The following is a 57,671-nucleotide window of genomic DNA, read 5'->3' on the forward strand; positions in this document are numbered from 1 at the left end:
CAGCCAACTATTTATCATATCAGAGTAAGAAGGAAGCACTCACTGACACTATTTATCAGAGCACACAAGACCGTATTCGCATTGAAGGGAATAAGGTTGAGACTTACCTAGAAGCTAAAACACAAGCAGTAGCAAAAATAGCCACTGATTACCGTCAAAATAATTATCAAGATAGACACGCCGAGCGAATGCGCGTGGGCTCATTGGGTGCTGATGTTGCGAACCTAATGATAGGTTTTGACAATGGTGATGCTTATGCGTCATTCGATTACCCGGGCTGGGATAATCACAAAAGTCCACCAAGCTACGACCCTCGTAGTAAAGCTTGGTACAAAGAAGGTAAGCGTTCAGGAAGCCTTGTATATACAGACCCATATACAGACTCCACAACAGGTACCTTAATGGTGAGCATTGGTAAAGATGTTGGTAACGGTGTGGTATTGGCAGACATTCCACTCGATGTTCTAAGTGACACTGTCTCTGAAATCGACCTCAACGGTGCTATTTCGATGATGATGACCAATGACATGACGGTGCTGGCTAGCACATCCAATGTGGTTAAGGTGGGCACTAAATTAACGGATTACGCATCTTTGAAAGACGTTGCAAAAAAAGCACAAAATTCAGAAAGCACAATCGTTAATTATAGTATCAACGGCGTTGAGAAAGTGATGTTCAGCCATGCGGTTAGCTATGGTGATAAAGAGTGGTACCTACTTGTTGGATTAGACAAAAGCGTCGTATTCGCAGCGCTAGAAGTCGCTCAACAGCAAGCAATTATGATCACGATTGTCTACCTATTGATCAGCGTAGTTGCCACGTTATTCATTCTCAATATTCTTTACAAACCCATCCTAGCGTTGAAAGAAACCATTACAGGGCTATCAAATGGTGATGGTGATTTAACTCAGAGACTCGAAGTAAAGAAACACGATGATTTAGGGCAAATCGCATCTGGTGTAAACCAATTCATCGAGCATATACAAGACTTGATGCTAAAAATTGACGCAGCATCGTCTGAACTGAAAGAAAATGTGCAGCAACTTGAACATAAATCAGATGAAAATAACCACATTTTGAATCAGCACGTGCAAGAAACTGAACAAATTGTCACTGCCATTGAAGAAATGAGTTCAACAGCTGACGCCGTTGCCCAAAATGCAGGTGAAACGGCGCAATCAACTAAAGTCGCGTCCGATATCGGGGAGCAATCACTCAATGCTGTCGGTGATGCACAAATGAAGGTTAATGCACTAGTTTCTGAGATAGAGAACACATCATCGAACCTAGAAAGCATGAGCCAAGAAACTAAAGGAATCAGTGATATTTTGACAGTGATTGGTGAAATCGCTGAACAGACCAATCTTCTTGCGTTAAATGCAGCGATTGAAGCAGCACGAGCGGGCGAGCAAGGTCGTGGGTTTGCAGTAGTAGCGGATGAAGTGAGAGCCTTAGCGAGTCGAACACAAGCGAGTACACAACAGATTGAACAAGCGCTGACTCGATTGCTTTCAGTGAACAAGAATGTTGAAGAGTCTATGAATAAGACGAAAGGGACTTGTGACGAAACTTTTAATAACACCGAGAAAGTGGGCAGCAGCTTAAATGAGCTAACGTCACAAGTAACGGGGATCAATGACCTAAGTATTCAAATTGCAACGGCCGCAGAAGAGCAAAGCAGCGTCACTCAGGAAATTAGTCGTAACATGGTGGCTCTGAGTGACATTGTAAATGAACTCAACAAAAATGGAGATCAAGCTTTGGTGCAAACCAACAATATCTCCCAAGTAAACGAACGACTGGCATCAATGGTTGGTATGTTTAAACTACGTTAATTTCTACTAAAACAGTTAGTTAGAATGAAACCCGTAGTGTATGGAGGTTATAGTTTCAAATAGCATCTATAGTTTTTCAATAGCAGTCATCGTTTAAAATAGCCGCCTTCTCCGAAGGCGGTTTTTTATTCCTCTCTTTCAAAAGCCCCACCAGAGCTCTTCTAGGCAAGTTTATTACTCATTTGCGATCTCTTAGAAACATCGGTAACAAAAGTTCTATTCTTTGCGTCGGAATCAGTGGCACCAATAGGTAAATCAAACCGGCAAAGGCGATAGACGCAGCTAAGTCTTCAGGGCGGTGCATACCAAGCCAAACACGACTATAAGCAACGCCACCAGCCCAAACTAACAAGCCGCCGACTAAGTAAAAACGTTTCGCTTCTAGGAACAAGCCGCCAAAGAACGCCAGACACACGCCAACGAAAATCATGTGCCCAGATGGGAAAGAATAGTCAGTCTCACCTAGCCAATGACGTGTTCGCCACTCACTCACCTTGTCTTGCACAGATGCAATCGCTGCGTTCTTTTCTACCAATGGCAGTTCGTAAAACAGCTCTGGCATTTCAACGACTTCTTGCGTCACCAAATACTCAGAATAAGGACGCGGGCTTTCTGTAGAATGCTTTAAGAAAGTTTTTGCTGCAAAGCTGAGAACCAACAACAAGCCGAGCTGCAGACAAAGGCTGACGAGCTTAGCTTTGGAAAATTTCATCATGAGCAATACCAAAGACAAAAAAGCTAGCGTTACCAAGAATCCTTGATTACCCGCCGAGTAAGTCACAAACGTTATGAAGGCGCCTTGGAAAGGCGAAACCGCAGCCCCAAGGTCAAAATTAGATCCAAAGATCAAAAACGGTACGAGAGAAGACAAACTTAAAACGAGCAGTAATAAGCCTTTGGATTTGTTAGAGAACGGAGATGTCATGACTAAGATCTTTTGGATAAAGTGGATGGATGCTAGCGCAGCTTAGCACTGCCAATATCAATTTTATGTCAAAACGGTCATTAAGCCGTCATGGTCTAACAATGTTCGACTGATGAACCTCTTGAGTATTGATTCGGTGAACAGCCACGCCAGCACCAATAATGTTCGACATCCACTTATGTTCATAGAGCAACAAAGACCACTCAAACCAGCTGAGACAAAGGCAATATCCCACTAAAGAGACTGCCGGACACGTTCTGCTGATAAAGTGAACACTTACCCAATTATAAGGCTGGAATCTGAAAAACTTTGCTGTCAGTCCTTTAAATCCACTATTGAAAGGATTACCATCTGGTCTGCTTTCAAAAGCAAAATAGATTATTAATTTTTATTCTCAGGGCGGGGCGAAATTCCCCACCGGCGGTATGTTTTTAGCAAAATCTAAAGATAAGCCCGCGAGCGCTCGATTCGTCGAGGTCAGCAGATCTGGTGAGGTGCCAGAGCCGACGGTCATAGTCCGGATGAGAGAGAATGAAAACACACTCGTTTAAGTTGGAAAGGTGTACCCGCGTGAGTTGGGTTCGTCCCTCCAACTTAGACGGGTGCATTTCGTTTTGGATAAAACCATAATGAGCTAGTGCCAATCACAGTAGGATTGGTATAGGTCTACTTGTAATAAGTAGGCTTTGTTGTGCTCGGTTGAGATCCCTCATACAGCCCTGATTCTGGTGATATTTTAGGAGTTTAACCATGAATCAGTCTTCACTACTTGCCGAATTTGGCGAACCAATCACTCGCGTTGAAAACGCACTGCAAGCTCTACGCGAAGGTCGTGGCGTACTTTTACTCGATGATGAAGATCGCGAGAACGAAGGCGACATCATCTACTCAGTAGAACACCTAACAAATGCTCAAATGGCGCTTATGATCCGCGAATGCAGCGGCATTGTGTGCTTATGCTTAACAGACGAGCAAGCAAACCAGCTTGAACTTCCACCTATGGTTGTTGATAACAACAGCGCAAACCAAACTGCGTTTACCGTAACTATCGAAGCAAAAGTTGGCGTAACGACAGGTGTTTCTGCCGCTGACCGTGTAACAACGATCAAGACAGCTGCAAACCCGACAGCTAAACCTACAGACCTTGCTCGCCCTGGCCACGTATTCCCACTGCGCGCACGCAAAGGTGGTGTACTTGCTCGCCGTGGTCACACAGAAGGTACTGTTGATCTTATGCAAATGGCAGGTCTTCAATCAGCAGGCGTACTGTGTGAAGTAACCAACCCAGACGGTACAATGGCAAAAGCACCAGAGATCGTAGCTTTCGGTAAACTACACAACATGCCAGTACTGACCATTGAAGATATGGTGATGTACCGCAATGAGTTCGACCTAAAACTGGCTTAATGCTTAGTGCTTGGTGCTTGGTGCTTGGTATCCCGATATTTACTCAAGCGCATTGACCTAAACAGATTTAGGCTCACCAATTGAGCAAAGCTTATTTTAAGCAGGGCATAGTGACTGTCACTCAAACAGCTTTTACAGCTGATTGATGCCGTCAAGTAAACCCTGTTAGCGTCTGAATAACATCCCAAATTAGAGCCTCACTGATTTCAGTGGGGCTTTTTTCATACTTACGTCCGATAAAGAACCGAGCCAATTAGCAATTATTATCATTAACAACACAATTTTGTTATGTTATAACATTACAAATCATTACTCATCACTAGGATAAAAGCATGAAAAAGCTTGCCGCACTGGCGCTACTTTCCATCAGTGCACTACTCATATGGATATTTGTACCATCGAAAGAAACACAACCAACAACACTCAACATCTCAGGTCCCTTCGAGTTTACTGACCAAGATTTGTCGAAAAACGGCTATTTATTTACACGGTTACAAGTTGTTGAAGCGCTTACTGCTATCGACAAGTCAGGCAACGTCACACCTTTATTAGCGAAAGAATGGACAACTAACGCAAACAATCTACGCTGGGAATTCACATTGCGCCCAGACGTTGTTTTCCACGATGGTTCACCGCTTACCGCGCAAGCTGTTCAAACTTCTCTTTCTCACGCTTTAAATAAACCTGGCGTATTAAAGCGAGTACCTATCAAAGAAATATCAGCTTCAGACAACCTGCTAGTCATCGAGCTATCTCAACCTTATCGACCATTGCTGGCCGTGTTAGCGCATTACACAGCAGCGATTGCAGCACCAAGTTCGTTTGATCAACAAGGGACCGTGGCGCAATTGAGTGGTACAGGCCCTTATAAAATCCAAGAATTACAAGCTCCTCATAAAGCGCATGTTGTCAAAAATGCTGACTACTGGGGCACAAAAGCCTCGATTGAACATGTTCACTACCTTGCAGGTCATCGCTCTGAAAGCCGTGCTTTGTTAGCACAAACCGGTCAAGCCGATCTGGTTTACACACTCGATCCAGCCAGTATCGACCTACTTGAGTCAGCAAAAAATGTTGAATTAGTGATGGAGTCAATCCCAAGAACGATCCTAATTAAGTTGAATAATGAACACCCATTTTTGAATCATTCAGATGTGCGTCAGGCGATAAGCCTGGCTTTAGACCGAACGGGTATTTCAAAACAAATCGTCCGCGTTCCGGGCTCTGAAGCGTATCAACTGTTTGCCCCTTCTCTTGGTGCATGGCACATCAATAACCTTGAGCAAACTCAGCGCAATATCGACCAAGCGAAAACATTACTCGCAGGGCAAGGTTGGCAGGAAAATGAGGAGGGCGTCCTTTCGCGCGAAGGTAAACCATTCGATATTACATTAACCACCTACTCAGACAGACCAGAGCTGCCTATCGTAGCTACCGCGATTCAAGCTCAGCTTAAAGAAGTCGGCATTCAAGTGAATGTTTCTATCGATAACTCAAGTGCAATTCCATCGAAACACAAAGACGGCACCTTAGAAATGGCGCTCGTGGCGCGTAATTTTGGTACTACGGCGGATCCCCTAGCCTTACTAATGCGCGATTTTGCGAGCCATAAAGGCAGTGATTGGGGGCCGATGAACTGGTCTTCTGATGAGTTCAGCAGCTTACTTCAACGTCTATCGGTTGAACCGAACCAAGACCACTATAATCAAATGACTCAAGAGGCTTCATCCATATTAGCGGATGAAATGCCACTGATTCCTGTGACTTTCTACACTCAGTTAGTTGCGGTCAATGAACGTGTTAACCACTTCTCTTTTGACCCATTTGAAATCAACTACCGCATCTCAGAGATGACGATTAATGATTAATATCTTAATCCGAAGATTACTCCAAGCCGGCTTTGTGGCCTGGAGTATCGGAACACTCACTTTCATTTTAATGCGCTTGTTACCCGGTGACTTTGCTTTTCGAATTGCAGCGGGTCGCTATGGGTATGATTATGTGGATGCGGATGCGGCACAAGCGGTTTATCAAGAGCTAGGGCTTGATCGTTCGGGCTTGCAGCTATACCTCGAATGGCTATGGGATCTTCTCCATTTTGATTTGGGAACATCATTGATTAGTGGCACCCCCGTCATTGATGAAATCAGCCACCAGCTCGGGCACTCCATTTTATTGGCAGTCGTCGCGACCGTCATTTCTCTTCTAATTGCCATCCCAATCGGTATTTATTGTGGAAAACGGACCGACTCTTTTGCTGACCACTTCTCGCTATTAGGTTCCATCGTCTTAAGAGCCCAGCCTGTATTTCTGATTGGTTTGGCTTTGGTGATTATCTTTGCGTTACAACTGAATTGGCTGCCAGTGGCTGGCTTTGGACGAGTCGAGTTTATTATTTTACCCGCCCTCGCCTTAGCGCTATCTCTGGCTGCAATGTCTAGTCGCCTTATAAGAAATGCCACTCATGATGCCATCACAGCACCGCATTTTTTATTCGCTCGTTTAAAAGGACTAACTGAGGCGCAAGCTTTTCAACATCACGCTCATAAACACATCGCTTTACCTGTTATTACTTTTGTTGGCGTTCAAGCAACTGGGTTAATTGAAGGGATCATTATGATCGAGTCATTATTCTCTTGGCCGGGCATTGGTCACGCGTTAGCGCATGCGATTTTCCGTAGAGATATCCCAATGATCCAAGGTTCTGCTCTGCTAATGGGGCTTTTGTTTGTGGTCATCAATACCTTAGTCGATCTGGTCAATTATCAATTAGATCCAAGGCAGCGAGCCAATAAACCCTCTGCTTTATTTTCAAAATTTAGACCTAATAAACGACAAGCAGAATCCGAAAATAAGAAGGTTAAGATCGTATGAATTTAACAAAACCGCAATGGTTAGGCTTGATTATCCTAGCCGCCTTGTTATGCGTGGTCATTCTAGAACGGATTGTCTATCAAGGTGATATTGCCAAGCAAAACTTAGACCTTGCCTTCACAACGCCTTCTGTCGAAGAACCTTTAGGCCGAGACCATTTTGGACGCAGTAATTTAGCGAGACTAAGCCATGCCATCAGCACTTCACTTTCCATGGCGTTAGTCAGTATTACCACCGCGGCGTTATTGGGAACGTCAATGGGAGTAATAGCCGGTTGGAAACAAGGATGGTGGGATAAAATATTTTCATTCAACGTGAACATGATACTCGCCATGCCCGGCCTAATTCTTGTTTTACTTTTTGCAGCTATGGTACCGGGATCATTTCTTATTCTTTACATCGCCATATCGCTCATGCTGTGGGTGGATTTTTTCCGTGTGTCGCGTAACCGAACTTTGTCACTCATTCAATCGCCTGCTGTAGAGGCATCACGACTTTATGGGTTCAACCACTGGTATATTTTTAAACGTCACTTGTGGCCAGATTGCCGAAATGATCTATTCACCCTGTTCTGTTTTGGTACCGGTAATTCAATACTGGCACTTGCATCTTTAGGCTTTCTGCATGTTGGGCTTAAGCCGCCAGAAGCTGAGCTAGGCTTGATGATGGTTGAACTATTTCGTTACTACCACCAAGCTCCTTGGGTTTTGATTCAACCAGTACTGACCGTTTTTCTTCTCGTACTAAGTTTTCATTTATTAGCTCAAGGAAAACGTCTAACTCAACAAAATAAACATTCGCATAATGAACCAAGGTGTAAACAAGAAAAATCACGACTAGGGAAACAAGCGGGTAAAGGAGTAACAGCATGAACGCAATGTTAAAAATTGAAAACCTGTCGATTCATACTGACACTCAAACCTTAGTCCAGAACTTAAGTTTAGATTTATATCCGCAGCGTCCGCTCACCATTTTGGGAGAAACAGGCGCGGGGAAAAGTCTAATCGCTGCAGCCGTAGCGGGCACATTGCCTGATGCCTTAAAACCAGAAGGCGACATTACTTTGTTTGATGAGCTTAACCCTTTAAATCGAGAACGGTTTTGGGGCAAAGAAATAGCTTTGCTACCTCAAGAACCTTGGTTAGCACTCAATCCGCTTCGGACTATAGGATCGCAGATAAGCGAAGTTCATAAGCTGGTTTTAAACGAAGGTCGTTCCCAGAGTGACACACTCACCCACCATGCACTTCAACAAATGGAACTGGACAAAGATGGAGATAAACACCCATTTGAACTCTCGGGCGGAATGGCGCAACGTGCTGCGTATTTATGTGCGATTCAAGCCGGAGGCAAACTGTTAATTGCCGATGAACCCACAAAAGGCTTAGACGAAAGCCGACGTGATCACGTTGGGCAACTTCTCCTTTCTCACTGCCAACAACTTGAAAATGACAAACCCGGTGGCCTGCTCACCATCACTCACGACATTAAACTGGCTAAAATGTTAGGTGGTGACATCATTGTCATGAAAGAAGGGGTAATTGTTGAAAGAGGTGATGCTAAAGCCATTTTAGAGCAGCCACAAGCTGCCTATACAAAAGCGCTTATCCGAGCACAACCTGAGTATTGGTCACTTGATCAGCCAACTTCCTCGCCATCTTTAAATGAATCAGGTAGTCACGCTGAATCCTCAAAGGTAAGTATACAAAGCGGACAGAAGCCGCTGCTTGAAGTTGAAGATTTATCTATCTACCGCGATCAAAGAACGCTCTTTTCAGATCTCACATTCTCACTATCACAAGGTGAAATATTGGGAGTTTATGGTGACAGCGGATGTGGAAAATCGTCTCTTGCCGACACTTTACTAGGGTTGCACAACGACTTTTCCGGCAATATCGACTGGCTTCAAAAAATCGAGAAAGGACAACGCCTTAAGCTTTACCAAGATCCACCAAGTGCACATTCCCCTCACACAACACTAAAAATATTACTTGATGACTTATGTGCGCTTCACAAACTAAATCGGTCCAAGATACCCGCACTTCTAGATAGATTGAGCCTTGATTCTGCTTTGCTTGAACGTCCAGCAAGCCAAGTATCAGGAGGAGAACTACAGAGGTTCGCGATTTTACGAGCGCTACTGATGAGCCCAAAATTGTTAATTGCAGATGAGCCCTCATCACGATTAGACCCCATCACTGCAGCACAAACGCTAAAACTGATTGTTGAAGTATCGAAAGAAGCGAATTGCGGCCTAATTTTGATTAGCCATGATCAACTGGCTTTGAGTAAGTTGTGTAATAAAGTGATCGACTTATCGCGCTGTTGATTCATGGATCTATTAATTAATGGATCTATTGATTAATGAATCTCTTAACTTATCGAGCGATTGAGTTATTTAGCTATTTAGCTATCGACTTAGCGAACTATCGGCCTAAAAGCGCTTCGCGGTTATCTGTCTTCTCAGTGGCACATTCGTCGTAAATCTTTAGTCATATCTTCACCATCCACTCACTGAATATACATCTCTGTGTAACCCAATCTGACTAACCTTGTGTAAGAGGTTAGCCAGATTGTAGCTATTTAAGCTTCAGCCAAAGCAAAGTCTAGGAACTGTAACAACCTATAACCTCTTCTATTGTTCTCACTCGAATGGTGAGGTGATGCACCAGTGTTGGTCATCCACAAGCGACCGTAAAATATAAGTCATTGAAATATAATGCTTATCAATTTTGGCACAAATTGTGAACTACCACTAAATAGGTATTCAGATATTAGGAGTTGAATATGTTGGTCGTTATTTCAGTGGGTTTATCCCTATTAGTACTTGCTGCGCAGTTTCATTTCTCAAAGAAGAGACAAACCGCGCTATCACACCGGTTTGAAACCTTAGTTCTACTCAGACAGTTGTTGTTGCTATCACGCAAACATCGCGCGGCAACGCATTATGCTCTGGCTTATAAATTGTCTAGCGACTCAATTCGCAAAGTGAATGCGATTTACGACAACATACTTGAGGTGTCTGAACTGCTTCAATCTCATGTTTCGTTCGATAGCCGTCCTATGTATCGCATCTATCACCTTAGGCTCATTGCCATGCACAGTGACTGGCAAAATCGTAGCTTAGTACGTAACCAATCGATTCATGGCAAAACGATTCGTCACAGCATGTTTTTGATGGATGAAGTAATGATCATCTGGTTGATCCAATCGGAACGAGAAGAAATGAGCCGTGAGTACCACATGAACTGGCAACAGATCTTGGATTGCATGGAGACCCTAACCAAGTTACGAATGTCTATCCCTGGAATAGAAAAGGCGGATATGGAAAAACCTGAGGAGTATGCGAGATTCAAATTCTATGCATCTCAGACACACCGTAAACTCAACCAATTATCAATGATCTGCCCTATCAGTAGTGGCTCACCGATTTGTACACGTGCGATGCATGCACTCACAGAAATCGCATCGAGCAACGAATTAACCCAACCGGCAGATAGCTTATACGAACTAACCAGTGATATTTCTAGCATCGTATCGCAAGTTTACGACCAAGTATTATCTGACATGACCAAAAGCTTGTATCAACCTTTACCTGACATCAACGATAAGGCGATAAACACCCGATTATGGTACACAGATACGTCTAAAGACTTCGTGAGAGGAGAGCGTGTGGAACTCTGAATTATTGAGTTCAAATCCGATATCACCTTTGATATCGGATTTTTGTATTTATGCGTTTATTCTGCATGTCTTTCTATAAAAATATTGGGGTCGCAATTATACCAAAGGCAGGTGACCCGTTTTCACTAGGATAACCGTCTCTTCTTCCACATAAGGGAAATGCTCGCTCATGTGCGGGCTACGCATCCATGTGTGTTTTGGATACTCGCCATGTTCATCTTTGAAAGTGCCTGACAACACAAAGATTTCTTCACCACCAAAGTGACGATGTGGCTGAAAACGTTCGCCAACTGGCCACTTCACTAACGCGACATGCTCGTGTTCGAACTCATGCAGAGGCATTACTTGCAAGCCACCAATGCCTGGAAGCCACTCCGTTTCTTGGGTATTGATACGAACTTGAGTTAAGTCTCTCGCATCAAACTGATTAAGCTTAACCAAGATCGTGCAGCCATTTTTGCTTGATGGAGAGTGCGCACTTCCCGGGGGATTACGGATATAAGTGCCTACAGGGAAATCTCCAGTTTCATCAGAGAAAACACCCTCTAATACGAATATCTCTTCGCCTTGCGGATGCGGGTGCTCAGAAAACGAAGATTCAGGATCGTACTTCACCACGCTAGTCGTGTGACCCGATTCTTTCTCTTCTCTTTCAAGCGGCTTACGCCATACCCCTTTGGCAGGGCTCGCGATCCAATCTAATGATTCGGTTTCAATAACCAGTTTTTTTGAAAAGTCCATGTTGAACATAATGGCGCCCTTACTCTTGTTATCGTTATGCCTTTATTCTGCGTAATTGTCGTGGCACTTGATGATACCTTTCTAACATTAACTCTCGCCCTATTGGCTTCGACATATTAACTATTAACTATTAACTATTAACTGCAAAGTATCAGCTAACCGGCATTTGCTCAAAACGTCCTTTCACAAAATCAATGAAGGTTCGGATTCGGCTTGGTTGATAGCGGTCTCGATGGTAGATCGCTGAAAAGTCCACTTTCGGCACCACCCACTCATCAAACACTTGCACTAGTTGTCCGTCATTGAGTTCTTGTAAGCAATAGATAGTTGGTACACGAATAATTCCGTTGCCCGACTTCGCGCCCTGCACCAACACTCGACCGTTTTTACATTGCAGCCTACCCGTCACATGCACATCGACCGTTTTCTTGGTGTCGTCCACAGCGTGAAAGCTCCACTTACGCACCGAACCGGTTAAGCAGTCATGGTGGATTAGATCTTTAGGATGATTTGGCTTCCCTTTGCGAGCGAAATACTCAGGGCTCGCAAGTGTTCCCATCTCAATGTCTAAAAGCTTTCTTGCGATAAAGCCCGCGTCTTCTAAGCTTCCCATTCGAAAAGCAATATCAAACGCATCTTCAATCAAATCGACTCGGTTGCTACTGAAATCAAGACTAATACTGATATCTGGGTAGAGCTGCATGAACTCATTCACTAGATCCGCGATGATCACTTCACCAAGATAACCACCGACACAGTTTACTTTTATGTCGCCACGTACTTCTTCGACATCGTCCACAGCAGCAATCAGAGCTTGGTCTATATTATCTAAGGCTTGTTCACATCTCGCGTACAGATCTTGCCCTGCATGAGTCAGCCTTAAAGTTCGAGTAGTGCGGATAAACAACGTCACTCCCATCTGTTTTTCTAAGCTACTGACTTGGCGTGACACGTGGGAGCGCGACACATCAAGCTCCTCCGCCGCTTTGGTGAAATTACCTAAACGAGCGATAAGAACGAAAGAACGAATGTCAGACAGGTTAATTTGATTGAGCATGGTCGCCAGCTTACTTGTGAAATTTAAAAGTGATGAAGCTAAAGAGTTATGACGCTATAAAGTGAACACCTTTATTGTTGCACCACAGCAACAGTGTTTCAAGTAAAGCGCTATATATCAACAATGATATTTTCCTTAATATACCTCCATCGCAACGAAGCAAGGCAACAAACACTTGATTCGAATGCACTAAAACAACACGTCGTAGCCAACCGACGCAATAAAAGTACAGAGGAAATAAAATGAAAAAACTAATCGTAATTACAGGTGCAAGCTCTGGTATTGGTGAAGCAATCGCTCGTCGTCTAAGCGATGAAGGCCACCCTCTGCTACTTTTAGCTCGTCGTGTTGACCGCCTTGAAGCGCTTAACCTACCAAACTCTCTATCTGTGAAAGTAGACGTAACAGACAAAGCGTCTTTTGATGCAGCAATCGCACAAGGTGAAGCGAAATTTGGCCCTGTAGATGCGCTTATCAACAACGCTGGTGCAATGCTTCTTGGTCAAATCGATACTCAAGATGCGCAAGAGTGGAAGACAATGTTCGACGTGAACGTAATTGGTCTTTTAAACGGCATGCAGTCTGTACTTGCTCCGATGATGGAACGCAACACAGGTACTATCATCAACATCAGCTCTATCGCGGGTAAGAAAACATTCCCAAGCCATGCAGCTTACTGTGGTACTAAGTTCGCGGTTCACGCTATTTCTGAAAACGTTCGTGAAGAAGTTGCCGCTTCAAACGTTCGTGTTACTACAATTGCACCGGGTGCTGTAGAGACTGAACTTCTGTCTCACACAACATCTCAAGAAATCAAAGATGGTTACGACTCTTGGAAAGAAGATATGGGCGGCGTATTGGCAGCTGACGATATTGCTCGCGCGGTATCATTCGCTTACCAACAACCACAGAACGTATGTATCCGTGAAATCGCTCTAGCACCAACTAAGCAACAGCCATAAGCTTCAGTGATTAACTTGCATAGCGTCTGCGTTTAATTGACGTATAAAGAAAGGGACCCTTACTAGAAATAGTAACGATCCCTTTTTTCTTTTGTCCGAACTCAATAAACACTAGGTTTGTTTTACGACCTCGCGACCACGCCATTGAGTCACAATCAGTGCGACAATAATGACAATACCCAAAGGTCCTATCCCGAATGGATTAAGTAGCAGCAGTGGAATGGCTATTAGTGCGGCTAAACGCTCAACCATGCTCAGTGAACGAATCAAATACCCTTCAATTGCGATCGCTATCGCGACAATAATAGTCAGCGTCTGGATGATTGACAAAAGCAGCGCAGGCATTCCGTCGTCCGGGTTCACAAGGCTTGTGTATGCCATCATAATTGGGATGATGAACAGACCACCCGCCAACTTGAACGCTTCTACCGAAGATTTCATTGGGTTCGCATTCGCCACTCCTGCCCCAGCAAAAGCAGCCAAGGCAATAGGTGGCGTTACGTTCGAGGTTTGAGACAGCCAAAATACGATAAGGTGAGCAGTTAACAATGGTAAGCCAAAGTCGCTTAGCATTGGCACAGCCATAACCGCCAACACAATATACGCCGCTGTTACGGGTAAGCCCATCCCCAAAATTAAAGCCACTAAACTGATTAAGCCCAATGCAATAAGCATGTAGCCACCAGAGAAGTCCATCACAAACTGAGTAAACTGCAAACCGATACCTGTTTGCCCTACCACACCAACAATAATACCTGCCGCACCACAGGCTGCAGAGATCGGCAACGCCATCAGTGCACCATTTTTCATCCCTTCAATGAACTTCTTCAATCCGACTCGGCTGTGTTTACGCAGCGCCGCGGTTAGTAGAATTGCACTGCAACCCGCGACACCAACTAGTAAGGGTGAGTAAGCCATCATTAAGAGTACGGTGATCAGAATCAACGGAATCAGGTGGTGAGCGCCATCTTTCATCACCGCAATCACTGCTTCTGTTTTGCTTACTGCTTTGAGGTTCAGCTTGCACGCCATTAGATGAACGTAAAGCAGAGTACAGAAGAAATACAAAATAGCTGGAGCAATCGATGCGATCATGATTTCGCTGTAAGGCACACCAGTAAATTGCGCCATAACGAACGCACCAGCCCCCATAATTGGTGGCATAATTTGCCCACCCGTTGAGGCAGCAGCTTCAATACCTGCGGCTTGCTCTGGTTTATAACCGAGCTTCTTCATCATAGGAATAGTAATCGAACCTGTGGTCACCGTATTCGCTATCGCAGAACCGGAAATAGATCCCAAACCTGCCGATGCCAATACCGCGGCTTTCGCAGGACCGCCACGGTATTTACCCGCGATGGAGAAAGCGAGATCGATAAAGAACTTACCGGCGCCAGTCACCTCTAGAAATGCACCAAACAACACAAAGATGAATACCGTTGTCGCAGCAATCCCTAACGCAGAACCAAATACACCATTAGCTGAATAAATCTGGAATTGAATCAACTCCTGTAGCGTATAAGCCTTAATCGAAAAACCACTTGGCAGCATGTCACCGAACGCACTATACGCAAGGAACAACGCTGCGATGAACACCATCACCCAGCCAACGGTGCGTCGACACCCTTCTAAAAGCAGTACCAACAAAGCACTACCTGCAAACATGTCGGCAAATTGAAGCCCATAAAATAGATGATTGATGTCGTTATAATCGAATATCCATAATCGGTAGCCAGCAAATACCACCACGGCACACAAGATCACATCGATCAACTTGCCAAAAATAAAAAGCTTATTCTTTCGGTTAGAGACCAATGGATAATGAAGGAAGATCAAGACCAGTACCCAACATAAATGGATAGGTCTAAAGTAGGTTGCTGAGATCGTTGAACTCACGCCTTGCCATATCTGAAAAGCCGATAGTGCTACGGCAACAATTAGAGTCAAGTAGCCCATTGTTTTCACGAGTTTCTCATAGGGTAAAAGCTGAGGTGACACGTTTTGATTATCAGGGGTAATATCCATATTAATGCCTACTGGATAAGAACGAATTGCTAAAAAGGGTAAGTGAGATTTCACTTACCCTGAGGTAGAAGCGTTACTTGCTTACCGAATCTAGGTACTTCTGAGCACCTGCATGAATAGGAACGCCTTGCAGTCGAGAAGCATTCTCTGGAGTGGTCATTTCAGCCATTTTCACGACTTTACGAATATCACCAATGTTCTCAAAAGCGGCTTTAGTAAGATTGTATGCCATGTCATCACTCATGTTGGCATTAACCACCAATACGTTCCAAACACTAAGTGTCGATACTGGATCAACCTTATTGTAAACACCGGCTGGGATGTCGTAAGCACTGTAGGCTGGGTATTGCTTCATGAAGTTGGCACTCTCTTGTTCAGAGATAGAAATCACCTTAACGTCGTGAGTTAACGCAATCTGTGTTACCGCGCCAACACCTTGGCCACCAACAATGAAACCCACATCGATTTGACCGTTTGCCAAAGCATTAGTGGTTTCGGAATAGTTAAGGTAAACCGCATCAATATCTTCTTTCACATCGATACCCATCGACTCAAGTAGTGCTGCAGATGTTACTGCCGTACCACTAGCAGGAGCGCCAAGGGAAACACGTTTACCTTTGAGTTGCGATAATGAGTCAATTCCAGAGTTTTTGAGAGTAATGGTGTGAACTAGATTTGGATACAGAGCAAACAGCGTTTTTACTGGCATTTTCTTAGGAAATTTTCCTTCGCCATTGTAGGCATCCAGAACCACGTTACCCATAGCAATACCGGCGATCATATCGCCACGCACGACCTTAATGGTGTTCTCGACAGACGCTGCTGTCACTTCGGCTTTTGCATTCACATCCGATACGTTTTCAGACCAGACTTTAGCCAATGCGCCACCGAATGGGTAGTAGATACCACTTTGACCACCTGTACCGATTGAATAGTTTTCTGCACTTGCCATCGTAGGCAGAATCGCGAGTAAAGCGACTAATAAGTTACGTTTAAGCACAATCATCTCCTTGATTATTAACCGTAATTAGATAGACACCTAACTACAAGCTTTATTTTCTGTTCATTTTTTGAGCCGTTCAAACATTACATGCGATCGAATATTGTGCAATTAAATACTATGCAATTGTGAAGCAAGTGTTAAATTGATCACTTATCAATAAAAAAGCACCCAAGCTAGTTGGTGCTTGAGCGTTTTTAATAAACGGAAGATGTTGATTAGAAGTTATAACCACCACTGCTCATGAATACCCATGGGTCAATATCAACGTCTGTTGAGTGCTGTTTCCCCACCAGCCCTGTACTTGGCTGTAGTATCAATGTCTGCGTACCTGGCGGATGCGTTTAAAAACCAATCATCGTTGATCATGTGACCCCTTCACCTTGCCCGGATCTATTTGGATCAAAATAGAGCAAGCCAACACCTCGTACGCATCAACTTGGTGCAATCTCGCAGATTTCATTCTCATCTCGTTTAATATTCAATGAGTTACATTTGGCTCAGCGCTTGCAAGTCTATGTTCATAATCATAAATACATTGAGGTTCTGACCATGCAAGACACTCTAACAATCGTTCTGGCCGGCGGTGTTGGCTCTCGGCTTTCTCCCCTCACCGATAACCGAGCAAAGCCTGCGGTACCTTTTGGCGGTAAATATCGAATCATCGATTTCACGCTCGCGAACTGTTTACACTCTGGGCTACGCCAAATTTTGGTGCTGACTCAGTACAAGTCTCACTCTTTGCAAAAACATTTAAGAGATGGTTGGTCGGTGCTTAACCCCGAGCTCGGCGAATACATCACCAATGTTCCCCCACAAATGCGAACCGGTGATAGCTGGTATAGCGGTACAGCCGATGCCATCTATCAAAACTTGTATCTGCTTTCTCGTAGTGAAGCTAAGCATGTGGTGGTGTTATCCGGCGACCATATCTATCGCATGGATTACGCGCCAATGCTCAAACAGCACAAAAAGAACGAGGCCGATCTAACCGTTGCGTGCATGGAGGTTTCGATTGATGAGGCCAAAGAGTTTGGTGTGATGGAGATAGACGGATCTCTAGAGATCAATAACTTTACTGAAAAGCCACGTTACCCTGCATGTGTCCCCGGTAGACCGACTCGAAGCATGGCTTCAATGGGCATTTACGTCTTTGATAAAGAGGTGTTAACACAAGCGCTACTGGCGGATGCCGAAGATCCGAACTCAAGCCATGATTTCGGTAAAGACATCATTCCTAAATTGGTCGGTAACAACAGTGTTTACGCATACAAGTTTGGTGATGAAGAAGGCCGAGTGACCCAAGATGCGTACTGGAGAGATGTGGGCACGATCGACTCTTATTACCAATCCAATATGGACTTATTAAAGCCCGCCTCACCTATCGATTTATACCAACCAGATTGGGCGATTCGAACCTACGAACCGCAACTTCCGCCAGCGCGAACCATTGCTTCTGTAGAGGGAAACCAAGGAATATTCATCAACTCAATGATAGCGAATGGGGTGGTGATTGAAGGAGGTTCGGCGCAAAACTCTATCTTCTTCCCTAAAGTGAAAGTCAGCAATGCCGCAATTGTGATTGATAGCATTCTGTTTGAAGATGTTGAGATTGGAAAAAATTGTCACATTCAAAACTGCATCATAGATAAGAACGTCAAAGTGCCAGATGGCACCCAAATCGGCATTGATAGGCTTGCCGACACTAAACGCTTTCACATATCGAAAAAAGGCGTGATTGTGGTGCCCTCTTCTTACCAATTTGAAGAGTCATAGCTATCACTAACACCTGATGGCGCTATAAAGGCAGCCCAGAGCTGCCTTATTCAATAGTCGCGTTAACGGAGCTTTGCTTTTTATAAAAACCACACTTTTTATATCAACCACAGTGATTTAAAAAGAAAGCATTATCGGCATCAAACTAGCAATAATTTTAAAACTTAAACTAGAATAAGTATTTGAGCTGACGTTTGGTTAAGGCGATAAAACCTAGGCTGGCAAGGTAGATTAGAGGAATGCTTCGCGAGTGAGGTATTTTTGAACATGTATTGAAAACACGAAACATAATATGCGATCAGTTCTTCGGACTTTCAAGGGAGTAAAGGGAGATTATTTGATAACACTGAAGTGAATCACACATGTGCTATTTCGCAGTTGGTTAAACTAACCGATGTTTGCTACGTTTAAATGACACAGTCATTGGAAAGGTATGATTTATGAAAATAAATGTTCAAACACATCACGTATCAATTAACGACGAGTCACGCAAAGACATCGAAAGTAAATTCGAGAAGATATCGAACCATTTCCCATCACTGATCAGCTGCGACATCATCATCACAAAAGAACATGGTCAACACCAGGTTGAAGTGTTCACCAACTACGAAGGTGTACGTGTAAACGCAAAAGCTACAGATGACGTTATGTATCCAGCTATCGCTTCAGCACTCAAGAAACTTGAAGCAGGCCTAAGTAACCGTAAGGGACAATTGAAATCAGACTTACACGAGAAACCAACGAGCACGAAGCCAGAAATTGCTTCAGACATCATCCAAGAGATGAAATTGGTATAACTCGACTCATAGTTGAAGCGCACTAACGAATAAAAGTGCACAAGAATTACAAAGCCAGCACACGTTGCTGGCTTTTTCGATCTACACATCAATCAATGGAATAGTGAGTTTTTAGATGGAACACCAACTAGGCAATAACTGGCAACACATCAACTGGGTATTAACCGACGTCGATGACACGCTTACTTGGCAAGGTTCACTCCCTCCTGAAACCTTGATTGCGTTACAAAAGCTAAGAGACAATGGAATCAAAGTGGTCGCGGTGACTGGAGCTTGTGCGGGTTGGTGTGATCATATTGCACAACTATGGCCTGTCGATGCCGTGCTTGGAGAGAACGGCGCCTTCTTATTAGAGAAACAAGATGGTGCATTACAGCTTTCATCGGAAACACCACTAGAGCAAGTGCGCCAGAGCCAAACCAAGCTAAAACAACAAGTTGAAGCGATCTTGGCGAGTTACCCAGATCTATCCCTAACTCTGGACCAATCTTACCGTTTGTGTGAGGTCGCGATTGATATCGGCCAAAACCGTGAACCTGTTGACCCTGAAACTGTTCAAGCGGTACTCGAAAGAATACACGCTTTAGGCGCACACGCGACGGCAAGTTCGATTCATATCAATGCTTGGTATGGCGAGCACTCAAAGAAAAACGCAGTACATCGTTTTCTGGCTAATAAAGGCCTATCGCTTGAACAAATCCACAAGCAAGCATGTTATGTCGGCGATTCAATGAATGATCAACAGATGTTCGAATCACTACCACTCACCGTTGGCGTGGCAAACATTCAGCATTATTGGGATAAGTTAGATCATCATCCAAGTCAGGTGATGTTGCAGCCGGGTGGCTATGGGTTTGCAGAATTTGTGGATGCGCTGCTGGCAGTTAAAAGCTAGACACTTAAAAAGAGTCACGCCCTTCTACTTCTAACAAGGTCTCAGGCCACTCAATAGACATAAAAAAACGACCGCTAGGTAGACCGAAGTACCTAGGGTCGTTTGAGCTTCAAAATGCTAGATAAGCTCTGAACTTTCACACAACATATTGTCTATATGAGTTTATTACGGATGTGGATCACCACCGCTTCTGCAACGATTACCACTGCGAAGATACTCACCAACACCATTGATACTTTCTGCCACTCAAAAAGGTTTTGCGCATCGTTTAGCACCACGCCAATACCACCAGCGCCCACTAACCCCAATACCGCAGATTCACGTACATTGATGTCCCAACGGAACAGCACGATGGAATAGAACGCAGGCATTACTTGTGGCCAATAACCTTTAAGTAAAACGCTCATCCAAGAAGCGCCTGTCGCGCGTAAAGCTTCAATAGGCCCCATGTTCACTTCAGCGATTGCTTCCGCTAACAGCTTCCCTACAAAGCCGATACTACGAATAGCAATTGCCATAATGCCTGCGAGAACACCGGGGCCAAAAAGTGCGATGAACAGCAATGCCCAAACCAATGAGTTCACAGAACGTGAAGACACGAGAAAGAATTGAGCAATCCAATTCAAAGCTTTATTCGGAGTGATATTTGGCGCGTTCATCAGCGCCAAAGGGATAGCAAATACCAAGGTAAACAAGGTACCTAACGTCGCGATGTGCAGTGTCTCAATCATCGCTGCGTGAATCGACTCAGGATAGAACGCGTAATCCATTGGCACCATACGCTCGAACATGTCGGCAAACTGCGCTGGCGCGTCGTATAGAAACTCAGGAATCACTTCAACGGTTTGCCAAGACCAAACAATCGCACACACAAGGCTAAGGTAAACAGCAAATCGAGCCACACGTTCGTTGGGTGTAAAACGCTGCCACTCTCTATCGATAGATGCAGTTGTCATTAGAAGATTCTCCTAACAATGTTGGAAAGAAATTCACCCACAAGAATCAATGCGATAATGGTGATCAAAATAGCGGCGACAAAGTCGTAATCAAAACGTTGGAATGCTGAGAAAAGCGTACCGCCAAGACCACCCGCACCCACGATGCCAACCATGGTTGAGTTACGCAAGTTTGAGTCCAATTGGTAGCTAGCAAAGCCAATGAAACGAGTAAATACCTGTGGCATAACCGCGTACAGAATGACGCTGACAAAGCTCGCCCCCGTTGCTTTAATCGCTTCAACCGGTTTAAAAGAGATCTCTTCAATCGCTTCTGCAAACAACTTGGCGATGAAACCAATCGATGCAAATACTAAAGTCAGGATCCCCGCAAGGGCACCAAAGCCGACCGCTTTCACGAATAGAATTGCGATGATCACTGGGTGGAAAGAACGACACAGTGCGATGAAGCCACGAATAGGTGTCGATACAATCGAAGGCATCATGTTTCTTGCAGCAAGTAAGCCAAGAAACAATGAGATGACGATGCCGAAGAAACTCGAAATGATCGCTATCTGTAAGCTCTCCGCTAAGCCACTTAGCAGTAGGTTAGTACGCGAGAAATCAGGCGGGAACATTCTTGATAGTAACCGCTCACTTTCACCAAAACCGATGACCAAACGATCAAAGGTCAGTCCTAACGTCGCAAAGCTGTAAAACAGGTAGCCAATAATTGCAGCGATAATTGCACGGTTAGTCCATGAGGTTTTGAACGGATTTTCATGCTTCGCTGGCGATGTGCTTGATGGAACGCTTGGCGACGAGCTTGGATTTAATCCAGCCATGACTCACCCCCATAAATAATTTTCAGATCTTCTTCTGAAATACCTTCAGGGCTACCGTCATAATGCACTTTACCGTTACACATGCCGATGATGCGCTTGGCATACCGCTTGGCTAAGTTCACATCGTGGATATTCACCAACACGGGAATGTTTTTCTGTTCTGCGAATGTCTCCATCAACTCCATGATCTCAACCGCTGTTTTCGGGTCGAGTGATGACGTCGGTTCATCCGCCAATAAGATATATGGGTCTTGCATAACGGCGCGAGCGATACCGACACGCTGTCTTTGGCCGCCTGACAAACTGTCGGCACGTTGGTTAGCAAAGTCTTGCAGGCCAACAAATTCAAGTAACTCGAACGCTTTTGCTAGGTCTTGCGCAGAGTAGTTGCGACGCCATGCATTCCAAGCGGTCATGTAACCCAAACGGCCACTCAACACGTTCTCGATAACCGTTAAACGTTCGACAAGGTTATATTCTTGAAACACCATACCGATATGTCGACGCTGTTTACGTAGCTCTTGGCCTTTTAGTTGAGTCAGGTCTGCGCCATCAAATATGATCTCACCTTGGCTTGGATCGTTGAGTCGGTTGATGCAGCGCAGAAGCGTACTTTTACCTGTACCAGATGGACCAATGATCGCGATGATGCCTGGCTCATCAATATCAATATTAATGCCTTTAAGGATTGGCTTGCCTGCCACATATTCGTGGAAAAGGTTGTTTATCTTTATTCCTTCATAGCTTGCTACGGCCATACTGCATTTCCTTGTGCGAATTTTAGAATGATCTATGCCCTACCCGCGAGGGCATAGATTTTTAGTTGAAGTAGGTGTTTTTAAAGAACTAAGCCTTTCGAAAACTTAGTCTTCTAATAAAAAAGAATTAGCCGTTGTTTGCTTGCTTTGCTAACTCAGCGGCTTTTTTCTTTGCGCGTTTAGCCGCATCTTTTTCAGCCAATTTCTTCAAGCCAGTTTTGGTGTAAGCCGTACCTGTCGCATGAGCGATATCACGAATCACATCCCACTCTTCTTTGTAGCTGATTGGCGAGAAACGGTCGGCACCTTTAAACGATGCGCTCATTTCTGGTGTAAAGCGGTAGCTAAAGAAAGCTTCGTTGATCTTCTCAACCAGTTCTGGTTTTAGGTTGTAAGCATAGCCAAACGCAGACGTTGGGAAGCGTGGGCTACGGTAGATGATCTTCAGTTCAGAATCGTCAACACGACCTGCTGCTACCATACGATCGTACACGTCCGATGCCACAGGTGCTGCGTCATAATCTCCATTGAAGACGCCTAGAATCGATTGGTCATGCTTACCTGAGTAAAGCACTTTGTAATCTTCATCTGGCACTAGGCCTTTCGCAGGGAATAACGCACGTGGAGCTAGGTTGCCAGAGTTGGAAGATGCAGAAGTGTGTGCAACCTTTTTGCCTTTCAGATCAGTCATTTTGTTAATGCCGCTGTCTTTACGAACAATCGTGATTAGGTTATAGCCTTGGAAGCCAGACTCATCGCCCTTCACCGCAATTGGAACGTAACCTGCTAAGTTAACTGCGTAGCCTGTTGGGCCCGTAGAAAAACCAGCAACATGCAGTCGACCAGAACGCATCGCTTCTACTTGCGCAGAGTTCGAGTGAACTGTGTAGTAAATCACTCGCTTACCCGTGATTTTACTTAGGTGAGCTTGGAAATCCGCAAACGCATCTTTGTACAACGCAGGGTCTTCTACTGGCGTGTAAGTAAACACAAGCGTACTTGGGTCATTCCACTCATCTGGGTTCTTGGGTGAATCGGCGACCAAATCTTGGTTTTCATCACAGTATCGATCGTCTAACACACCACGACTAGAGCAGTCGCTTGCCATAGCCATTGAAGGAAGTAGTAATGAGCTAGCGATTAACAGTCCTTTAACACTGATTTTCATATTCAAACCTTACTTTTACTTATTGTTGAAAGTCACCTTCACTATTGCAGCCTTTGTGCCACCTTTTAATTTATTTAATTTCAACAACTTAAAGAAATACTTAAATCGGTAAATTACTTTTGTGTCATTACTGTCCAAGCAAGAAGTCTCTATTTGGGTCATTTCTGTCCCGTCAATTTTAGTGGTAAAAAAAGAGCCCGAAGGCTCTTTGGTTCACTGCTTTTTCTCTTATTATTCTTTGGCTAAGTGCTCTTTATACAAACGCTATAATTAGCGACGTAACAGCGCTATCTGAATAGCCTAAGCGTCGCTGTCCATACAGTTAGCGTAGTAAGTTACTGTTGCAGGCCAGTCGCTGAATACGCCCATAACACCGACATCTTGCGCCAGTACATCAAGCATTTTCATCATGTCGCCATCATTGTTGATGCCATCTTTCACGCTTTGGTAATACCAACCGCCGCCTTGCGCTAGCGGGCCCGAACGCTCAAGTGTCCATGCAATAATCTCAAGGTCAGCATCCTTTGCCAGTTTCGCGTAGTTAGACGCCACTAATTCGTTGTTCTTATCAAGTTCAACCAAAGCAAACAGAGGTGGCGCGATGATATTCACACCCGCATCGTGAAGCTCTTTCATGTTTTCAACAGACGCGACAAAGTCCGCTTGCTCATAGACACGGTCGTCAAGATAAACGGCTTGCTTACCGAACTTAGGCGTCTCATTAACCCAGTACTTCACATCATCCAAGTTGAATGACTGCAAGTAAGTCTCCGAAGGCTCAAAGCCCGCCTCTTTCAATTCATCCACCAATTTCTGCGCATACATCTCTTGGCTAAAGCCATTGAAAGGCATTTCTACCGCCGCCGATTTTAGCTCAGGAGTCACCTTCACGCCGTGCTCTTTAAACAACGCCGCACTTTCGGCGTGTGTCATCAGTGTGCCACTTTGGCTGTAAAGATCGGTTCTCCAACCAGGTGTGCCATTCATGTACTCTTCAACCGTGGTTGCTTTTGGATTCGCACCATCCATCTTCCCTTTCAGCGTCTTAAACTCCGCTAGCGTGAAATCAGAGGTACGACACTCAACCTGAGCATCTTCGCCTGTCGCTGGGTTAGCCGGCGTGAACGGTGTTGAACACTTCTTCGCGAGATCGGGATGCGCCAAAACATCGGTTGTGGTGTGCAGATCACTTTGCGAGTGACGACATACCAACGCCTTATCTTTAGTGAAAGTCACATCGCACTCCACGACGCCCGCGCCCATTTGAATCGCCGCTAAATAAGATTCCTTAGTGTGCTCAGGAAACTGCATCGCAGCTCCGCGATGTCCAATAGAAAAATCACTACGATGAAAAGGTCCTTCACTGCAACTCAACAGTTTGGTTTTCAAAGGGCTCTCATCCATATTGTTCACTAAAAAGAGGGGACGAGGACCTAAGTCGGCTGATTCTGCTGCGGCCCATGCCGTCATCGAGCTCACGACTAGTATCAGAGCAATCGAACCTTTCAGTATTTGCTTCATGTTTGTATCTCCTTGCAACAAGCAATTATTTTTCTAACTTCCTTTATTCGATCATTCGGTGTTGGATAGCTGTCATATATAGATAGCTGTCATATATATTTTGACTCAGCACCGAATAACCTCATGTGAACGTATGCCACAACGTAGTGATTGCACGCATTGTGCCAAATGTTAAAGCCCTTTTATTACAATCACTTGAAACGGTTAACCATTCGACTAAAAGTTAATTGGGTCATTGTTGTCTTGTGCTTTTATTAAGCGAATGGATGAACCAGCTAGGCCTTGAAGCTCTCTTTATCCAATTGGTGTTTCTTCATTTTTCGATAAAGGGTTTTACGCGGTAAATTCAGCTTGCTTGATACCTCGTTAATGTTGCCAGCGCTTTCAATAAGCGCCTCAGTCAGAACATTTCGTTCGTACTGCTCCATCTGTTTTTCAAAGGCAAAATCTTCTCCGGACGTTTCACAAATTGGTGATTGAAGATCGAAGCCATCACCAACAATACCAAGTACAAATCGGTCGGCGACATTGCGTAATTCACGCACGTTACCCGGCCATTCATGCCGACATAGTTGCTGAATCTGTTCAGGGTAAATCGTTGATGGGCGTGTCTTGTATTTGTGGCTCGCTTGAATCACAAAATGGCGGAACAGCACCTGAATATCTTCTTTGCGTTGACGCAATGCGGGAAGGTTTAAGCTAGCAATATTAAGACGATAGAAGAGATCGGCTCTGAACTGCCCCGTTTCACTCAGGCTCGCGAGATCAGCTTTGCTGGCGGCTACCACCACAATATCGACCGGGATTAACTCGTTACCACCAACGCGCTCAATCATTCTTTCTTGAATGACGCGCAACAGTTTAATTTGCACCGCAATTGGCATGCTTTCGATTTCATCAAGGAACAGAGTTCCGCCATTGGCTTGTTCTATTTTGCCAATGCGCTTCTTGTTGGCACTGGTAAACGAACCCGCTTCATGACCAAACAACTCACTTTCGATAATGCTTTCAGTCATGCCGCCACAGTTGATCGCGACAAAGGGCTTCGCCTTACGACGGCTAAATTGATGCAAGGCGCGAGCAATCACCTCTTTGCCCGTTCCTGTTTCGCCGTTGATGATGGTATCAACACCAGTATGAGACAGTGCGAGCACTTGCTTGCGTATCGTATCCATCGCTTTTGATTGGCCAATAACCACCGTTTCAATCGGTAACTCAGCTTCCTCATCACCGTCTGTAGCTGCTGGGCAATTGTGCTGAGACTGTGCCAACGCTAAATCGAGCTTCTCTACCAACTCACTCGCATTCAGTGGCTTTTCTAAAAAGTCGAACGCCCCTAGCTTCATTGCCTCTATCGCCATGGGAATATCGCCATGGCCACTCATCAACAATACAGGAACGTTAGCGGCTCTATGTTGAATTGAACTCAGTAACGTAAGCCCATCCACCTGTGGCATTCGTACATCACACAATACAACCGACTGGCTGTTTGCTTTGAGCGATTTAAGGCCAAGGTTAGGGTCGGTAAAGGTCGTGACGCTAAAACCTTCTAGCTCCAACATTTCACTCACGGCTTCAACGACATCGATTTCATCATCGATAAGAACTATGTGTTTTTCTGCAGTCATGAGGCTATGCCTTTTGGTAGAGTGACGATAAAAGTAGTGCCTTGGTGTTCAACTGATTCCACGTGAATCGAGCCGCCAAAGTCTTTTATGATGTTGTATGCGATAGACAAACCGAGCCCAAGCCCCTTACCTATTGTCTTGCGGGTATAAAATGGGTCAAACAGATGCGGAATGTCCTCTTCAGGTATCCCTAACCCGTTGTCCATCACCAAAATCTGAATGGTCTTCGAATGCTCTTGAGTAGAGATGCTGAGCTCTGGTTGTTCTCTGTGTTCGATGGCATCCAGAGCATTGCTGATCAAATTCACCAGTACCTGTTCTAAGCGAATGTTGTTAGCTCGAACCACCTGGTCGCTTTGTGGTGAATACTGAATCGAGACCGTGCTCTGTCTGGTTTCAAACAGGTCAATCGCATCACCGATCACCTTATCCAATTCAACGTTATCAATCTTGCCATCACTCTTACGTGAGAAGGCCTTTAGGTGACGAGTAATCGCAGCCACTTTATCTAACAAGACCTCGATTTTTTTCAGGTTCTCTTGTGCTCTGTCTGGTCTATTTTTACCGAGCCAAAGCTGAGCACTTCTAACGTGACTGTTTACTGCCGTCAGAGGTTGATTGATTTCATGCGTGATCCCGACACTCAATTGCCCTAGCGCGGCCAATTTTCCGGCTTGGATTAACTCGTCTTGAGTCACTCGTAGTTTGGCTTCGGCTAAGGTGCGTTCTTCAACCTCTGCCTCTAATTTACGATTGGTTTGCTTAACAACTTTGGCCGTGGTCTGGAATACCTTTAAGTACTTAGCCATTTGTGTTACTTCGTCTTTGCCCCGAATAGAAACCTCGGTATCTAAATGGCCAGTAGAAATCGCGAACATGTTGTCTTTGAGCTGTAAAAGCCTTTCTAAAATACTCTTACGCACGTAGAACCATGAAATGGCAGCGGCAGCCAACACGCTAAACAGAGAAAGAAAAAGAGAGAGTTGTTGGTTCGATTGTAAAGACAGCTGCGCCTGCTGAATCGATTGGTCAATATTGCTATTCACCTTGCTGGTGTTGCTTTCGATCTGCACGGTTAACTGATTCAAATGTTCACGGCTGTTTTGCAGGAAATATTGCTCTTGATAGAGATGATCGAGCGCTTTGTTTTTCATCCCATACAAGCTGCTATCACTTGAGGCGAGGTTATAGATCACTGTGAGTTGATGATCTAATTCAGGAAAATCATGTCTTAAATCACCACTGACCCAGAGCTTCCACCACTCTTCCCCGACTTGCTCCAGACGGTAGCTAGTGTAATCCAACTCATTAAAGCTTGAGTCGTTATACAGCTTCTCTACCAAGCCTAATTGGTAATAAAGCAGAGATTTCAACTGAGTATATTGGATTTGATCTTTGGCTGACTCAGGCAAACTATCGAGTGAATCACTGGCCTCTTGCAACAGAGGATAAAAGCCTTCAAGCAAATTACGAAGTTCTTGATTGAGTTGTTCTGACTCAATCTCACTTTGATACAACAGGCTCAGACTATTATTAACTTGGGCGATAAGATCTTTAAAATAGGCGTGATAATCAGGAAACTGAACCATAACGCTATTCATCACTGAAATGGCCTCTTCAATTTTAAGCATCGCCTGCTTACGCTCTAAATTAGATTCAGCGTCACTGAGCTGAGATGAGGTCGTGATAATCACACGCACCATGTCATTGAGGCGTGCAGCGTTATCTAAGGCGGGGATTTCACTCTCTTTTAATTCAACAAGGCGTTGGTTTAAATCGTCAAAGGTGAAGCTAGAAACAACCGAAAGGAAGATGGTTGTCATCGATAACATAGCCAATGCCAACACCAAACGCAGCTCGATGCCCTTCCAACCAAACCACTTACGACGCGGGATTTTGATCGAAAACGGGCGTTCAAAACTGTCTTTATTTTCTATCACCTCGGAGACATGACTACTCACTCGCTCCACCTTCTCTCATCATAAAATCAACAGGATCCGTCAATGATTCAATCAGTTAGGTGGTTTACCTATTTAATCTTACATCTAATAGCTTTAGTAAAACTATTAAATGGAGAGTAATCATTAACATTTTACATAAGACATCATAACAATTATTTTATAAAGCTTGAGCTGTCTGTTTTGCGATAATAGAAAGTGACCGCACCGACAGAAACGTGATTACTTTATCAATCCCTGTCGAAGGACATTTTAGTTTGAGCACTTCCAATAACGTCTGATCATTTATCATAGAGATTGATCGTATTGGGCTTATCATTCGCAAAACGGTTTAGAATCTAAACTTTCAGACAAATTAGCAATAATGGAAAATCATTGAATCTCGCAGTGTAGGACACTACCTATGTCGAAATAGGATGGATGTATAAATAATGCAGAACAATCATGTCAGGTTGGAGAAGGTAGTGAGGTATTTAGAATCTCACCTTGATCAGCCTATGGTAATAGAAGAGCTATTATCAAAATTTTACTTCTCTAAATACCATTTTCATCACCTGTTCCGCGCCTATTATGGCGAGGGGGTATATGCGATGCGTAAGCGCCTGCTTTTAGAGAGGGCTGCTCGAAGTATTATTTATGGGGTTGAGAGCATGACTGAGATTGCTTTTTCTTGTGGCTATGAAAACCAAGCTTCTTTTAATAAGGCGATACGAAAGCAGTTCTCTTGTACACCATCGTATATTCGTCATCAAAAAACAGTTCCTGCCTTAAAAAGGCAACAACTCACTAGTTTTGAGGACATAAAGATGAATATAAACGTTGTCGATCGCAAGTCTACGGAAGTCCTGTATTCCAGAGGTAGTGGCAAATACAGTGATGCAGCTGCAACCGCATGGGGGCAACTGATGCCATTTGTTTATTCTAATCGCTTAATTCAACCCGAGACAATAATGATAGGAATAAGCCATGACGACCCAAATATTACCCATGTAGATAATATACGCTACGACGCATGTGCAACGATCGTTACTGAAATGGAATTACCTGAAGGTATCGATCGCAAGACAATTTTGGGTGGCAAATATGCCAAGGCCTTGCACAAAGGTACTTACGAGAAACTCTCTGAAGCATACAGTTATTTACTCTTAAAATGGCTACCAGACAGTGGGTTTGAACTGCGAGACCAACCATGCTTTGAGGTGTACCTGAATCGAGACCCAAGACGAACTAAACCTGAGAATTTGAAAACCGAAATCTATATTCCGATCAAGTAACTAAGAGAGCTCCCTTGAGTCAGTCCCGGCTGGCTCATTTTTGCCCCTTTTCGAGTTAAAGTAAAAGCTCATTTACGTTCCGCACCTCTGGATTTGCCATAGATCAGCTTATGCTTATAAACAAGCTAGGCAAAAGGCAAATCCTGTCCCCGTTCGTGTGGAGAACAAAAAGGTATGATTTTCGAAATAGAGCTCGAAAAATCATACCTCATACTCAGATCTATTTAACTCAAAACGTCTTTGTTCTGAATCATCGACAATGGTCTATCTTGTCCAGCACTAAAAATGTTTACTGGTCCAGTGTAGCCAATAATATTTAGAACCAGCCGATGGAATAAATTTAGGCAGTCAAGTACATTATCTAGCTTTTCCTGCTCTTCGGCACTATTCAGTTCTTTGATTTTCGGGTGAGCAGAATCGTTCCTTAATTTATTCCAAACCTTTTTATCATTAGTGTCAATAACACCTTCGCTTACTAACAAGTCAAGAGCCTTTGCCGCTGTAATATTTTTCCAATATGACACACTTCCCTTTAGTCGGTCTCTATGAGCTTTGGAAATATCCAACTCATCAAACATTTTTTTTATAGCATTAATCTCGGCCTCAAGTTCAGCATCAGTCCTCGTTTGTTTGAAAACCGGTATATAAACGTCATTCAGAAGCCCTTCAACAGCTACAGACAACACCAACTCTGAAATTTCATCGACCGATGTAAATCCGTACCAGACGCGTTCCCATTGCCCCCATATACTTGCAAATCTATTAGGTTCATTTTGTTGAAGGCTAAAAATCTGCTTAAAAAGATCATAGCTATGAGCCCCACTTGCTTTCCCATCGATACCTACGTCGCTTGGTATAGGATTAGATGATCTTTTACGGGAGTTTTGATTGTTGAAGCTTTTGATTCTAGTAACTGATTTACTACCCATACTTTCCACGACTACATATGCTTGAGGCATCACCCCACACGAAAAACCTATGTAAAAATTAGCACACGCGACCATTTTTTCAGTATCAAAATCACCACTGACCTTGACAATTGTGTGATCTGTTTCATCTTGTACTACCAACTCGAAACTATCATGTTCAATCTTAGTTTCATCCCAGCTGCTACTCTCAGATCCCTTAGTTGATTTTGTTTCATTCAAAACATTAGCTGGAACATCAACCTTCTCACAAAACTCATAGTACAAATAATTACTATGATGATTACTACCTTCTCGCTCTTTCACTGATTGGACATACGGTAGGTGAATATAGATCACTTTATTACGGTTTCTTTCGAATAAGTTGATCGTTAAAGTGAAGCCTTCTGATGTGAACCTTTCGCCATTTAAAGCTTCAAATTCTGCGTAAATCTTCTCTGAAGGGTTTAGTGAATTGGCGGGGATACGTGCATTAAGACTTCTACGAGCTCCACTAGGTGGGTTGTATACAGTATTAGTGCAAACGAATTCAATATAAAGAGTACCGAACTTATTTTGCTTAATTGTCCCATGCCCTGTTAATTCAATCCCATTGGGCATATCTTGCCAGATCCGTACAGACAAACAGTGGATTTTTAACTCTGTATTTCTAATTACCTTAAAGGCGTTTTTATCAAAAAACATTGATTCACCGATTTCTGTTTTAAACAATTTATAGAAACATCATACTGTTGCAGGGGATGGATTTGTAAGATATCCATCAAGAATGGATGGTTTTCTCTAAACGGGGTCATTAAGTGGCAGAAATGCACTTGCTCACAAAGAACTTTCCCTACTTTTTCTAATCTTGAAAATGAGAACAGTGTGAAATCTTTAACAAACTAATGTCCAAAAGTTCGCGTTGCCTACCTATAATCTGCATCATCAATACTGAACGCTAAGCCACCTTAAAAAATGATCATTCCATCTCGATAAGTCAGTGCTGGCGAAACATCTTGCCCAAGTAATACAGGGCCATCAAGGTCGACTATTTCAGATTGAACTGCAATAGGCAGCGCCGCTCGCATCGCCAATGAGGTGCCTAACATACAACCCGACATCAAAGTAAACCCTAGCCTTTGAGCTTCTTCAGCAAGTACCAATGCTTCGGTCAAACCGCCCGTTTTATCGAGCTTGATGTTGACCATTTCATACTTGCCTAACAAAGATGAAAGTTGCGAAGTGGTATGACAGCTTTCATCCGCACACAGTGGGATCGGGTGATTGATATGTGCCAGTGAGGCATCATGTTGTTGCGGCAAAGGTTGCTCGATCATTGCGATATCAAACTCAGTAAGTTGATTGAACAACTCTTCGAGATTCAACCCTGTCCACGCTTCATTGGCATCCAGTACAATCTGAACATCAGGCGCCGCTTCTCGCACTGCACGAACACGCTCTACTACCTGCTCGCCATCAAGCTTCACTTTTAGAAGTTTCGCCCCATTCGCCACATAATCCCGAGCTTGGGTCGCCATCGCTTCTGGTGTGCCGATGGAGACTGTCATTGCAGTCACAATTTGAGCAGGTAACTCAAACAAGCTATTTGGAAACACCTGTTCTTTCTGCTTAGCTTCGAAATCCCAAAGCGCACAATCGACCGCATTTCGCGCTGCCCCTCCGGTCAATAAAGACTGAAGATGATCTCTTAGCTCTGCCGGATCGGTAACGCCTCGTGCAAACATAGCTTCAAGTGCGCTAGACGCTTGTTGGATTTGCGCTAACACAGACTCCGATGACTCGCCGTATCGTGGGTAAGGCGTACATTCGCCCTGAGCTTGTTTGCCACCATGTTCAATGTAAACACGAACAACGTGACACTCAGTTCGGCTGCCACGAGAGATGCGAAAAGGCGTTTGCATCGCGATAGTAATGGGTTCTGCTGTAATCTTCATAATTTCACTCGGTTGATGTTCGCTTTAACAAATGGAAACGTAGAAATGATGAAGTCGTTAAAGTGAATGTCGCAAATGATCAGTAATGTGTTGTACACCAAAACGAACCGGGTCCGTCACGGGCACTTGATAGAGTGTGGTCCATTCTTGGCATAATGTCTCAGCGTCTTCAATGCTAATTGCCGACGTGTTCAAGCAGATGCCAACCAATTTCACGTCTGGATTCGTCAATCGCGCGGCTTGCAAGTTAGCTTCGATCGTCTGTTCAATCGTTGGTAATTGCGCATGAGGAAGGTTACGAATATGTGGTCGCCCTACTTCGTGACATAGCACCAAAGCATCAGCTTGTGCGCCATGCAATAATCCCAAACTCACGCCTGCAAACGAAGGGTTAAATAACGAACCTTGGCCTTCAATGATGTCCCATTCGTGGTCAGTAAAATCGGGGCTAATCGCTTCAACCGCGCCGGAAATGAAATCCGCGACCACAGCATCAATCGAAATACCGCAACCTTCAATCAAGATGCCCGTCTGTCCTGTCGCTTTGAATTGAGCAGATGTTCCCGCTTGTTTAAGCGACTTTTCAATCGCCAATGCCGAGAACATTTTGCCTACTGAGCAATCGGTTCCGACTGTGAGAAGGCGTTTACCTTGTCGTGGTTTGCCGTTACCAACCTTTAGATCACCATCAAAGTGTCGTACATCATGAAGCTTAGTCAATCCGTGTTGCTGCATGTCAGCAAGCGGTGAAAATTCACTCAGTCGTTGGTGCATGCCTGATGCAATCTCAAATCCCATTTCTGCAGCCGCCATTATGGTTGACTGCCAAGAATCAGGGATAACGCCACCTGGGTTTGCTGTGCCAATCACTAGGGTTTTCGCCCCTAGCGCTTGCGCCTCTTGCAAGGTCATGTCCGTTAAGCCAAGAGAAACCGTATCGCCTGTTAAGCGCAGTTGGCCTAGGCAGATTTCTGGTCGCCATTGGTGAATACCACGAGCTGTTTTTGCGGCAAGCGGGTCGGTAACATCCCCGAGAAAAAGAAGGTAAGGTTGAGCGATAGACATGAGCATTCCTAATTAGTAAGTCCTTGTATGGATTTACTTTAATTAAGAACTTAGAAGCTGCCGAATACCTATTTATGGCGAGCCTATAACCTTAAGTTATAGGGTGAGTATGGCTCTTCAATGAAGCGATAAATTGCTTAACAGAAATAGACTGAGGGGTGTGCTCTGCACAAAGCGTCGATACCGAAAATTGGATATCCGGCTGCAGTGAAAGCACACAAACCGAGTCGTCATGTTGATACTGATCTGCTGTCCACGGGTCAACAATCGCAAAGCCTGCTTGGTGCTTCACCAGTTCCGCCGCCGCGCTATATCCACGCACAGATATCGGATGGTGATAATGCTCATCTAACGCCACAAGGCTTTGATTTAGCAGTAAACCTAATGGATCGCGGGGATCGAGCCCGATGATTGGCAACGGATAGTTGATCAAATCATCAAGGGTTATTTCCGCGGGTAAATGATCAACCGTATTGGCTGGCACCAAAACCTTGAGCGATTCGGTTAATAGCGTTTCACTTAATATGGCAGGCGGTGTTTCGTCCCCAAACGCGATGGCAATATCGAGCTCATGCTTCAATAAGCCAGCACACAGTTCATCACGGTTGGCGGTCAGTAACTCAAAAGAGAGCTCTTGTTTACTGGAATATTGTTCACGAGACATTTGGGCTATTACCGGGGTCAGCAATTTGGTCGCCAGTATCGGAGGCGCACCAATACGTAAATGTTGATGTCCTTGCTTCACTTTGTTGGTCAGAGATCGAAATTGACCCAGCTGTTGATAGACTTTTTCCGCTTCTGGTAGCAAGGTTCTCGCTTCGACCGTTGGCACCAACCGACCTTTGACACGCTCGAACAATCCAAACCCAAGTTGTTGCTCTGTGTGTGCCAGAATACGGGTCACATTAGGTTGTGACACATGCAGATTACGCGCAGCCCCAGATACGGTTCCGGTTTGCATAATGGCGTAAAAGACTTCCAACTGTCTTAAGTTCACATTGATGTCCTTATGGTTCGCGAAACAAATCTAGGGATTGGCTTTTCTTGTATTAGCTAAGCTGTTTATCGGTCTAGCTGTTTAATTAGCTGTCTATTTATTTATCTACTTGGCTATTTGCGTGAGTTTATTTTAGTAACTCAGCTATCGTAGGTTGAAGCACCTCAGCCCAAGCTTGGTAAGCCTTCGCATTCAAGTGTAAGTCATCACACGAGTACTCATTCGACAAAAGCTTATTCGGTGACAATACAGAATTCACATCTAAGAACGCAATGCCTTGCTGAGAACAGTACTCGCTTATCTTGCTATTGAGCAGTTCAACCGACGAATTCAAACCTTGCAGTTTAGAGCCAACATAAAGCGTTGATTGCACCAAGATTCGAATATCGTTTTCTTGCCACACTTCAAGCATATCAATGTAGTTCCGGTAGATATGTTCGACATCATAACCCTGAGCCAAATCGTTTATCCCAGCCATAAAGCACACCAGCTTTGGCTTCACATTCAACGTGGTATCAATACGGCGCAACATGCCAGTTGTGGTGTCACCCGCTAAGCCACGGTTGACCATCGAAACATCGCGAAAGATATCCGCCCAAGGTGCCCATTCGGTGATCGAATCACCAAACATCACTAGGTCTGCATTTGGGGAAAAATGGCGGTGATTGTCCGATGTCATGATGTAACGACTCATACTGTGGCCTCGTTGCTGAATTTCAGACTGAAGAGCAACCGCTTTGAGAATATCACTGTCCGGTGTAGTGCTATCAAATTGAGCCAGCAACCCTTCGATGTGAGGCTTAAAAGGGCTAAGACGAGTGCTCAGTTGGTGGTGTTCTTTAAGGGAAGATAACCTCTCTAGTAATGCATACAGAGAGCGGTTTTGACCAACTTCTTGAAATAACTGATATAGATCGAGGACAGGGTGTTGCTGCAACGCGGCAAGTAATTGCTTGTCTTCCATGGTGTTATCTAACCCTTCAATTATCTAATGATGAACCAAAGATAATATCCGATTGCTTACGGGATAGATAACATTAGAAACAGAGAATGACTTATTCTCAACAAGGCTGGTACATACCGCATAAAAATATCTTCCTGTACAAATCTCGTTCCGACTCAAAAATCAGCACTTCATCATAATATGTATAAGAAATTAGCCACATATTGTGACCTCAGTCTCTCAGCCTACCGTCTACTCCTATTACCACTATTTAACGGAGGATTTATAGAATATCAGGATGGTGAATAATAGGTTAAATCATAATAATAAGGACCTTTACGTGAAACTTTCTCTATCCAATACCGCGTTGGCCGTTACCGCCATCCTACTTGCAGGTTGCCAATCTGCACCTGAATCAGTTCAAGAACCAACAGCATACCAATGCCAAACGAATACGAATGCCGACGTGAATGACTTGAGGATTTATCAAGTGATGGTCGAAAGCTTTGTCAGTGGCGATGACTCAATTGGTCATGGTACAGGCTATGGAACCAGTCACCATAACGGAGACATCCAAGGTATTATCGACTCACTTGATTACATTGAATCTCTTGGCATGAACGGCATTTGGCTAACCCCAATCTTTAATTCAGAGCCTATCGAAAACCAAGACCATTGGGCTGATAGACTGGATGCTACCGGTTATTTTGCCACCGATTATTTCAATATCGATCCGAGATTCGGCACGATGGAAGAAGCTAAAACCTTAGTTGAAGAAGCGCATGCTCGAGGGCTTTATGTCTTCTTTGATGGCGTATTTGGCCACCACAAAAAAAACGTAGTGCCGTCACCAACAGGTAAGCTGCCCCAAGGAGAGGATAATCCAGTCTCATACCCTGAGAGCCTAGCCTTCTATCAAGAAGTAGCCGAGTATTGGATCAAAGAGCTCAAAATTGATGGTTGGCGCTTAGATCAAGCTTATCAAGTGCCAAAAGAAGCTTGGAGTCAAATCAGAGAAACGGTAGACACCGCTTCTTCTCAAGTCGAATACGTAAACAGCGAAGGTAAAACCGTGAACCCTCTGGGTTATATGGTTGCGGAAATTTGGGCAGGTGAGAACCGCATTATTGAAACAGGCTACGGTTCAAATGAAGCACCGGCCTTATGTTCTGCGTTTGATTTCCCGATGCGCTACCGCCTGACGGAAACCTTTGCTGTAAACGAAGCTGGCGTGGGGAACAAAGGTGGAGAGTGGCTTGCAGAAGGCATGTCTTTACATTCGTTATACCCAGACCACGCAAAGCCAAATTTAATGATCGGTAACCATGACCTTGTGCGCTTTGGTGACTTATTACAGCGCGGTGCTATCGCTTCTCCACAAGACAAAGAGTATTGGCAGCGCTATAAAGCGGCATTTTCATTCCAAGCAGCTTATACCGGCCCAATTACGACCTACTATGGGGACGAAATAGGCGACCAGCTAGAAGGTTTTGCAGACAAAGTTTGGACTGATGACTGTGCTATTAATGGTCTGTGTGATGATCACGTAGCCCGTACTAGCGGTAAAGTAGAAGGTGTCACAGCCCAACTCAATACGCACGAAAAAGACTTAAAGCAATACGTGACAAACTTGATGAAACTGAGAGAAACGCACCCCGCTCTATCACAAGGTAAACGTACAAACCTGATGGCCAATGATGTCGCGTATGTCGATCACAAAGCCTATGAAGGCGATGCTGTTGTCTACGCAGTGAACGTTACCAACAAAGAACAAACCATAAAACTAACCAAAGAAAAAGTCGGCTCCATAGCTGATCTGACGGATATTGAATCCAAGCAATCGATCTCAGCTATTGATGGCCACTACTCTATCGTTCTAAGCCCATTTGAAGCTCGTTTCTTGTCGATAACACAGCCAAGTGAAAAAGGGCCAATTGCGGCGATACTAGCGACAGGAAATGAAGTTGGACAAGGCTTCATGGCTCAATGTGACAATCCAACAATAAAAGCTGAAGGCCCTATTTCGAGCCCGCTTTATGTGGTTGGCAATTTTGCTGATTCAGGTTGGAAACACGTGGGTCAACGAGAGTTTGAATATAAAGGTGACAACACTTACCAAGTCGTCACCACTGAAAAACCGGGCAGTTATCGCATGCAATATGCATCCAAGGCTTGGTCACCTCAGTTCACAGCGGATGGGCTTAACCTAAAGTTAGGACAGCTTAACTCGTTAATTAAAGGTGGTTACGGTCAAGATACCGCTATCACTATTCGTAATGCTGGGCAGTATGTATGGAGCTTACAATTCGATGATGCGGGGCAACCACTGCAAATTATGGCTTCCAAATGTGCTGAATAGCCAAACCTAAGATCCGAGATCAACCAAGTAAAACCCCTTATTCCTACGAATAAGGGGTTTTCTTTAATCTGCATTGGATATTAAGAGACCAGACACGATTAGAACGATATCTACCCCTGCTTCACTTGCAGGTGATTACGGTTATCGCGGCTTTTCTTGATCAGCTCGTTGCTCTCGTCCATTTCATCTGACTTAGCAAGGCGATCATAAAGCAGCACATTCACTGTTGCTGCTAGATTCATGCAACCAACGGTTGGTACATAAACAACATGGTCAGCTCGGTCAGCGACATCTTGAGAAATAGAACCATCTTCGGGGCCAAAGATATAGATAGCGTTCTCTGGGTGTTTAAAACGTGGCAATGGTGTTGCACCTTCAGCCAACTCCACGCATACGATCTTGGTTTCTGAATTAAGGTTATCTAAAAACGACTCGACACCATTAAGCGGGATAGTACGCGTTGCACTCTTGGTATCGGTGTGAAATTTTGCAGCCTTGTCATAGCGTTGCCCTGTGTATTTAACTTCGTCGACTTGGTAGCAACCCGCCGCACGCATAACCGCGCCAACGTTTGTCGGGCTCTTTGGGTTAGTTAAACCAATAGTCACATGGCTCTTGTTCATGAATCTTTCTCACTTAACGAATAGACATAGCAGGGTGCTACAAAGCGTCGCATTCTACCAAAGCAGCGTCAAATTCAAAAGCATCGAAACAAACAGCTCTCTTTAGCATTAAGTCCCTACCCACAAGGTTTATCACTTCAAAAACTTAACCGTCATCATATTTATCAAACAAAAAGGTTTCAGGATAACAATTCAACAACAAGTCCGTTTACATTTCGAAACCACATTAATAATGTGTTGAAAATTGCCTGAGACAATCACATAGGAAGTGCTAATGACCCTCACCATCAAAAACCGCCTTTATATCCTCTCTTTTATCCCTTTGCTACTAATGGCAATTGGGATGATGAGCGTGACGTATATGAAGAGCACTGAGCTAACCGCACAACAAGTAGAATCGACGCGTAGCAATATGATGGCGATGAAACAAAAGGAACTCAAAGCGTACCTGCAAATGGCTAAGTCTTCGATAACTCCTTTCTTAGAAAAAGGTGCCACGCTTGAAGAAGCATTACCCACATTAAAAACTCTAGAATATGGTGAGTCTGGTTATATTTTTGGCTACAGCTCTAAGGGTGTAAGAATCGTCATCGGACAAGGTACCGATGGCATTGGTAAAAATTACTACGACCTTCAAGACAAACAAGGCAATTACCTAATCCAAGACCTGATTAAGAACTCAAAAATTGGGGAATTCACCACTTACTACTTTCCTAAGCCAGGTCAATCCATTGCGTTACCAAAACTCAGCTACTCAATCTTTATTCCACAATGGGATTTAATGCTCGGCACGGGTTTTTATACCGATGATATTGACGCCGTGATCAGTGACATGAAAGAGAGCTCGAATGCTGCGCTACAAAGCTCACTGACTGCCATTGCTATTTTCTGTGGCTTGATTGCCTTAGTGGTAGCGGTTTTCGCTGTTGCAGTGAACCGTACAATCATGCAACCACTCGAGCAATTTGACCGTTCAATCAGTGCCTTTGCAAGTGGTGAGGCCGACCTAACGGCTCGAATGGAAACCTTCAAAGCGCCTGAGTTCGCCAAACTCAGTGAGAACTTTAATGCCTTTGTTGCTAGCCTACAGACCATCATTCGTAGCGTGAGCGATGTGGGTCAGCAAGTTGTATCAGAAACGAGCAGCATGTCTTCTCGCGCAGCTCAGGTCGACGAGATAGCGACAGGTCAACGTGAAGAGACAGAACAAGTAGCAACGGCGATGACCGAGATGACGACAACTGCGCAAGAGATCTCAAGCAACGCAAGCCAAGCCGCTGACTCAGCTAAACTTGCAGAGAACAATGCAAAAGAAGCTCAGCAAATTGTCAACGCTGCTGCAGGTTCCGTAGCAGACCTTGCAAGTGAAGTATCAGAGGCAAACACTGTGGTATCTCGCCTTGAAGGAGATGTACAGAACATTTCATCTTCACTGACTGTCATTCAAGATATAGCGGAACAGACCAACCTATTAGCACTAAATGCCGCGATTGAAGCCGCGCGAGCTGGTGATCAAGGCCGAGGTTTTGCGGTAGTTGCTGATGAAGTTCGTAAGCTTGCAAGCCGCACACAAGAGAGCACGGGCGACATTCACAAAATGATCCAACAGCTAAAATCCGCTTCAGATGCCGCGGTGAAAGCAATGGATTCGAGCCAAAGCAGAAGTGCTCAAACGGTAGAAGAAGCGAACGCAGCAGCTGCAGCACTTGCTAAAATTCAAGATTCGATTGATACCATCATGGACATGAACTCACTCATTGCGACGGCGACTGAACAACAGAATATTGTTGGCCAAGAGATATCTCAACGCATTGTTGTGATTTCAGACCAAAGTTCTCAATCGGCATCGTTAGCAAACCAAAACCGTACAGGTAGCCAAAACCTAAACAGCCGAGCAAACGAGTTGTACCACTTGGTTGATCGCTTCACGGTTTAATGCTTAATGCTTAGCAAGTAAAAGCTATAAAACATCAATAAAAATGGGCTTCAGAATCTTTGTTCTGAAGCCCATTTTCTTGTCCATAGTGTCTTGCCAGATAGAACTAGTCTAATTGCTCAGACAAGAAGTCGACTAACAAGCGAACCTTTGAAGACAAATTACGGTTCTGTGGGTAAAGCGCCCAAATCCCCTCTTTATCGTCTCGGTAATCAGATAACACCTCAACCAATTCACCAGACTCAAGATCTTCACTCACGTAATATTCTGGTAGCTGCACTAAGCCAATACTCTGTTTCGCTGCGTCTTGTAAGGCTAAGCCACTGTTACATTTAATGCGTCCGTTAACCCGAACTGAGCGAGGTCGCCCATTTTCTTTAAAACGCCAATGCTCAAAGCCGCCGACTAAACATTGATGATTACTCAACTCAGAGAGCGTATGCGGTTCACCGTAACGTTCAATATATTCAGGACTGGCGCACACGTAGAGTTGGCGTTGAGACAGCTTCTTTGCCACAAGACTCGAATCTTCTAAGCGACCAAGACGAATTGCGACATCGACACCCGAATCAATAAGGTCGAGCTTTTGATTGGTCAACATCAGCTCAAGTTCGACTTGTGGATGGAGCTTTAAGAACTGATGAAGCATTGGGGCGAGTTGACGCTCACCATAGGTCACCGGCGCCGTTACTTTCAGTAAGCCTTTCGGTGTGGATTGCATCTGCGTGACGGCGAGCTCAGCAATTTCTAAACCCTCGACCAACAACTTACATTGCTGGTAATAGAGTTGCCCTGCCTCTGTTAAAGAAACCTTACGAGTCGTTCGATTGAGCAGTTTCACTGCTAGACGTTCTTCGAGATTTGCCACTCTACGACTGATTTGAGCCACTGACGTAGCGAGTTTCTGTGCTGCACCAGTAAAGCTTTCGCGCTCTGCCACTGCAACAAACTCACTTACCCCTTCCCAATTAGCCATGCCTTTACCCTATGTTGAACTATAGTTACCCATACAGTGTATTGAAGATACAGATTAGTGTCACCTAGCTTAATATGCGCCATGCACATACAAAGGCCTTCATTGAAGCTAATATCGCATTCCCCACAAGGCTCCAATTGACCCAATCTACAAAGTTCGAACCGACCTCGTATTACAAATACTGTTATAAAAAAATACTCGTATCAAAAAAGAAAGCCCGCACTCATTGAGTACGGGCCTTATTATTGTCTATTACAGATGCGTGAGGGTTAAAACTAGAAACGATTAGCCACTCACTTTTGCCTATTCAGTCTCAAGTATTACACTTCAAACTGAGAAACTAGGCTATCAAGCGCTTCACACTGTTCTGCTAGTGAGATGCACGCATTCTCAGCATTGTTTGCCATTTCAACCATTTTCATCGTACTTTCGGCGATACGTTGAACATTCTTGTTCACGTCTTCAGACACCTGAGACTGCTGCGAAGCCGCTGTCGCGATTTGCGTATTCATATCATTCATCTTGCCAATTGAATTGCGAATCTCGCTCAATGAAGAGGCAGCAGTACCTGCTTGAACAATGGTTTTCTCTCCACTCGCTTTGCTTTCTGTCATCACGCCAACAGCATGTTTAGCGCCTACTTCTAAGCGTTCAATCATTGACTGGATTTCACCCGTACTGTCTTGAGTTTTACTCGCAAGCGCACGGACTTCATCAGCAACTACCGCAAAACCACGGCCTTGCTCACCAGCACGCGCTGCTTCAATCGCCGCATTTAATGCCAATAGATTGGTTTGCTCTGCAATGCCTTTGATCACGCCAAGAATAGAAGCAATGTTCTTCACATCAGTATCCAATTCCTGAACCACACCACCTGCATTCTCGATATCTTGCGCAAGGCGTTCAATTGAAGTTACGGTTAAGCCCAAAGTGCTGTCTGCTAATTCCACTTCATTGTTCGCAACGTTACTTGCGGTTGCCGCATCTAATGCGTTACCACTTACCGTTTCACTGGTCGCTTGCATTTCATGAACGGCAGCCGCGACTACTTCACTTTCTCTCTGTTGATTCGAAGAAAATTCAGCAACACTTTGCGTTATTGATTTAATGTTTTCCATCTCTGCACGTACGGCATTCGATGTCAGAATAACTTGCTCAACAGTGGTGTGTATCTTGCTAACAAACTTGTTAAATGCAGAACTTAAACGAGCTATCTCGTCAGAACCTTCAACTTTCATTCGCTGAGCTAAGTTACCATCACCCGATGCGATTTCATTCATCGCTTTCTCTACATTCTGAATCGGCTGAACGATATAGCGGTTAGATAACCACATCGCAAACAACGCAGCGAGTACAGCAACCGCCATGCCCACTTCGATGATCAATTTACTTTCTTCAATTGAATCATCAGCTTGCTGGCGAAGTTCTTTTTGTTTCTGGGCAATCAGAGCTCTGATGTCACCAAGTTGAGTACGAATGATCGTAAACTCAGCGTCTAATGCCGGCGAGTAATCGATGTTGTACTGAAGAGCATTGGCAGGATCTGCAAACATCGGTTCGTGTAGTGCTATCCACTTGCTCATTGCGTTAACAAGTTTCGAAAGCTCATCTCGAGAAGAAGAATCCAGCACACCTGCTGTATATAAGGTTTGTACACTTTCAAAACGTGGAACGGCTTTGTAAGCGTTGTCTTCAAACTCGAATTTTTGATATTCAATCGCCTCGTCATCTTTAGCAAGTAACAAACCTTGCGCCGATGCAATAACTTGATAGATGTCTCGGTACCCATCTTCTAGGTTGTCGAGAACCGGTTGAACCACATTATTGAGCTCGTTATTAATCGCCGCTTGCGCGTTAGATTTAATAACGTTAAGTACAGTAACAGTTGAGAAAACAATCACGATAACCATTAGAGGGATCGCAATTTTACTCTTAATAGAAAGGTTGTTGATACTCATAAAAGGTTAAGAACCACACGATATTTAGGAACCTAGTAATATACAGTACAGATATCAAAACCAGCTAAGGTTTTGTGAGCTTAATTTCATAGCAAACGTTATCTATTCTTCAATCGTTCATAATCCAACCAGCCATCAACTTCGGTATCAAGTCGGATTTGACGATATTGCACTAATTTGCTGCATCCGAGTTCTAATACTGGAGATGTCATCGAAATAACACCATAATGTACAGCTCAAAAGTAAATAGGTATGAACATGAAAATTTGTGGTGTTGAAATCAAAGGTAACGATGCAGTCATCTGTCTTCTATCTCTATCAGACGGTGTATTTAACATTCCTGATTGCCGAGTTTCTAAGGTTGCTATTAGTGACGCAAACGACACTCAGAATATGAAAGATTTTCAATTTTCTTTTGCAAAGTTAATGGAAGATTACCAAGTAGAAAAAGTGGTAATTCGTCAACGCCAAACTAAAGGCAAATTTGCTGGCGGTGGCTTCGGCTTCAAACTAGAAGCAGCAATTCAGTTGATCGACGGCCTAGACGTAACCGTTGTATCTCCGAATGAAATCAAAGAAAGCCTTAAGCGCAACCCTCTTATGATGAAGTTCAAAGAAACGGGCCTTAAGCAGTACCAAGAAGCACCGTTTACCACGGCTTACGCTTGTTTAATGCAGCGCTAATCAATAGTCGTTAGCCAATATTGATACAGAAAGAGCCTGAATATTCAGGCTCTTTTTTGTTTCTATGTAATCTATTTCAAGTCGAGTTATACCAATCACAGTAAGTAAGTGATCAAAAATAGCGTAGGAAAAAAGCTTGAGAACAAGGCAGCATTTTTCGATAAGTAGTTATTCTACAATCAAAAGTTCTAACGAAGTTATCGAGATTTTTAACAAGCTAGGGTGACCAGTTAGTTACTACGATTGGTATAATTTTGGTAGACACATTACCTCTCTAATGCTGTTTGTCTGCGGAACTTAATCAACTCAGGCTTTTTCACCACCAGATAAACAGCGGTCGCTGACAACGCGAAGCCTATTGCGCCATAAATGTCGAATGACTCTCCAAAAATGAGCCACGCTTGAATGGCTGTTGTGGGGGGAACTAAGTAAAACACCGATGCCACACTTGAAGAAGCGCCATGCTCTACCATGTAAAGCAGCAATAAAATAGCAATGCACGATAAAACAATCACTAGCCAAGTCAGAGTCAACGTGAACTCAATAGTCCAGTTCACCTGCATAGTTTCGTAGCGCATTGCAAAAGGTAAGAACAATGCTGCTGCTGCCAAGTACTGCACCATCGCGCCACCGACCATATCTGTACCCTGACAAAAGCGCTTCTGATATAAAGTACCGACCGTAATACCCACCAAAGAAACCAAACATAATAACGTTGCCAAGCCTTTTTGGTCGTCTGACTGCCACTCAATATTGCCCATCAGCACCAAGCTAATACCTGCGAAACCGAGGGCTAAGCCTAGCCATTGTGCGAAGTTAAAACGCTGTGAGGTACAGCTGATCATGATCAACGCCGTAAGAATCGGTTGTAAGCCAACAAGTAGAGAACTCAACCCGGCGGGCATACCCATATCAATCGCGAGATAAGTGCCACCAAGGTAGAAGCCATGAATCAAAATACCCACCACACAAGCGTGAAAAAATGCTCGACCACGAGGAATACGACGCTTAAGGATTGCAATCAAAACCAAGAATAGCGCCACGTTGGCTACCATCCTAAGTGAAAGTAACGTTGCGGGTTCAGCGTATTCAACACCAAGACGAGCGCCAACAAAGCCTGACGACCACAATAGTACAAACACAAACGGAATCATTTTAATCAGCATTACAAACCTCTGGTCAACTCTTCATCAATGCTGTTACCTTAGTTGGGTACAGATAACTAATAAAGATACAGATATAACACTTTAAATGGTTACAGATTAAGTGTGAGTAACAAGGGGGAAACGTGGAAGCAGAACTCAACGGCAATAAATATCTCGCTATAGAACAACACATTAAGGCTCAGATCGATAAAGGGCTCTTTCACCCAGACGACCGCTTACCTTCCATTCGTCAACTCAGCGAACAACTCGGTGTGAGCAAAAACACCGTGATTCGCGCTTATCAAGAATTGGAAGCGACGGGCTGGGTTTATTCTGTGCCTAAATCAGGCTATCGTGTGAAAGCACCGAACACCACCATCTGGGATGCACCGAGCCAGCCTCAAAAAGTCGATCTCTTGTCGGTCACCAAATCTGTACTCTCCCGTCCGAAAGGTCGCTTGAAACTGCTTGCTGGTTCTGCACACCCGAACATTAATAACCCTGCCATTCGTAGCTTGTATGCCGAAATCGGTCGCCATAGCCGTTTGCAAACCCAGCTTCCCGGTTATTACCAATTACCTCCCGGCGATGAGCAATTAGTGAAGCAGTTGTTAAAGATCACCCATGATCTAGGCGTACCTGCGGGATCGAATGAGATTGCGATTACACATGGTGCTCAACAGGCGATCAGTCTGGCTTTACGTGCATTAACCAAACCGGGAGACATCGTGGCGGTCGAGTCGCCCTGTTACTTTGGCAATCTACTTTTACTTGAATCGCTTGGCTTGCAGGCCCTTGAAATACCATGCAGCGTCAGCCACGGAATCGACATTCCTTCACTACAGAGTGCGTTGGACAAATGGGAAGTGAAAACCTTGCTACTAACGCCAAACTTTACCAATCCAACGGGTTCACGAATGCCATTGGCTAACCGAAAGGTATTACTGGAGATAACCGGATCTTTACCGATTATCGAAGACGATGTGTTCGGTAGCTTGGCATTCGACACACCCATTGCCAGCCTCAAAGAGCTTGATGACCAAGATCGAGTCATTTACGTCAACTCTTTGTCCAAGACCTTAGATTCTCGCTTGCGTATTGGCTGGTTACTCTCAGGTCGTTACCAAGCTCAAGTTGAAAAATACCTGTTATGCGACAACATGGGCAGCTCCAATTTAATGCAATCCGCGGTGGGTCAATTTCTCACTACCGGTAAATATCGCAGCCACTTATCCAAAATGAAGCGGCTCTACCAAACCAATCAAAAGCAATTTCAAAGCCTGTTAATACAAGCGCTTGATGGCTATGAACACCTTGTTGGCCGCTACCACTTGTCAAAACCTGAGGGGTCTTTTCTAAACTGGATCACGTTACCTGAATCGGTCGATAGCTACGCGATTTATCAAGATTGTTTGAAGCACAAATTGGGAATATTACCTGGCACAGTATTTGGGACAAACGATCAATATAAACACTGCTTGCGCTTCACGGTAGCGAACATCGAAGAGAGTAAAGAGTGGAAAGAAGGGATAGTGACATTAGCGAAGATAATCGCCAAACATACTTCTTTCTAACCGAATGTTGCCAACGTCTAAATCATTCAACAATGAATAAACGTTAACTAAAACAACAAATACAATCACCAAGAAAATGCGTCAAACGATCACAGATAATACTCCGAAATACCTTTGTAAGTTTTTTAGAGAAATTCAAAAATAATTAGAATTTAACCCCTAACTTTACTGAGTATTTTGTTAGTCTTGGAAACAATTATTTACAATCCAAACAAAAATTAATTGGATCGCTAGAGGTTGTTTTTTTGAATATGAAATTATTCGGCAGTTCCCTAATCCTTTCGGGAACGGCATTAGGGGCTGGCATGCTTGCTATTCCCATGGTGTTGGCCCAGTTTGGCTTCATGATCAGCTCAGTGCTGATGCTACTTATCTTTATCGGCACCACTTACTCTGCACTCCTACTGGCAGAAGCGTGTACCAAAACTAAAGATAACAGTGGCATGAGCAGTGTTGCTTACCTCACTCTGGGCTGCAAAGGTAAACACTTTATCAATGCACTCTTTTACCTGCTGCTGGTATGCATGCTGATCGCCTATATCTTGGGTGTTGGCGACATCATTCATAAGCTACTGCTCGACGTCGGCGTAGACATCTCTGCATCCGCTGCTTATACCGTTTTCAGCCTATTGATGGGGGTGATTGTAGTCGCGGGTAAGTCTTATATCGATAAATTAAACCGTGGTCTATTCATCATGATGGTGGTGATGCTCTTCATTGTTATTGCCTCTCTGTTTAGTAATATCCGTCTAGATTACCTAACTCAAACTAGCCAATACACGGCCAATGACGTGGTGCAATACAGCGCGGTTATCTTTACTAGCTTTGCCTCTATGGTGGTGATCCCTTCACTGGTTATCTACAACCGTGAAGCGACTCAAAAGCAGATCCGCAATATGATTCTGTTAGGTTCAGTGATTCCGCTAGTGTGCTACCTCACTTGGTTGTTTGCGATTATCGGTAACCTTGGCACAGACGCGATCAGCCAGTTCCACAACATTTCAGAACTGATCTCTGCGTTTAGCGGACAATCTGCTTGGTTAAAAGTCGTGATTGCGCTGTTCTCAGCGCTGGCACTGGTGACCTCTTTCCTTGGTGTATCCATGGCGTTGTATGACCAAAACAAAGACGCAGTCACCAACAACAAAGCATTAGCTTATGCTCTGACCTTTGTACTGCCTTTGGTATTAGCAGAGCTGTTCGCAAGCCAGTTCGTGAGCATGCTGGACTATGCAGGCATGGTGTTGGTGTTCCTAGCTATCTGGGGACCACTCGCAATGGTGGTTAAGATTCGTAGGCCTGACTTCCCTCACCTACAAACCGAAGGCAGCTATACAGCAGCCGGTGGCGATACGGCACTGATGGCAACATTCGGTTTTGGTGCGTTGATTTTTATCTCTTGGTTTATGGGGTAAATCCCAATTGAATAGACTATCTGTTGCCATTTAGAAGACAGCAAATATAAAAAGCCCGTTAGTCCGATTATTACCAGCCGGACTAACGGGCTTTTTATTTTCTGATTATCATTACCGTGAGTTAAACGGTCTTTCTTACTTGGTCAAATTACCCAGCAACTGCTCACACTGTGCTTTTAGTGATCTAAGCTCATCTTCATTCATCTTAGAAAGACACAGCATTTCAACTGGCACGGTTTGCGCTTGCTCTTTGAGCTCTACCCCGGCAGGTGTCAGCGTAATAACCCGAACTCGTTCATCTTCAGCACTGCGGGTTCTAAGCACATAACCTTTCGCTTCCAAACGCTTGAGTAATGGCGTCAACGTCCCTGAATCCAAATGCGTTTTTGCGCCTAGCGCTTTAACATTGATCTCTTGTTGCTCCCACAGCACCATCATCACAATGTACTGCAAGTAAGTAAGATCAAGCGCTTTCAGTAAAGGTTGATACGCTCTACTCATTGCATTCGATGCACTATACAGCGCAAAACACACCTGATTATCCAGCTTTAGATAGTCATCTTGGTCGCTCATGATCATCTCACTAATAAATTAAATTGTGCACAATATACTTGCGCGCTCAAATTTTATCAATTAAGCTAGCTTTAAAATTAAGTTGTGCGCAATTTAATTTTACACAATTCAAAAAAGGACTGAAACAATGACAACACTCTACACAACTTCAGCAACAGCAACCGCAGGTCGTAACGGCCAAGTATCAACTGACGACAATCTACTCTCACTGGCATTAAGCTACCCTAAAGAGATGGGCGGTTCAGGTGAAGCGACCAACCCAGAACAGCTCTTTGCTGCAGGCTATTCTGCGTGTTTCTCAAATGCGCTGCTTCATGTCGCTAAAGAGATGAAGATTAAGATCGCATCCGCGCCAACGACTGCAACAGTGGGTATCGGACCAAATGAAAACGGTGGCTTTGCTTTAACGGTAGCGCTATCAATTGAACTCGATTTAGCGCAAGAACAGGCTGTTACGCTTGTGAAAACAGCGCACCAAGTTTGCCCTTACTCAAATGCGGTTCGTGGCAACATTGATGTGAAATTGTCGGTTAACGGACAAGCGCTTTAGTCGCTCCCCCACACACAAAAAAAGAAAAAGTATCCCGCTAAAAAAATGTCCCGCACTAGGCGGGACATTTCGTTATATAACTTTTAACTTCAAGCTCTTAGCTCTTAAACGTATTCGAGAGCTCTTTCAGCGATGTTGCCAATTCAGCTTGTTCTTTCGCTGTCGCCGCAATTTGCGTTGCGCCCGTCGTAGATTCTGTCGACTTCTGCTCTACCGCCACAACATTCTGTGCAATATCTTGAGTCACTACAGCTTGCTCTTCAGTTGCGGTTGCGATCTGCTCTGCCATGCTGAATATTTCGCTCACCGACCCTGAAATATCTTGCAGAGTCTGTTCTACTCCTCGTGAGTCCTCTACCGCCCTTGAAGACATCTTCTTGCTGTTATCAATCACATTAAACGCTGTTTGTACGTCCGATTGTAGCGAGTTAATGAAGCCTTCAATTTCCGAAGTGGACTGTTGCGTACGCTGAGCCAATGTACGAACTTCATCGGCTACGACAGCAAAACCACGACCTTGTTCACCAGCTCGAGCGGCTTCAATCGCCGCATTTAACGCTAACAAGTTGGTTTGTTCAGCAACCGACTTAATTACATCAATCACACTGTTAATGTTGTTGCTGCTTTCGTGTAAATGGGTGATTTTTTCAGCTAGGCTATTAATCTCTGATGCCAAGGTTTCTATCGACTCATAAGATTGTTGAACCGTGCTTAAACCTTGCTGTGATTGTTCATCAGCGATCTTCGCTGAGCTTGCCGTTTGTTGTGTTTTAGCTGCGACTTCGTTCACCGTCGCCGATAGCTCTTCTGTTGCTGTTGCAATCAAGCCAATCTGGTCTTGCTGTTCAACTAAGGTACTTGAGTTATATTGGCAAGTTTGCGCCGTCTCTTCTGCCGCTGAAGCAAGTGTCAGGCTAGATTGAGACAGGTTATCGATAACTTGAGAAAACTTCTCTAGTGTTTCATTAAGCGATGAAGATATTTGACCCAATTCGCTGTTGCCTACATAAGTCGCACGAACGGTTAAGTCATTGTCATTACGGACTTTAGAAAGTACTCGCGTTAGATCTTTAACTCGAGCCGTTAAATCAGTAATGGCTTTGAAGCTAACAAAAGTTGCGAACAAAGTGATCACAACAAACATCACAATGCTGCCCATCATTGCTGATTGAGCTTGCTGAGTTTTCTGATCCGTCAGTGTAATAAGAGACTCTGCTAACTGATTTTCAGTCTTCTTTAGCTGAACAATTCGTGCCGTCGATTGAGCAAACCAATAAACAGGATCGACATCAAAACCACTCATTTTCGATTCAGCCACATCACGAAGTTTTTCCACTTCAGCCACCGAGCGATCATTCAGTTGTTGTTTAAAGAAATCAACGTTGTCTGGGTTACCCAAAACTTCAAAGTTCGCAAAATATGTATTTTGCTCGGTTACCAAAGAGATGAATTTAACCAACATACCCGGGCCAAATTCATTTTTAGAAAAGGTGTTGTTGAGAACCGCACGTTCGATACCCGCACGCTCTTTGCCTTGTAGAAAGTTATAGTAGGCGATGGTTTCTGTCGTGATGGTGGCATCAGTACTTAACTCAGCAATTAGTGCAGATACACTCAATAACTTAGCGTTAAGTTTAGTGTAGTAGCCTAATGCTTCAGAAAGGGGAATCGATTGAGAATCTACTCGATTACGAATCGAAGTGATTTGGTTAAGACTTTGGTTGATTTCAGTATTCAGACGCGTGATCTGCGATAAATCGATGTCTTCAGACTCCCAGTACTCGGTTCTTTGACTGCGTTTGCTGTCTGCGTTAATTCTTTGCGCTTTCAGTTCACTGCCAAACTTGCTTCCCTGTGAACCGATAAAACCAGCGGTCATACCACGCTCTTTTTGTAACTCGTGCACCAATTCACTGTACACGACTGACAAACGCGTAAGTTGGTTTAATGACGACATTTCACTGGTGGTTTCTACGCCTTTCGAAATTGCAGAAACACTAAGCCATAAAAACCCTAAGATCGGCAAGATAAGCAAAGCGATGATTTTTTGCTTAAATGACATATCGGTTAAATTCATTATTATTTCCCTAACAACTAACAAATCTTTTTCAGTCACAAACTAAGCTTCCTACTAACGAGCACGCCTTAATTGTAACCCTATAATTATTTGAACTGATCCATATTAATAGTGACCTAACCACACTGATCAGATGAGCAAACGGTAACATTTAACCTTATAAAACTCATTGGTTTATGAATAAAACTGTTAACTATCTGACTTAACCAGACGAAAAATACGTGTAACAACATTTCCCTGACGCAGTGACTAAAAATTGACAGTTTTTGCATAATCATAAAGTAGTAGATCAGCACTCACTGTGTAATCTTTACCAATCATTTCACTCGCGAACATCTATATATTCAGCATCAAATATGTATACTGCCGAGCCCGTTAAATAGAGACTCGCTGTAAATATGCGATAACCACTGAGAGATATTTTTATGGATTGTCCCGCTTGCGAAAAACACATTGGTTGGGAATGGGTAGAAGAGGAAGCAATCGAACCCAATGAAGAGTTCGACTGCCCTGAATGTGAAGAAACTCTGATGTACGCTATCGATGAAGGCACCTATTACGGCGCGCAGCATAAAACCGTCGAAGTTGTTGATGATTAGAGTTTTTTATTAGCGATTGATGCTCTCGATCTTTGCGAGATTGCCAGAGTAACCAGACACTGCTTTACTGGAACGATCGTTCAGCATAAAATATTGAACATATGTCCAGATTAATGAAGTAAATGTTATGGCCAAAACAGCGAAGTTCGATAGACAAGACGTAGTAGATAAAGCAACTAACCTGTATTGGGAAAAGGGCTTTCACGCGACTTCTATGCGCAACCTGCAAGACGTGATTGATATGCGTCCGGGCAGCATCTATGCGGCTTTCGGCAGCAAAGAAGGCTTGTTTAAAGAAACATTGGCTCGCTATACCGAACTTGGCATCCTCAATCTAAACCGCTTTCGCAGCGAAACCGAATCGCCAATCAAAGCGCTCGAAAACTTTGTAAAGCGTGCCGTTGTCGAATCGAAACAAAGCGCACCAAACGGCATGTGTATGCTGGCTAAAACAGTCGCTGAACTGACGGATGAGCACGCTGAATTATTAGAAGAAGCCAAGAAATCACTCAAGATCATGGAAGGTGAGTTCGCTAAGCTGATTACCGAAGCGCAAGAACTTGGTGAGATCAGCAAAGAGCGCGAACCAACTCAATTGGCTCGACATGTTCAGGTTCAAATCGCAGGCCTGCGTACCTACGCTAAAACCTGTGACGATATCGATTTGCTCAACGCTATGGTTGAAGACATATTTAAGTACCACCCTTTTTAGGGTCTTACCTTATCGATCGGACACAATACAAAGAGACTCCACTTTCGCCTTAACAGGTCTGAGCGGAGTCTTTTTAGTTTTTATCTAGTTAACTTTATTTATAGTTTAACGGTTACACCTTTCTCATGATCAACGCCTGAGCATTGAGCATCGCCTCTTTGGTGCTAACGTCTAAGGTTTTCACGTTCGCAAAGCGTTCGATCTCTTTAATCGCCACATCATGAGCAAAAATCACCAACCTCGCCCGCTCAATGTCTTTCTGTGTAATGCGATTGCCAATTCCGTTGGCCCCCTGCGTTTCGACTTTAATCCGAACCCCAAGATGATGAGCCGCCTTTTCCAAAGACTTAGCCGCAAGAAACGTATGAGCAACACCAGATGGACAAGAAGTGATCGCCAATACATCCGCTTGTCCTTCTTCTGTCACCGAACCACCCGCAAACTGATTAGAACTTGCTTCACCTTCGACCACGTTCTTTTTCAGTAGTATCACGATCAGAGCCGTCGTCAGTGCTCCTGCTAATGTCCCGACGATATAGCCAATTTTGCCATCAACCACCGGCAACACTATCCAGCCGCCCCATGGTGCATGGTTGATGACATGGAACATAAAGCCAACCACATTACCAACAATGCCACCAGCAACAACCGCGGGCAGAACACGTGCAGGGTCAGCCGCTGCAAATGGGATCGCACCTTCACTGATGCCGATCATGCCCATGATTCCCGCAGCTTTACCCGCTTCGCGTTCATCTCGTTTAAACTTCTTCGGCGATAGGAAAGTCGCCAGTGCCATACCTAATGGTGGCGTACAAATGGCAATACCGACACCGCCCATCAACCATGGTTGAGTGTTCACCTGCGTTTGAGCAAACAGCGTCGCCACTTTATTGATTGGGCCGCCCATATCAAAGGCCGTCATCGCCCCTAAAATACTGCCTAGCACCACTTTCCCTGAGCCCGCCATACCAGTCAGCATTTGGTTCATCTCAAGCATCACATACGCGATAGGAGAGCCTATCACCCACATCACCGCCCCGCAGGTTACAAAGGTGCCGACTAATGGATAGATGAAGATCGAACTCAGCGAGATCATACTGTCAGGGAGTTTGATCTTCTTAAGTAGATTCACCACAAAGCCAGCGAAGAATCCGACCACAATTGCACCAAGGAAGCCAGTACTGTACTGATTCACTGCGAGCCAAGAACCAATCATGCCCGGCGCTAAACCCGGTTTGTCGGCCATTGAATATGCAATGTAACCACCGAGCACCGCGGTAAACAGGGTTAGCCCCGCGATACCCATTTGTGCTATGTCAGCCAGAACACCGCTCTCAGGCACAGCGCCATGACCAGACACCATTACCGACAAAGACAAAAGCACACCACCTGCAACCACGAAAGGGATCATGTGTGAGGTACCGTATAACAAGTGTTCTTTGAGGCGGTTAAGAGATTGTGCCCAAGGGCTGAGTGGCTCGACATACACTTCATGATGGCTTGAGGCATAACTATCAAACGATTCAGAATTGGCTTCGAGAAACAGCTCTTGAGCTTCCTCGACAGACTCCACCGCCTTTAATTTTGTAACAAAACCATCTTCGATCAATCGAGTTGAGATCTGGGCCAGAACCTCAATATGATGATCATCGCTATTATCTGGCGACGCGAGCATAAAAAACACATCCGACAGTTCGCCGCCGTCTGCGCCATAATCAATACCCGTTCGACTAATACCTACCGCCACAGCAGGTTTAGCTACGGCTTTACTTTTCGCGTGTGGAATCGCAATACCATCATCAAAGCCCGTATTGCCGATGGCCTCACGCTTCCAGATATCATCAAGGAACTCACTTTTATTGGAGAGCTTGCCTGCGCGGTCAAGCAGTTCGACAAGCTCTTCAAATACCGCCTGTTTAGAGTCTGCCTTTAAATCCAGACAGATAATCTCCGGCTCTATTATGTTAGTGATGTCCATGTGCTGCCTCGTCCGAGTACCAATTTAAGTAAATGAGATAAAGAGGTTAATAATATGAAAAGACTAACGAGGCAAGGCCGCTCGATATATAGGACGAAAGGTGCATTAACTGGATAATTGTAACCAAGAAGCAAGAGTGTGACGTTCACCTTTGAATCAAAAACGGGAATCCATAAACTCTCTAGCTTCAGATAGTCCCATCGATCCAAGTAAACTGTCGATCTAAGCACACCGAGAATAATAATGAGAATTGTAGCGGTAACTGCGTGCCCTACAGGCATTGCGCACACCTATATGGCAGCTGATGCTCTAAATAAAACAGCTCCTAAGTTCAACGTTTCGATCAAGGTTGAGACACAAGGCGCTATGGGTATTGAAAACTTACTAACAGGCCAGGATATTACCCTCGCAGACAAAGTGTTGATCATCTCTGATATCGACATCGAACAACCAAGCCGATTTGACCCAGCAAAAACCGTATTCATTCCTATGGAAGAGGTGTTATTGAGTGTCGATAAAGTCTTTATTAAGCATTGTCGAACTTAAACCTTTTATGAACGAATACCAGATCACCTTCTTCGTTGACGATCCTGCCGCGAACTCACACGTCGCGCAGCCGTTGACTCGTTTAGCGAAGAAGTTCAAAAGCAACATCCGCATTATCAACATCACTCAAAATCGAACCGCTGATCTCTCCAAATCTGTCGCGATGTTACAAGTGGGTTTACTCCGGGGGGATTTGTGTCAGATAACCGCGGTAGGGATTGATGCTGAACTCGCATGCTTTGTAATAAAAGACGTGATTGCTGAGCATTACGACATGGTTGGTTCGCAAGTAAACCATGAGTTCTCTAACGATTTAATCCAGCGTATGCCGCAGATATGCCCGCCTTGTGACATCAAGTGGCACCACGCTAAGGCGCAAACTCAACTGACAAAATTTGAGTGCTTGAAAGGGCTCGCTCACCTCGTTTATCCAGAAGATCCAGATGAGCTGATTTTGGCTTTCATTAAGCGAGAAGAACGCTCTTCAACCTGCGTGTCACCGGGGATCGCACTGCCCCATGTGATGTTTGAATCGACTCAAGATCTCTCGATCGCGGTCATCGTCAGTGACAACCCGATTGACTGGGCATCTCAAATTGGCCAAGTACACGTTGCCATCGCTTTAGTACTGCCAACCAAGCCGAAACGTGAACACATTGTGGCGGCTACCAACCTAACTAGAAACCTACTTCACGATCAGGTCAACGAGCGTTTGCAAAAGACTCGAAGCAGTGTCGATTTACAAGCCTTGTTGATGTATATCTCATCTCGCCTGCTTTAGTGCTTGTAACCCGTTCACGATCCTTACTCGATAGCCCAGCCGTTCGCTCGCTTGTCTGCCTCAACAAGTCAGGTTTATGAAATTGAGCTGACTCGTTAGATAGAGCCTCGATATTCAGTCGGCGTTCTTCCGGTGCTCTTCTTAAATACTCGACAGAAGTAGTTCACATCCTTAAAACCACAACGTACAGCCACTTCATTGAGCTTGAAGTTGTACTTCTTGAGCATGAATTTGGCACGGTCGACGCGAACTCGGGTAATGTACTCTGCTAGCGTCATGTGGCCTTGTTGACGGAACATTCGCGACAAGTGATTGGATGAAATGCTAAAGCGCGAGGCAATGCTGTCTCGGGTGATCTGGCGGTGGAAGTTCTCTTGAATGTAGATACAAATCCCTTGATACACATCCTGTACTCGGCTATGAGATTTTTCTACGGGCGCTTCCAGCATGGTTTTACTGTATTGCAGTAGAGCTTGCAGCAATAACTCGTCCATCGGCTGCTTGTTACCCTCTCTCGCTAACGAGCTAAGCGCCTCCAAAATATTATCAATCGCAAAACCAGAGCGAGTCTGAATACTGTGCTTTTGAATATCGTAAAAGCTCTCCTCGCCTTTGCGCTTGCTCACCAAGCTTAAACCAAGCTGACGACGACCAAACAACATGCTCAACACCGAGCAGTCTGTATCCCAGTTTGGCTTGTTCCAGCAGTTGGGTGGGATGAAAATCGCGTCTCCGGCTTTGGCGATAACGTTGGTTATTTTGCGATCATGACTCTCCATTTCATTAATATACTCTCCGTCTAGCACCAACTCTAAACGTGGAAAGTTCACCTGATAACTGCATGCGGAAGGCGTGTGAAAATCTCCAGCAAACCAGATGTTGTGAAACGGTTCTCGCTCATTTAACACCGACGAGATTAAGTCATGAAATATCATTATTCGAACTCTTAAGGGCAGCAATAAGGCTACGGAAATAGATATACCTGTAACTGAAACATAGCGCTATTGAGCAAAATCACAATTTGAGATCTAAGTTACAAAAATCCAGTCACGGAAATAAATTTCCAGTGCCGAAACTGACGTAGCACGTTCCTGGCCTGATAAACAAATACGCTACATCCCTTATAAATAAAAGCTTCAACACATCTTAAACTCTGTCAACACCGCCCTAAAAACGCCCGTTCGACCGATCAAAATCACACTCCACTTATAACGCAACAATCATCCAGTAAATGCATTTTTTCTTCACTACAGAA

At 44.3% G+C, this 57,671-nt stretch carries 46 protein-coding genes, 2 pseudogenes and 1 riboswitch (1 of these 49 only partly in view); of the genes and pseudogenes, 22 read left to right on the top strand and 26 right to left on the bottom strand.

Annotation, left to right across the window (positions count from 1 at the left end; genetic code table 11):
* Positions 1–1,835, top strand: partial view of a methyl-accepting chemotaxis protein gene (locus tag K08M4_RS20750; protein ID WP_086051300.1) — the 3' portion only. It extends 70 nt beyond the left edge of the window; the window shows 1,835 of its 1,905 coding nt (coding positions 71–1,905); its start codon lies beyond the left edge, outside the window; its stop codon occupies positions 1,833–1,835.
* 178 nt (positions 1,836–2,013) lie between these two features.
* Here K08M4_RS20750 and K08M4_RS20755 read toward each other — a convergent pair whose 3' ends face one another.
* Positions 2,014–2,760: a phosphatase PAP2 family protein gene (locus K08M4_RS20755; protein WP_086051301.1), complete on the bottom strand. Its 747-nt coding sequence runs from the start codon at positions 2,758–2,760 to the stop codon at positions 2,014–2,016.
* A 386-nt stretch (positions 2,761–3,146) separates the two neighbouring features.
* Positions 3,147–3,297, top strand: a riboswitch (FMN riboswitch).
* 213 nt (positions 3,298–3,510) lie between these two features.
* Between K08M4_RS20755 and ribB the strand changes: the two genes are divergently transcribed.
* From ribB to K08M4_RS20785, 6 genes and pseudogenes are all read left to right on the top strand, one after another.
* On the top strand, positions 3,511–4,167 hold the full coding sequence (gene ribB / locus K08M4_RS20760; protein WP_008216559.1) for a 3,4-dihydroxy-2-butanone-4-phosphate synthase: 657 nt from the start codon (positions 3,511–3,513) through the stop codon (positions 4,165–4,167).
* A gap of 332 nt (positions 4,168–4,499) precedes the next feature.
* Positions 4,500–6,035 carry an ABC transporter substrate-binding protein gene (locus K08M4_RS20765; RefSeq protein ID WP_086051302.1) on the top strand — a complete coding sequence of 512 codons (1,536 nt, stop codon included), beginning with the start codon at positions 4,500–4,502 and terminating at the stop codon, positions 6,033–6,035.
* A complete protein-coding gene (locus K08M4_RS20770; RefSeq protein WP_086051303.1) occupies positions 6,028–7,041 on the top strand; it encodes an ABC transporter permease in 1,014 nt (337 codons plus the stop codon). Before K08M4_RS20765 ends, K08M4_RS20770 begins: the two co-directional genes overlap by 8 nt.
* Positions 7,038–7,913: an ABC transporter permease gene (locus K08M4_RS20775; protein ID WP_086051304.1), complete on the top strand. Its 876-nt coding sequence runs from the start codon at positions 7,038–7,040 to the stop codon at positions 7,911–7,913. The genes K08M4_RS20770 and K08M4_RS20775 overlap by 4 nt, the downstream gene beginning before the upstream one ends.
* Positions 7,910–9,370, top strand: a complete 1,461-nt coding sequence (locus tag K08M4_RS20780) for an ABC transporter ATP-binding protein (protein ID WP_086051305.1) — start codon at positions 7,910–7,912, stop codon at positions 9,368–9,370. Before K08M4_RS20775 ends, K08M4_RS20780 begins: the two co-directional genes overlap by 4 nt.
* Before the next feature lie 458 nt (positions 9,371–9,828).
* Positions 9,829–10,691, top strand: a pseudogene (locus K08M4_RS20785) (hypothetical protein).
* Positions 10,692–10,821: 130 nt separating this feature from the next.
* Here K08M4_RS20785 and K08M4_RS20790 read toward each other — a convergent pair.
* Both K08M4_RS20790 and K08M4_RS20795 read right to left on the bottom strand, forming a co-directional pair.
* Positions 10,822–11,475 carry a cupin domain-containing protein gene (locus tag K08M4_RS20790; protein WP_086051307.1) on the bottom strand — a complete coding sequence of 218 codons (654 nt, stop codon included), beginning with the start codon at positions 11,473–11,475 and terminating at the stop codon, positions 10,822–10,824.
* A gap of 142 nt (positions 11,476–11,617) precedes the next feature.
* A complete protein-coding gene (locus K08M4_RS20795; RefSeq protein ID WP_086051308.1) occupies positions 11,618–12,523 on the bottom strand; it encodes a LysR family transcriptional regulator in 906 nt (301 codons plus the stop codon).
* Positions 12,524–12,765: 242 nt separating this feature from the next.
* Here K08M4_RS20795 and K08M4_RS20800 point away from each other — a divergent pair, with 242 nt between their 5' ends.
* Positions 12,766–13,485: an SDR family oxidoreductase gene (locus tag K08M4_RS20800; protein ID WP_010433036.1), complete on the top strand. Its 720-nt coding sequence runs from the start codon at positions 12,766–12,768 to the stop codon at positions 13,483–13,485.
* 111 nt (positions 13,486–13,596) lie between these two features.
* Here the strand turns inward: K08M4_RS20800 and K08M4_RS20805 are convergent, their stop codons facing one another.
* The 3 genes and pseudogenes from K08M4_RS20805 to K08M4_RS20815 form a co-directional block, all read right to left on the bottom strand.
* Positions 13,597–15,510, bottom strand: a complete 1,914-nt coding sequence (locus tag K08M4_RS20805) for a TRAP transporter permease (protein WP_086051309.1) — start codon at positions 15,508–15,510, stop codon at positions 13,597–13,599.
* Positions 15,511–15,583: 73 nt separating this feature from the next.
* A complete protein-coding gene (locus K08M4_RS20810; protein WP_086051310.1) occupies positions 15,584–16,516 on the bottom strand; it encodes a TAXI family TRAP transporter solute-binding subunit in 933 nt (310 codons plus the stop codon).
* 212 nt (positions 16,517–16,728) lie between these two features.
* A pseudogene (locus K08M4_RS20815) lies at positions 16,729–16,882 on the bottom strand (OmpW family outer membrane protein); the annotation flags it as partial.
* Positions 16,883–17,062: 180 nt separating this feature from the next.
* Between K08M4_RS20815 and glgC the strand changes: the two are divergent.
* The 3 genes from glgC (at position 17,063) to K08M4_RS20830 (ending at position 19,978) form a co-directional block, all read left to right on the top strand.
* On the top strand, positions 17,063–18,286 hold the full coding sequence (gene glgC / locus K08M4_RS20820; protein WP_086051525.1) for a glucose-1-phosphate adenylyltransferase: 1,224 nt from the start codon (positions 17,063–17,065) through the stop codon (positions 18,284–18,286).
* A gap of 440 nt (positions 18,287–18,726) precedes the next feature.
* Positions 18,727–19,083: a ribosome hibernation-promoting factor, HPF/YfiA family gene (gene hpf, locus K08M4_RS20825; RefSeq protein ID WP_086051311.1), complete on the top strand. Its 357-nt coding sequence runs from the start codon at positions 18,727–18,729 to the stop codon at positions 19,081–19,083.
* A gap of 115 nt (positions 19,084–19,198) precedes the next feature.
* On the top strand, positions 19,199–19,978 hold the full coding sequence (locus tag K08M4_RS20830) for an HAD-IIB family hydrolase (RefSeq protein WP_086051312.1): 780 nt from the start codon (positions 19,199–19,201) through the stop codon (positions 19,976–19,978).
* Positions 19,979–20,130: 152 nt separating this feature from the next.
* On the opposite strand, the gene phnE (K08M4_RS20835) is transcribed toward K08M4_RS20830, so the two are convergent.
* From phnE (K08M4_RS20835) to K08M4_RS20865, 7 genes are all read right to left on the bottom strand, one after another.
* Positions 20,131–20,934 carry a phosphonate ABC transporter, permease protein PhnE gene (gene phnE, locus K08M4_RS20835; protein ID WP_009846258.1) on the bottom strand — a complete coding sequence of 268 codons (804 nt, stop codon included), beginning with the start codon at positions 20,932–20,934 and terminating at the stop codon, positions 20,131–20,133.
* A complete protein-coding gene (phnE, locus tag K08M4_RS20840; RefSeq protein WP_086051313.1) occupies positions 20,934–21,758 on the bottom strand; it encodes a phosphonate ABC transporter, permease protein PhnE in 825 nt (274 codons plus the stop codon). The genes phnE (K08M4_RS20835) and phnE (K08M4_RS20840) overlap by 1 nt, the downstream gene beginning before the upstream one ends.
* Positions 21,746–22,516, bottom strand: coding sequence for a phosphonate ABC transporter ATP-binding protein (gene phnC, locus K08M4_RS20845; RefSeq protein ID WP_086051314.1), 771 nt, complete (start codon positions 22,514–22,516; stop codon positions 21,746–21,748). The genes phnE (K08M4_RS20840) and phnC overlap by 13 nt, the downstream gene beginning before the upstream one ends.
* A 127-nt stretch (positions 22,517–22,643) precedes the next feature.
* Positions 22,644–23,684, bottom strand: a complete 1,041-nt coding sequence (gene phnD, locus K08M4_RS20850; protein ID WP_041473170.1) for a phosphate/phosphite/phosphonate ABC transporter substrate-binding protein — start codon at positions 23,682–23,684, stop codon at positions 22,644–22,646.
* Between the two features lie 300 nt (positions 23,685–23,984).
* The gene (locus tag K08M4_RS20855; protein WP_086051315.1) at positions 23,985–25,205 is read right to left on the bottom strand and encodes a glycerophosphodiester phosphodiesterase family protein; all 1,221 of its coding nucleotides are present in this window, start codon (positions 25,203–25,205) and stop codon (positions 23,985–23,987) included.
* A gap of 275 nt (positions 25,206–25,480) precedes the next feature.
* Positions 25,481–26,833 carry a sigma-54-dependent transcriptional regulator gene (locus K08M4_RS20860; RefSeq protein ID WP_086051316.1) on the bottom strand — a complete coding sequence of 451 codons (1,353 nt, stop codon included), beginning with the start codon at positions 26,831–26,833 and terminating at the stop codon, positions 25,481–25,483.
* A complete protein-coding gene (locus K08M4_RS20865) occupies positions 26,830–28,803 on the bottom strand; it encodes an ATP-binding protein (protein WP_086051317.1) in 1,974 nt (657 codons plus the stop codon). The genes K08M4_RS20860 and K08M4_RS20865 overlap by 4 nt, the downstream gene beginning before the upstream one ends.
* A gap of 419 nt (positions 28,804–29,222) precedes the next feature.
* Here K08M4_RS20865 and K08M4_RS20870 point away from each other — a divergent pair, with 419 nt between their 5' ends.
* Complete coding sequence (locus tag K08M4_RS20870; RefSeq protein WP_086051318.1) at positions 29,223–30,065, top strand: AraC family transcriptional regulator; 843 nt, start codon at positions 29,223–29,225, stop codon at positions 30,063–30,065.
* A gap of 224 nt (positions 30,066–30,289) precedes the next feature.
* On the opposite strand, the gene K08M4_RS20875 is transcribed toward K08M4_RS20870, so the two are convergent.
* From K08M4_RS20875 to K08M4_RS20895, 5 genes are all read right to left on the bottom strand, one after another.
* Entirely contained in the window at positions 30,290–31,675 is a 1,386-nt protein-coding gene (locus tag K08M4_RS20875) for a hypothetical protein (protein WP_086051319.1), read from the bottom strand.
* A gap of 263 nt (positions 31,676–31,938) precedes the next feature.
* Entirely contained in the window at positions 31,939–32,925 is a 987-nt protein-coding gene (gene dgcA, locus K08M4_RS20880) for an N-acetyl-D-Glu racemase DgcA (RefSeq protein WP_086051320.1), read from the bottom strand.
* 57 nt (positions 32,926–32,982) lie between these two features.
* Entirely contained in the window at positions 32,983–33,990 is a 1,008-nt protein-coding gene (gene dgcN / locus K08M4_RS20885; protein WP_086051321.1) for an N-acetyltransferase DgcN, read from the bottom strand.
* 91 nt (positions 33,991–34,081) lie between these two features.
* Complete coding sequence (locus tag K08M4_RS20890) at positions 34,082–34,987, bottom strand: LysR family transcriptional regulator (protein WP_086051322.1); 906 nt, start codon at positions 34,985–34,987, stop codon at positions 34,082–34,084.
* 127 nt (positions 34,988–35,114) lie between these two features.
* On the bottom strand, positions 35,115–35,951 hold the full coding sequence (locus K08M4_RS20895) for an SGNH/GDSL hydrolase family protein (RefSeq protein WP_086051323.1): 837 nt from the start codon (positions 35,949–35,951) through the stop codon (positions 35,115–35,117).
* Positions 35,952–36,228: 277 nt separating this feature from the next.
* Between K08M4_RS20895 and K08M4_RS20900 the strand changes: the two genes are divergently transcribed.
* On the top strand, positions 36,229–38,289 hold the full coding sequence (locus tag K08M4_RS20900) for an alpha-amylase family glycosyl hydrolase (RefSeq protein WP_086051324.1): 2,061 nt from the start codon (positions 36,229–36,231) through the stop codon (positions 38,287–38,289).
* A 110-nt stretch (positions 38,290–38,399) separates the two neighbouring features.
* On the opposite strand, the gene K08M4_RS20905 is transcribed toward K08M4_RS20900, so the two are convergent.
* Positions 38,400–38,912, bottom strand: coding sequence for an RNA methyltransferase (locus K08M4_RS20905; RefSeq protein WP_086051325.1), 513 nt, complete (start codon positions 38,910–38,912; stop codon positions 38,400–38,402).
* Between the two features lie 274 nt (positions 38,913–39,186).
* Between K08M4_RS20905 and K08M4_RS20910 the strand changes: the two genes are divergently transcribed.
* Positions 39,187–40,848, top strand: a complete 1,662-nt coding sequence (locus K08M4_RS20910) for a methyl-accepting chemotaxis protein (protein WP_086051326.1) — start codon at positions 39,187–39,189, stop codon at positions 40,846–40,848.
* Between the two features lie 106 nt (positions 40,849–40,954).
* Here the strand turns inward: K08M4_RS20910 and K08M4_RS20915 are convergent, their stop codons facing one another.
* Together K08M4_RS20915 and K08M4_RS20920 are read right to left on the bottom strand one after the other, a co-directional pair.
* Complete coding sequence (locus tag K08M4_RS20915; protein ID WP_086051327.1) at positions 40,955–41,824, bottom strand: LysR family transcriptional regulator; 870 nt, start codon at positions 41,822–41,824, stop codon at positions 40,955–40,957.
* Positions 41,825–42,144: 320 nt separating this feature from the next.
* Positions 42,145–43,782: a methyl-accepting chemotaxis protein gene (locus tag K08M4_RS20920; RefSeq protein ID WP_086051328.1), complete on the bottom strand. Its 1,638-nt coding sequence runs from the start codon at positions 43,780–43,782 to the stop codon at positions 42,145–42,147.
* Positions 43,783–44,040: 258 nt separating this feature from the next.
* On the opposite strand from K08M4_RS20920, the gene K08M4_RS20925 reads away from it, so the two are divergent.
* Positions 44,041–44,466 (top strand): DUF3010 family protein, encoded by a 426-nt coding sequence (locus tag K08M4_RS20925; protein ID WP_009846243.1) that lies wholly within the window; start codon positions 44,041–44,043, stop codon positions 44,464–44,466.
* A gap of 266 nt (positions 44,467–44,732) precedes the next feature.
* Here the strand turns inward: K08M4_RS20925 and K08M4_RS20930 are convergent, their stop codons facing one another.
* The gene (locus K08M4_RS20930) at positions 44,733–45,632 is read right to left on the bottom strand and encodes a DMT family transporter (RefSeq protein ID WP_086051329.1); all 900 of its coding nucleotides are present in this window, start codon (positions 45,630–45,632) and stop codon (positions 44,733–44,735) included.
* A 122-nt stretch (positions 45,633–45,754) separates the two neighbouring features.
* Between K08M4_RS20930 and K08M4_RS20935 the strand changes: the two genes are divergently transcribed.
* Both K08M4_RS20935 and K08M4_RS20940 read left to right on the top strand, forming a co-directional pair.
* Positions 45,755–47,185 carry an aminotransferase-like domain-containing protein gene (locus tag K08M4_RS20935; RefSeq protein WP_086051330.1) on the top strand — a complete coding sequence of 477 codons (1,431 nt, stop codon included), beginning with the start codon at positions 45,755–45,757 and terminating at the stop codon, positions 47,183–47,185.
* Positions 47,186–47,436: 251 nt separating this feature from the next.
* Positions 47,437–48,600 carry an amino acid permease gene (locus tag K08M4_RS20940; protein WP_086051331.1) on the top strand — a complete coding sequence of 388 codons (1,164 nt, stop codon included), beginning with the start codon at positions 47,437–47,439 and terminating at the stop codon, positions 48,598–48,600.
* 135 nt (positions 48,601–48,735) lie between these two features.
* Here the strand turns inward: K08M4_RS20940 and ohrR are convergent, their stop codons facing one another.
* Complete coding sequence (gene ohrR, locus K08M4_RS20945; protein WP_198299341.1) at positions 48,736–49,173, bottom strand: transcriptional regulator OhrR; 438 nt, start codon at positions 49,171–49,173, stop codon at positions 48,736–48,738.
* A gap of 127 nt (positions 49,174–49,300) precedes the next feature.
* Between ohrR and ohr the strand changes: the two genes are divergently transcribed.
* Positions 49,301–49,723 carry an organic hydroperoxide reductase Ohr gene (gene ohr, locus K08M4_RS20950; protein ID WP_086051333.1) on the top strand — a complete coding sequence of 141 codons (423 nt, stop codon included), beginning with the start codon at positions 49,301–49,303 and terminating at the stop codon, positions 49,721–49,723.
* 97 nt (positions 49,724–49,820) lie between these two features.
* Here the strand turns inward: ohr and K08M4_RS20955 are convergent, their stop codons facing one another.
* Positions 49,821–51,800, bottom strand: a complete 1,980-nt coding sequence (locus tag K08M4_RS20955) for a methyl-accepting chemotaxis protein (RefSeq protein WP_086051334.1) — start codon at positions 51,798–51,800, stop codon at positions 49,821–49,823.
* A gap of 425 nt (positions 51,801–52,225) precedes the next feature.
* Between K08M4_RS20955 and K08M4_RS22200 the strand changes: the two genes are divergently transcribed.
* Together K08M4_RS22200 and K08M4_RS20965 are read left to right on the top strand one after the other, a co-directional pair.
* A complete protein-coding gene (locus K08M4_RS22200; protein ID WP_086051335.1) occupies positions 52,226–52,399 on the top strand; it encodes a hypothetical protein in 174 nt (57 codons plus the stop codon).
* A 127-nt stretch (positions 52,400–52,526) separates the two neighbouring features.
* Positions 52,527–53,111, top strand: a complete 585-nt coding sequence (locus tag K08M4_RS20965; protein ID WP_086051336.1) for a TetR/AcrR family transcriptional regulator — start codon at positions 52,527–52,529, stop codon at positions 53,109–53,111.
* A 112-nt stretch (positions 53,112–53,223) separates the two neighbouring features.
* On the opposite strand, the gene K08M4_RS20970 is transcribed toward K08M4_RS20965, so the two are convergent.
* The gene (locus K08M4_RS20970) at positions 53,224–55,089 is read right to left on the bottom strand and encodes a fructose-specific PTS transporter subunit EIIC (protein WP_086051337.1); all 1,866 of its coding nucleotides are present in this window, start codon (positions 55,087–55,089) and stop codon (positions 53,224–53,226) included.
* Between the two features lie 243 nt (positions 55,090–55,332).
* Between K08M4_RS20970 and K08M4_RS20975 the strand changes: the two genes are divergently transcribed.
* Positions 55,333–55,635 (top strand): PTS fructose transporter subunit IIB, encoded by a 303-nt coding sequence (locus K08M4_RS20975; RefSeq protein ID WP_086051338.1) that lies wholly within the window; start codon positions 55,333–55,335, stop codon positions 55,633–55,635.
* Positions 55,636–55,642: 7 nt separating this feature from the next.
* Positions 55,643–56,416, top strand: coding sequence for a PTS sugar transporter subunit IIA (locus K08M4_RS20980; protein WP_086051339.1), 774 nt, complete (start codon positions 55,643–55,645; stop codon positions 56,414–56,416).
* 95 nt (positions 56,417–56,511) lie between these two features.
* On the opposite strand, the gene K08M4_RS20985 is transcribed toward K08M4_RS20980, so the two are convergent.
* Complete coding sequence (locus K08M4_RS20985) at positions 56,512–57,351, bottom strand: helix-turn-helix transcriptional regulator (protein ID WP_086051340.1); 840 nt, start codon at positions 57,349–57,351, stop codon at positions 56,512–56,514.
* Positions 57,352–57,671: the final 320 nt, after the last annotated feature.

It is taken from the genome of Vibrio syngnathi (genome assembly GCF_002119525.1).
GTDB classification, from domain to species: Bacteria; Pseudomonadota; Gammaproteobacteria; order Enterobacterales; family Vibrionaceae; genus Vibrio; species Vibrio syngnathi.

What these genes read in the sequence shown, in the direction of transcription:
- K08M4_RS20915 (WP_086051327.1), bottom strand. Translation starts at nt 41,824, where the DNA reads ATGGCTAATTGGGAAGGGGTAAGTGAGTTTGTTGCAGTGGCAGAGCGC.
- K08M4_RS20970 (WP_086051337.1), bottom strand. Translation starts at nt 55,089, where the DNA reads ATGGACATCACTAACATAATAGAGCCGGAGATTATCTGTCTGGATTTA.
- K08M4_RS20775 (WP_086051304.1), top strand. Translation starts at nt 7,038, where the DNA reads ATGAATTTAACAAAACCGCAATGGTTAGGCTTGATTATCCTAGCCGCC.
- K08M4_RS20985 (WP_086051340.1), bottom strand. Translation starts at nt 57,351, where the DNA reads ATGATATTTCATGACTTAATCTCGTCGGTGTTAAATGAGCGAGAACCG.
- K08M4_RS20800 (WP_010433036.1), top strand. Translation starts at nt 12,766, where the DNA reads ATGAAAAAACTAATCGTAATTACAGGTGCAAGCTCTGGTATTGGTGAA.
- K08M4_RS20900 (WP_086051324.1), top strand. Translation starts at nt 36,229, where the DNA reads ATGGTGAATAATAGGTTAAATCATAATAATAAGGACCTTTACGTGAAA.
- K08M4_RS20790 (WP_086051307.1), bottom strand. Translation starts at nt 11,475, where the DNA reads ATGTTCAACATGGACTTTTCAAAAAAACTGGTTATTGAAACCGAATCA.
- K08M4_RS20895 (WP_086051323.1), bottom strand. Translation starts at nt 35,951, where the DNA reads ATGGAAGACAAGCAATTACTTGCCGCGTTGCAGCAACACCCTGTCCTC.
- K08M4_RS20830 (WP_086051312.1), top strand. Translation starts at nt 19,199, where the DNA reads ATGGAACACCAACTAGGCAATAACTGGCAACACATCAACTGGGTATTA.
- K08M4_RS20980 (WP_086051339.1), top strand. Translation starts at nt 55,643, where the DNA reads ATGAACGAATACCAGATCACCTTCTTCGTTGACGATCCTGCCGCGAAC.
- K08M4_RS20795 (WP_086051308.1), bottom strand. Translation starts at nt 12,523, where the DNA reads ATGCTCAATCAAATTAACCTGTCTGACATTCGTTCTTTCGTTCTTATC.
- K08M4_RS20855 (WP_086051315.1), bottom strand. Translation starts at nt 25,205, where the DNA reads ATGAAGCAAATACTGAAAGGTTCGATTGCTCTGATACTAGTCGTGAGC.
- ohr (WP_086051333.1), top strand. Translation starts at nt 49,301, where the DNA reads ATGACAACACTCTACACAACTTCAGCAACAGCAACCGCAGGTCGTAAC.
- K08M4_RS20805 (WP_086051309.1), bottom strand. Translation starts at nt 15,510, where the DNA reads ATGGATATTACCCCTGATAATCAAAACGTGTCACCTCAGCTTTTACCC.
- K08M4_RS20765 (WP_086051302.1), top strand. Translation starts at nt 4,500, where the DNA reads ATGAAAAAGCTTGCCGCACTGGCGCTACTTTCCATCAGTGCACTACTC.
- K08M4_RS20870 (WP_086051318.1), top strand. Translation starts at nt 29,223, where the DNA reads ATGCAGAACAATCATGTCAGGTTGGAGAAGGTAGTGAGGTATTTAGAA.
- phnD (WP_041473170.1), bottom strand. Translation starts at nt 23,684, where the DNA reads ATGAAAATCAGTGTTAAAGGACTGTTAATCGCTAGCTCATTACTACTT.
- K08M4_RS20930 (WP_086051329.1), bottom strand. Translation starts at nt 45,632, where the DNA reads ATGCTGATTAAAATGATTCCGTTTGTGTTTGTACTATTGTGGTCGTCA.
- K08M4_RS20940 (WP_086051331.1), top strand. Translation starts at nt 47,437, where the DNA reads ATGAAATTATTCGGCAGTTCCCTAATCCTTTCGGGAACGGCATTAGGG.
- K08M4_RS20975 (WP_086051338.1), top strand. Translation starts at nt 55,333, where the DNA reads ATGAGAATTGTAGCGGTAACTGCGTGCCCTACAGGCATTGCGCACACC.
- glgC (WP_086051525.1), top strand. Translation starts at nt 17,063, where the DNA reads ATGCAAGACACTCTAACAATCGTTCTGGCCGGCGGTGTTGGCTCTCGG.
- K08M4_RS20910 (WP_086051326.1), top strand. Translation starts at nt 39,187, where the DNA reads ATGACCCTCACCATCAAAAACCGCCTTTATATCCTCTCTTTTATCCCT.
- phnE (WP_086051313.1), bottom strand. Translation starts at nt 21,758, where the DNA reads ATGGCTGGATTAAATCCAAGCTCGTCGCCAAGCGTTCCATCAAGCACA.
- K08M4_RS20810 (WP_086051310.1), bottom strand. Translation starts at nt 16,516, where the DNA reads ATGATTGTGCTTAAACGTAACTTATTAGTCGCTTTACTCGCGATTCTG.
- K08M4_RS20925 (WP_009846243.1), top strand. Translation starts at nt 44,041, where the DNA reads ATGAAAATTTGTGGTGTTGAAATCAAAGGTAACGATGCAGTCATCTGT.
- ribB (WP_008216559.1), top strand. Translation starts at nt 3,511, where the DNA reads ATGAATCAGTCTTCACTACTTGCCGAATTTGGCGAACCAATCACTCGC.
- K08M4_RS22200 (WP_086051335.1), top strand. Translation starts at nt 52,226, where the DNA reads ATGGATTGTCCCGCTTGCGAAAAACACATTGGTTGGGAATGGGTAGAA.
- ohrR (WP_198299341.1), bottom strand. Translation starts at nt 49,173, where the DNA reads ATGAGCGACCAAGATGACTATCTAAAGCTGGATAATCAGGTGTGTTTT.
- K08M4_RS20875 (WP_086051319.1), bottom strand. Translation starts at nt 31,675, where the DNA reads ATGTTTTTTGATAAAAACGCCTTTAAGGTAATTAGAAATACAGAGTTA.
- K08M4_RS20920 (WP_086051328.1), bottom strand. Translation starts at nt 43,782, where the DNA reads ATGAGTATCAACAACCTTTCTATTAAGAGTAAAATTGCGATCCCTCTA.
- K08M4_RS20860 (WP_086051316.1), bottom strand. Translation starts at nt 26,833, where the DNA reads ATGACTGCAGAAAAACACATAGTTCTTATCGATGATGAAATCGATGTC.
- dgcN (WP_086051321.1), bottom strand. Translation starts at nt 33,990, where the DNA reads ATGTCTATCGCTCAACCTTACCTTCTTTTTCTCGGGGATGTTACCGAC.
- K08M4_RS20770 (WP_086051303.1), top strand. Translation starts at nt 6,028, where the DNA reads ATGATTAATATCTTAATCCGAAGATTACTCCAAGCCGGCTTTGTGGCC.
- K08M4_RS20965 (WP_086051336.1), top strand. Translation starts at nt 52,527, where the DNA reads ATGGCCAAAACAGCGAAGTTCGATAGACAAGACGTAGTAGATAAAGCA.
- phnE (WP_009846258.1), bottom strand. Translation starts at nt 20,934, where the DNA reads ATGACAACTGCATCTATCGATAGAGAGTGGCAGCGTTTTACACCCAAC.
- K08M4_RS20905 (WP_086051325.1), bottom strand. Translation starts at nt 38,912, where the DNA reads ATGAACAAGAGCCATGTGACTATTGGTTTAACTAACCCAAAGAGCCCG.
- hpf (WP_086051311.1), top strand. Translation starts at nt 18,727, where the DNA reads ATGAAAATAAATGTTCAAACACATCACGTATCAATTAACGACGAGTCA.
- K08M4_RS20780 (WP_086051305.1), top strand. Translation starts at nt 7,910, where the DNA reads ATGAACGCAATGTTAAAAATTGAAAACCTGTCGATTCATACTGACACT.
- K08M4_RS20755 (WP_086051301.1), bottom strand. Translation starts at nt 2,760, where the DNA reads ATGACATCTCCGTTCTCTAACAAATCCAAAGGCTTATTACTGCTCGTT.
- K08M4_RS20955 (WP_086051334.1), bottom strand. Translation starts at nt 51,800, where the DNA reads ATGAATTTAACCGATATGTCATTTAAGCAAAAAATCATCGCTTTGCTT.
- phnC (WP_086051314.1), bottom strand. Translation starts at nt 22,516, where the DNA reads ATGGCCGTAGCAAGCTATGAAGGAATAAAGATAAACAACCTTTTCCAC.
- dgcA (WP_086051320.1), bottom strand. Translation starts at nt 32,925, where the DNA reads ATGAAGATTACAGCAGAACCCATTACTATCGCGATGCAAACGCCTTTT.